At 64.4% G+C, this 56,835-nt stretch carries 46 protein-coding genes; 29 read left to right on the top strand and 17 right to left on the bottom strand.

Annotated elements, in window-relative coordinates:
* Positions 1-11 precede the first annotated feature (11 nt).
* From AC0969_RS05245 to AC0969_RS05315, 15 genes are all read left to right on the top strand, one after another.
* Positions 12-218 carry a hypothetical protein gene (locus AC0969_RS05245; protein ID WP_479623081.1) on the top strand — a complete coding sequence of 69 codons (207 nt, stop codon included), beginning with the start codon at positions 12-14 and terminating at the stop codon, positions 216-218.
* A gap of 41 nt (positions 219-259) precedes the next feature.
* Positions 260-2,452, top strand: a complete 2,193-nt coding sequence (locus AC0969_RS05250) for a phosphocholine-specific phospholipase C (RefSeq protein WP_479623082.1) — start codon at positions 260-262, stop codon at positions 2,450-2,452.
* A gap of 102 nt (positions 2,453-2,554) precedes the next feature.
* On the top strand, positions 2,555-3,331 hold the full coding sequence (locus tag AC0969_RS05255; RefSeq protein WP_479623083.1) for a DeoR/GlpR family DNA-binding transcription regulator: 777 nt from the start codon (positions 2,555-2,557) through the stop codon (positions 3,329-3,331).
* Between the two features lie 147 nt (positions 3,332-3,478).
* Entirely contained in the window at positions 3,479-4,153 is a 675-nt protein-coding gene (locus AC0969_RS05260) for a response regulator transcription factor (protein WP_479623084.1), read from the top strand.
* Positions 4,134-5,528: a sensor histidine kinase gene (locus tag AC0969_RS05265; RefSeq protein ID WP_479623085.1), complete on the top strand. Its 1,395-nt coding sequence runs from the start codon at positions 4,134-4,136 to the stop codon at positions 5,526-5,528. Before AC0969_RS05260 ends, AC0969_RS05265 begins: the two co-directional genes overlap by 20 nt.
* Before the next feature lie 10 nt (positions 5,529-5,538).
* Positions 5,539-6,339, top strand: a complete 801-nt coding sequence (locus AC0969_RS05270; protein ID WP_479623086.1) for a MipA/OmpV family protein — start codon at positions 5,539-5,541, stop codon at positions 6,337-6,339.
* 147 nt (positions 6,340-6,486) lie between these two features.
* Entirely contained in the window at positions 6,487-7,893 is a 1,407-nt protein-coding gene (locus AC0969_RS05275; protein ID WP_479623087.1) for an efflux transporter outer membrane subunit, read from the top strand.
* The gene (locus AC0969_RS05280; RefSeq protein WP_479623088.1) at positions 7,890-9,008 is read left to right on the top strand and encodes an efflux RND transporter periplasmic adaptor subunit; all 1,119 of its coding nucleotides are present in this window, start codon (positions 7,890-7,892) and stop codon (positions 9,006-9,008) included. Before AC0969_RS05275 ends, AC0969_RS05280 begins: the two co-directional genes overlap by 4 nt.
* Entirely contained in the window at positions 9,005-12,079 is a 3,075-nt protein-coding gene (locus tag AC0969_RS05285; protein WP_479623089.1) for an efflux RND transporter permease subunit, read from the top strand. The genes AC0969_RS05280 and AC0969_RS05285 overlap by 4 nt, the downstream gene beginning before the upstream one ends.
* Positions 12,080-12,226: 147 nt before the next feature.
* Positions 12,227-12,880 carry a BON domain-containing protein gene (locus AC0969_RS05290; protein WP_479623090.1) on the top strand — a complete coding sequence of 218 codons (654 nt, stop codon included), beginning with the start codon at positions 12,227-12,229 and terminating at the stop codon, positions 12,878-12,880.
* A gap of 74 nt (positions 12,881-12,954) precedes the next feature.
* Positions 12,955-13,869, top strand: a complete 915-nt coding sequence (locus tag AC0969_RS05295) for a DnaJ C-terminal domain-containing protein (RefSeq protein ID WP_479623091.1) — start codon at positions 12,955-12,957, stop codon at positions 13,867-13,869.
* The gene (locus AC0969_RS05300; RefSeq protein WP_479623092.1) at positions 13,866-14,213 is read left to right on the top strand and encodes a chaperone modulator CbpM; all 348 of its coding nucleotides are present in this window, start codon (positions 13,866-13,868) and stop codon (positions 14,211-14,213) included. Before AC0969_RS05295 ends, AC0969_RS05300 begins: the two co-directional genes overlap by 4 nt.
* 76 nt (positions 14,214-14,289) lie before the next feature.
* Positions 14,290-14,865 carry an NADPH-dependent FMN reductase gene (locus tag AC0969_RS05305; RefSeq protein WP_479623093.1) on the top strand — a complete coding sequence of 192 codons (576 nt, stop codon included), beginning with the start codon at positions 14,290-14,292 and terminating at the stop codon, positions 14,863-14,865.
* A gap of 13 nt (positions 14,866-14,878) precedes the next feature.
* Complete coding sequence (locus AC0969_RS05310) at positions 14,879-16,450, top strand: oleate hydratase (RefSeq protein ID WP_479623094.1); 1,572 nt, start codon at positions 14,879-14,881, stop codon at positions 16,448-16,450.
* Between the two features lie 24 nt (positions 16,451-16,474).
* Entirely contained in the window at positions 16,475-17,131 is a 657-nt protein-coding gene (locus AC0969_RS05315; RefSeq protein WP_479623095.1) for a DUF6629 family protein, read from the top strand.
* A 50-nt stretch (positions 17,132-17,181) separates the two neighbouring features.
* Here AC0969_RS05315 and AC0969_RS05320 read toward each other — a convergent pair whose 3' ends face one another.
* From AC0969_RS05320 to AC0969_RS05350, 7 genes are all read right to left on the bottom strand, one after another.
* Positions 17,182-18,369 carry an acetate/propionate family kinase gene (locus tag AC0969_RS05320; RefSeq protein ID WP_479623096.1) on the bottom strand — a complete coding sequence of 396 codons (1,188 nt, stop codon included), beginning with the start codon at positions 18,367-18,369 and terminating at the stop codon, positions 17,182-17,184.
* Positions 18,370-19,779 carry a bifunctional enoyl-CoA hydratase/phosphate acetyltransferase gene (locus AC0969_RS05325; RefSeq protein WP_479623097.1) on the bottom strand — a complete coding sequence of 470 codons (1,410 nt, stop codon included), beginning with the start codon at positions 19,777-19,779 and terminating at the stop codon, positions 18,370-18,372.
* 4 nt (positions 19,780-19,783) lie between these two features.
* Positions 19,784-20,578: an enoyl-ACP reductase FabI gene (gene fabI, locus AC0969_RS05330; RefSeq protein WP_479623098.1), complete on the bottom strand. Its 795-nt coding sequence runs from the start codon at positions 20,576-20,578 to the stop codon at positions 19,784-19,786.
* 35 nt (positions 20,579-20,613) lie between these two features.
* A complete protein-coding gene (locus AC0969_RS05335; protein WP_479623099.1) occupies positions 20,614-22,326 on the bottom strand; it encodes a PEP/pyruvate-binding domain-containing protein in 1,713 nt (570 codons plus the stop codon).
* Positions 22,326-24,266, bottom strand: coding sequence for a phosphate transport regulator (locus AC0969_RS05340; protein WP_479623100.1), 1,941 nt, complete (start codon positions 24,264-24,266; stop codon positions 22,326-22,328). The genes AC0969_RS05335 and AC0969_RS05340 overlap by 1 nt, the downstream gene beginning before the upstream one ends.
* A 192-nt stretch (positions 24,267-24,458) precedes the next feature.
* Positions 24,459-27,191, bottom strand: coding sequence for a magnesium-translocating P-type ATPase (mgtA, locus tag AC0969_RS05345; RefSeq protein WP_479623101.1), 2,733 nt, complete (start codon positions 27,189-27,191; stop codon positions 24,459-24,461).
* Between the two features lie 30 nt (positions 27,192-27,221).
* The gene (locus tag AC0969_RS05350) at positions 27,222-28,985 is read right to left on the bottom strand and encodes a PHA/PHB synthase family protein (RefSeq protein ID WP_479623102.1); all 1,764 of its coding nucleotides are present in this window, start codon (positions 28,983-28,985) and stop codon (positions 27,222-27,224) included.
* A 423-nt stretch (positions 28,986-29,408) separates the two neighbouring features.
* Here AC0969_RS05350 and arcD point away from each other — a divergent pair, with 423 nt between their 5' ends.
* The 8 genes from arcD to AC0969_RS05390 all read left to right on the top strand — a co-directional run bounded on the left by arcD (position 29,409) and on the right by AC0969_RS05390 (position 40,842).
* Entirely contained in the window at positions 29,409-30,863 is a 1,455-nt protein-coding gene (gene arcD / locus AC0969_RS05355; RefSeq protein WP_479623103.1) for an arginine-ornithine antiporter, read from the top strand.
* Positions 30,864-30,879: 16 nt separating this feature from the next.
* Positions 30,880-32,115 carry an arginine deiminase gene (locus AC0969_RS05360; RefSeq protein WP_479623104.1) on the top strand — a complete coding sequence of 412 codons (1,236 nt, stop codon included), beginning with the start codon at positions 30,880-30,882 and terminating at the stop codon, positions 32,113-32,115.
* Between the two features lie 319 nt (positions 32,116-32,434).
* Positions 32,435-33,433, top strand: a complete 999-nt coding sequence (gene argF / locus AC0969_RS05365; protein ID WP_479623105.1) for an ornithine carbamoyltransferase — start codon at positions 32,435-32,437, stop codon at positions 33,431-33,433.
* On the top strand, positions 33,430-34,377 hold the full coding sequence (gene arcC, locus AC0969_RS05370; RefSeq protein WP_479623106.1) for a carbamate kinase: 948 nt from the start codon (positions 33,430-33,432) through the stop codon (positions 34,375-34,377). The genes argF and arcC overlap by 4 nt, the downstream gene beginning before the upstream one ends.
* A gap of 104 nt (positions 34,378-34,481) precedes the next feature.
* Positions 34,482-35,855: an efflux transporter outer membrane subunit gene (locus AC0969_RS05375; protein ID WP_479623130.1), complete on the top strand. Its 1,374-nt coding sequence runs from the start codon at positions 34,482-34,484 to the stop codon at positions 35,853-35,855.
* A complete protein-coding gene (locus tag AC0969_RS05380; RefSeq protein WP_479623107.1) occupies positions 35,852-36,982 on the top strand; it encodes an HlyD family secretion protein in 1,131 nt (376 codons plus the stop codon). Before AC0969_RS05375 ends, AC0969_RS05380 begins: the two co-directional genes overlap by 4 nt.
* Positions 36,979-39,720, top strand: coding sequence for a ribosome-associated ATPase/putative transporter RbbA (gene rbbA, locus AC0969_RS05385; RefSeq protein WP_479623108.1), 2,742 nt, complete (start codon positions 36,979-36,981; stop codon positions 39,718-39,720). The genes AC0969_RS05380 and rbbA overlap by 4 nt, the downstream gene beginning before the upstream one ends.
* Positions 39,721-40,842: an ABC transporter permease gene (locus AC0969_RS05390; RefSeq protein ID WP_479623109.1), complete on the top strand. Its 1,122-nt coding sequence runs from the start codon at positions 39,721-39,723 to the stop codon at positions 40,840-40,842.
* A gap of 30 nt (positions 40,843-40,872) precedes the next feature.
* On the opposite strand, the gene AC0969_RS05395 is transcribed toward AC0969_RS05390, so the two are convergent.
* Positions 40,873-41,700 carry a universal stress protein gene (locus AC0969_RS05395; protein ID WP_479623110.1) on the bottom strand — a complete coding sequence of 276 codons (828 nt, stop codon included), beginning with the start codon at positions 41,698-41,700 and terminating at the stop codon, positions 40,873-40,875.
* 244 nt (positions 41,701-41,944) lie between these two features.
* On the opposite strand from AC0969_RS05395, the gene AC0969_RS05400 reads away from it, so the two are divergent.
* Positions 41,945-42,349, top strand: coding sequence for a hypothetical protein (locus AC0969_RS05400; protein WP_479623111.1), 405 nt, complete (start codon positions 41,945-41,947; stop codon positions 42,347-42,349).
* A 191-nt stretch (positions 42,350-42,540) separates the two neighbouring features.
* Positions 42,541-44,199 (top strand): Na/Pi cotransporter family protein, encoded by a 1,659-nt coding sequence (locus tag AC0969_RS05405; protein WP_479623112.1) that lies wholly within the window; start codon positions 42,541-42,543, stop codon positions 44,197-44,199.
* On the opposite strand, the gene moaD is transcribed toward AC0969_RS05405, so the two are convergent.
* The 6 genes from moaD to AC0969_RS05435 all read right to left on the bottom strand — a co-directional run bounded on the left by moaD (position 44,196) and on the right by AC0969_RS05435 (position 50,334).
* Positions 44,196-44,447, bottom strand: a complete 252-nt coding sequence (moaD, locus tag AC0969_RS05410; protein ID WP_479623113.1) for a molybdopterin converting factor subunit 1 — start codon at positions 44,445-44,447, stop codon at positions 44,196-44,198. The two genes, AC0969_RS05405 and moaD, sit on opposite strands and share 4 nt — an antisense overlap.
* Positions 44,444-45,664: a molybdopterin molybdotransferase MoeA gene (locus AC0969_RS05415; protein WP_479623114.1), complete on the bottom strand. Its 1,221-nt coding sequence runs from the start codon at positions 45,662-45,664 to the stop codon at positions 44,444-44,446. Before AC0969_RS05415 ends, moaD begins: the two co-directional genes overlap by 4 nt.
* On the bottom strand, positions 45,661-46,182 hold the full coding sequence (gene mobB / locus AC0969_RS05420) for a molybdopterin-guanine dinucleotide biosynthesis protein B (protein WP_479623115.1): 522 nt from the start codon (positions 46,180-46,182) through the stop codon (positions 45,661-45,663). Before mobB ends, AC0969_RS05415 begins: the two co-directional genes overlap by 4 nt.
* 70 nt (positions 46,183-46,252) lie before the next feature.
* A complete protein-coding gene (gene thrC / locus AC0969_RS05425) occupies positions 46,253-47,713 on the bottom strand; it encodes a threonine synthase (protein WP_479623116.1) in 1,461 nt (486 codons plus the stop codon).
* Positions 47,714-47,741: 28 nt separating this feature from the next.
* Complete coding sequence (locus AC0969_RS05430) at positions 47,742-49,064, bottom strand: homoserine dehydrogenase (RefSeq protein ID WP_479623117.1); 1,323 nt, start codon at positions 49,062-49,064, stop codon at positions 47,742-47,744.
* Positions 49,065-49,110: 46 nt separating this feature from the next.
* Complete coding sequence (locus AC0969_RS05435) at positions 49,111-50,334, bottom strand: pyridoxal phosphate-dependent aminotransferase (RefSeq protein WP_479623118.1); 1,224 nt, start codon at positions 50,332-50,334, stop codon at positions 49,111-49,113.
* Positions 50,335-50,404: 70 nt separating this feature from the next.
* On the opposite strand from AC0969_RS05435, the gene AC0969_RS05440 reads away from it, so the two are divergent.
* From AC0969_RS05440 to AC0969_RS05455, 4 genes are all read left to right on the top strand, one after another.
* A complete protein-coding gene (locus AC0969_RS05440) occupies positions 50,405-50,782 on the top strand; it encodes an Mth938-like domain-containing protein (RefSeq protein ID WP_479623119.1) in 378 nt (125 codons plus the stop codon).
* Positions 50,783-50,954: 172 nt separating this feature from the next.
* The gene (locus AC0969_RS05445) at positions 50,955-51,431 is read left to right on the top strand and encodes a peroxiredoxin (protein ID WP_479623120.1); all 477 of its coding nucleotides are present in this window, start codon (positions 50,955-50,957) and stop codon (positions 51,429-51,431) included.
* A 161-nt stretch (positions 51,432-51,592) separates the two neighbouring features.
* The gene (locus AC0969_RS05450; protein WP_479623121.1) at positions 51,593-53,296 is read left to right on the top strand and encodes a PhoH family protein; all 1,704 of its coding nucleotides are present in this window, start codon (positions 51,593-51,595) and stop codon (positions 53,294-53,296) included.
* 173 nt (positions 53,297-53,469) lie between these two features.
* A complete protein-coding gene (locus tag AC0969_RS05455; protein ID WP_479623122.1) occupies positions 53,470-53,772 on the top strand; it encodes an antibiotic biosynthesis monooxygenase family protein in 303 nt (100 codons plus the stop codon).
* Between the two features lie 62 nt (positions 53,773-53,834).
* Here the strand turns inward: AC0969_RS05455 and AC0969_RS05460 are convergent, their stop codons facing one another.
* From AC0969_RS05460 to AC0969_RS05470, 3 genes are all read right to left on the bottom strand, one after another.
* Positions 53,835-54,464, bottom strand: a complete 630-nt coding sequence (locus AC0969_RS05460; RefSeq protein ID WP_479623131.1) for a YiaD family glycine zipper/OmpA-like lipoprotein — start codon at positions 54,462-54,464, stop codon at positions 53,835-53,837.
* A gap of 133 nt (positions 54,465-54,597) precedes the next feature.
* Positions 54,598-55,464 (bottom strand): sugar phosphate isomerase/epimerase family protein, encoded by an 867-nt coding sequence (locus AC0969_RS05465; RefSeq protein WP_479623123.1) that lies wholly within the window; start codon positions 55,462-55,464, stop codon positions 54,598-54,600.
* 2 nt (positions 55,465-55,466) lie between these two features.
* Positions 55,467-56,651 (bottom strand): dihydrodipicolinate synthase family protein, encoded by a 1,185-nt coding sequence (locus AC0969_RS05470; protein ID WP_479623124.1) that lies wholly within the window; start codon positions 56,649-56,651, stop codon positions 55,467-55,469.
* Positions 56,652-56,835 lie beyond the last annotated feature (184 nt).

A 56,835-nucleotide genomic window follows, 5' to 3' on the forward strand; every position in this document is an offset into this window, starting at 1 on the left:
TGGAACCCACCATGCACGCAAACCCTTCCCACCGGGCAAACCGCCCCATCGCGGCGCTAACACCCGCTACACCCCCCCGTCCATCCCGTCTGCGGCACTGGGGCCAGGTCCTCGTGGGCGGACTGGCGCTATGCCTGGTGCTGAGCGCCTGCGGCGGTGACGATGACAACAACAACGGCTCCGAAGGCAAGGCCCGCGACGTGCGCTGCGCCCGCTGATCTGGCGCATCCCTCCACCCCACCCTTTACCGCCCCACACCATGACACTCAATCGCCGCTCCTTTTTGCGCACTGCTGCCACCGCCGCAGGCTCCAGCGCTGCACTGGCCATGTTCCCGCCCGCCATCCAGAAAGCCCTGGCCATCCAGGCCAACAATGCCACCGGCACCATCAAGGATGTGGAACACATCGTGGTGCTGACGCAAGAAAACCGCTCCTTTGACCATTACTTTGGCGCGCTGAATGGCGTGCGCGGCTTTGCCGACCGCTTCCCCATTCCCGTGGCCACACGCAATGGCGTCAGTGGCAAAACCGTGTGGTACCAGCCGAATGCCACCACCGGTGCCAGCCCGGCATGGATTGCGCCGTTCCACCTCAATACCACCCAGAACTTTGAATACATGCGGGTTGAGGGCACGCCCCACAGCTGGTCCGATGCGCAGCAAGCCTGGGATCTGGGCCGCATGGGCCAGTGGACTGCGGCCAAGCGCAACCATTCGATGGGCTACTTTGACAAGACCGACATCCCGTTCCAGTACGCAATGGCCAACGCCTTCACCATTTGCGATGCCTACTATTGCTCCACACAGACCGGCACCAACACCAACCGCTTGTTTCTGTGGACCGGCACCAACGACCCGCTGAAGCTGAACAATGGCCCGGCCATCTCCAACGTCTACGACTGGTTCGATGAAGACAAGGGCGACGGCGGCTACAGCTGGACCACCTACCCCGAGCGCTTGCAGGCTGCGGGCATCACCTGGCAGGTGTATGAGGACATGGACGACAACTTCACCGACAACTCCCTGGCCGGCTTCCAGGTCTTCCGTGCGGCCTGGACCCAAAAACCCGGCTACTCGGAGCAACTGCGCCAGCGCGGCATCAGCACCCGCAAGCTGGACAAGCTCAAGGAAGACGTGCTTAACGGCACGCTGCCGCAGATCAGCTGGATCGTTGCGCCCGCCGCAGACTCCGAGCACCCCGGCCCCTCCAGCCCCGTCCAAGGTGCCGACTACACCGCCCAGGTGCTGGATGCACTGACCGCCAATCCCGATGTCTGGAGCAAGACCGTGCTGTTCATCAACTTCGATGAAAACGACGGCTTCTTCGACCACGTGCCACCGCCCGCAGTGCCGTCGTATGAGACCTGGAGCTCCGACGCTGCCAGCGCAGTGCTGGCCGGTGGCTCCACCGTCGGCATGGTGGGCGAGCACCACAACAACATCCAAAGCTACGACGACAGCCCCAGCCAACAGCAATGGATGCACCGCCCCTACGGCCTGGGCCCGCGCGTGCCCATGTATGTGCTGTCGCCCTGGAGCAAGGGCGGTTGGGTCGATTCGGAGGTGTTCGACCACACCTCGGTGATCCGCTTCATGGAAACCCGCTTTGGCGTGATGGAGCCCAACATTTCCGCCTGGCGCAGAGCGGTCTGCGGCGATTTGACCAGCACCTTGAACTTTGCCGACCCCAACAACACGGCCTTCTACAGCAGCCTGCCCAGCACCACGGCCCTGGCCCAGCGTGCTGCGGCCTTGCCCGGCAGAACCACACCGCCGATACCCGGCACACCCGCATTGCCGGTGCAAGAACAGGGGACCCGCCCCTCGCGCGCACTGCCGTACGAGTTGCACGTGACCGCAGTCTGCACACCCGGCACGCAACAGCTAAGCCTGGGTTTTGAGAACACCGGACGAGCCGCCGCCGTCTTCCATGTGTACGACCGCTTGAATCTGGATGCCCTGCCCAAGCGCTTCACCGTAGAGGCCGGCAAGCAGCTAAAAAACAGCTGGTCTTTGGCCACCAACAACGGCCTCTACGATCTGTGGGTGCTGGGCCCCAATGGCTTTCACCGACATTTCACCGGCAACGCCAAAGCCCTGGCCGCCGCCGACCAGCCGAATCCCGAAGTGCAGGTCTGCTACGACATCGCCAATGGCGACCTGCTGCTCAAGCTCTACAACACAGGGGCGGCCGCCTGTAGTTTCAGCGTGGTGGCCAATGCCTATTTCGGCAGTGCGCCACAGATCGTGTCGGTCGCAGCTGGCAAAGAGGGCGCGCTGCACTGGGCGCTGAAGAGCAGCGGCTACTGGTACGACTTCACGGTCACGGTCCCCGCACTGAAAGGCCACACCCGGCGCTTTGCCGGGCGGCTGGAAACCGGCAAGCCCTCCATCAGCGACCCGTTGATGTACGGCCCCGCGCAAGCAGACCAGTTAGTCATCCCCCTCTGACCTGCGTTTACCTCCGCGCACTAGAATGGCCCGCCCCTCTGCGGGGTTGGCCGTTTCTCTGTTTCCAGAGGCTTGTTATGACATGCCTATCCACGCTTTGCCATGCTTCCAGACCAACGCTACCAGCGCATACGCGCCCTGCTCAGCAACTTCCAGCAAGTCACTACCGAGCGCATTGCCACCGACCTGGAGGTGTCCCGCGAGACCGTCCGCCGCGATGTGGCGGTACTGGAGTCGCTGGGCGAGCTGCGCCGCATCTACGGTGGCGTGAAATGCATAGAGCCCGCACCTGAGGCACCACTCAAAGAGCGCACCAAAGCCCAGCCCGAGGAGAAGCGCGCCATCGCCAGCGTGGCGGCCAAATTGCTGCAGCCCGGCCAGACGGTGTTCATTGATGCTGGCAGCACGGTGTCGCTGCTGGCGGAAGAACTGGCCTCGTTGCGCGGCCTGACGGTCATCACCAATTCATTCGATGTGGCCTTGAAACTCAGCATCCCCGACAGCCAGGGACAACTGCGCCACAGCGTGCATGTGCTGGGCGGCACCCCCACCGCCAGCATCGCCGCCAACTACGGCGCGGCCACGGTCGCCGAGATCCTGCGCTGGCGCGTCGATTGGGCCCTGCTGTCGCCGGTTGGCATCACCGCCGACCACGGTGCCAGCAGCTACGAGACCAGCGAAGCCGAGGTTGCCCGCGCGATGGCAAGCCAGGCGCGACACACCGTCATCCTGGCGGATTACACCAAAATCGGCCAACGCAGTCGGGTGGGGTTTTGCCCCGTCAACAGCATCTACCAACTCATCACCGACAAACGCGCACGCGCACTTCCCGCGTTGGCAGACTTGCAAGAAGCGGGCTGCACCGTCGTACTGGCCTGAGCCGCGCATGCATGGCTGCGTAGTGGACTTTCTGGCGGCCAACGGCACCCATCGCCCTACATTTCGCCCAGAAAGTCGCCCGTAAGAGAGGCTTGCACACAATCGCCCGCATGCACTCCTTTCTTCTCCTTCCTACAGCCTGACAGCATGGCCCGTATTGCACTTGTTGAGGACCACGAACGCCTGGGCCAGCTGGTCTGCAAGGCCTTGGCGCAGGTGGGCATTCTGGTGGATAGCTTTCCCCGCATCGAATCGGCCTGGCCCGCCCTGCGCGACGGCGACTACGAGGTGGCGGTGATTGACCGGGGCCTGCCCGACGGCGATGGCCTGGACCTGGTGCGGCGGCTGCGTGCGGCCAAGCAATCCACCCCCTGCCTGATGCTGACCGCCCGCGACGCGTTGCACGACCGGGTGGATGGCCTGGAGTCGGGTGCCGACGACTACCTGACCAAACCCTTCGAGATGGCCGAACTGGTGGCCCGGGTGCGCGCCCTGGCACGCCGCCCGGCCCAGCGGCGGGACAGCATCGACCGCTTTGGCGATATCCAGGTGCGGCCCGATGGCGGCATGCTGGTCTGCGCCCACGAGGTCATTACGCTGGCCCCGGCCGAGATGCAGATCGTCCTGATCCTGCTGCGCGCCAGCGGCAAGACCGTGCGCCGCAGCAGCCTGGAGCTGGCCGCCTGGGGGCTGACGGAAGCCGTGACCCCGAATGCGCTGGACGTAGCGCTGCACCGGCTGCGCCGCAAGCTGCTGGCGATTGGCTCGGCCGTGCGCATCCACAACACGCGGGGGCATGGCTATGCGCTGGTCGAGGGGTAACTGGTTCCGCAGCCTGCGCGGCCGCCTACTGGCCGCTTATGCAGTCGGCGTGCTCATAGTTGCTACGGTGCTCGGTGGCTTTTTCTTTGCGCTGTTTGTGTGGCAAGACGACTGGACGGCACAACACCGCATGCTGCAAGATGCCGCGTACAAAGCCGCTGGCCGGGTGGAACAGGCTGCCGACGGAACGCCGCTCAGCATCAGCTTGCACGGCAAGTGGCTGTGGCTGTACGGCGCATTTCCGCGTGACATCGAGTTCCGGGTAGTGGACGCGCAAGGTCTGGTGACCCTGCGAGTCCATCCCCATGAGCAGTTACTGCCCGTCGATTACCACCGGCGTCCCGAGGTTGGTGCCATCGACCTGCAAGTCAACGGCATGGCGGTGCAGCTGGCCACGGTGTTGGTGCAGGGCACGCCGGTCGGCCAGCCCTATTACCTGCAGGCGGCAGCCAGCGAACGCATCATTGCGCTGGCGCAGTTGGCGGCCCGCAAGCCCGTGGGCGGCAGCCTGACGTTGACCCTGCTGGTGTCGATACCGGTGCTGATCGGGCTGATGCTGCTGGCCCTGAATAGCCTGCTGCGCCCGCTGCGCGAAACCTCCGAGGCGGCCGCACACATCGACCCCCGCAACCTGTCGGCCCGCTTGCCAACCGCCCACGTGCCCACCGAGCTGGTGCCACTGATCAGCGCCTTCAACCAGGCTTTGCAGCGGCTGGAGCAGGGTTTTCGGGTGCAGCAGCAGTTTCTGGCAGCCGCTGCGCACGAGCTTAAAACCCCGCTGACCCTGATGCGCAGCCAGATAGAGATCGACGGCACGGCGGACAAAGACACCCTGCTGATGGACATCGACGTAATGGCCCGGCAGGTGCACCAGCTGCTGCATTTGGCCGAAGTCAGCGAGGCCCATAACTACCAAATTGGCAGCTTTTCCCCTGTGAACGTGGCGGTAGAAGCCGTGGGGTTTTTGTCCCGCCTGGCCGACCGCCACCAGGTGCAGCTAGACCTGCAACGCCCCACGCAGGTGGTGCATTGGCAAGGCGACAAGAGCGCGCTGTTTACGCTGCTGAAAAACCTGCTGGAAAACGCCATCCAGCACTCGGCTGCGGGGGATGTGGTCACGCTGGCACTCGACCCCCTGGGGCTGAGCGTGCGCGACGCAGGCCCCGGTGTCAAAGCCGCGCACCGGCCCCACCTGTTTGAGCGCTTCTGGCGCGGCCCACGCCTGGGAGCGGTGCCGCAGGGCGCCGGCCTGGGCCTGTCGATTTGCCAAGAAATTGCCCTGGCCCACGGCTGGCAGCTCCGCCTGTGCGACACCCCCAGCGGCAGCCTGTTTCGGCTGGATATCGGCCACCCCCCATCCTCCATCAACCCTTGAAAGAAGACCCATGCGCACTCCTGCCATCCCACGCCACACCGTCCTGCTGGCCCTCGCCACCCTCTGCACCAGCGCCCTGGCCCAAGAAGCCCCCGGTGGCGCAGACAGCTGGAAGTTCTCTGCTGGCCTCGGCCTCATGAGCCACTCCAAATACCCTGGCAGCAGTGGCACCGAAACCGCAGTGTTGCCGATGCTCAGCGCCCACTACGGCCGCTACTTCATTGGCGCGGTCCCCGGCGCGGGCGTACCGGCGGGCGTGGGCGCCTACCTGGTGCAAGACCCGCACTTGCGCGTCGGCGTGGGCCTGGGCCTCAATCTGGACAAACCGCGCAAGACCGAGGACATCCCCCGCCTCAACGGCACAGGGGACATCGACGGCACCGCACTGGGCACGGTGTTTGCCAGCTACAGCGACAGCTGGTGGAAGGTGGGCGGCAATGTACTGACCGACCTGGGCGGCAATAACCACGGCACCCGCATCTCGGTAGACCTGGAGGGCAAGTACAGCCCGATGGACCGACTGACGCTGACCGCAGGCCCCAGCCTGACCTGGGCCGATGCCAAATACACGCAAACATTTTTCGGCATAGATGCTGCGCAAAGCGCTGCCTCCGGGCTGGCCAGCTACACCGCCAAAGCCGGGCTCAACAAAGTTAGCTTCAACGTGGGGGCCAACTACCAGCTCACCCAGCAATGGGGCCTGGGTGCACGCTTCAGCGCCACCAGCCTGCGCGGCGACGCGGCGACCAGCCCGATCACCGAAAAGAAGTCGCAAAACAGCTTCGGGGTGTTTGCCAACTACCGCTTTTGAATGCTACATAAATAATAGCTACCTGCGCATATTACGTATGCGCAGGATGCCTATTTATTACCCAACCAAAAGGATACGAATGCTTGACATTGGCCACGTAATATCGGGCTTTACATTCCGGCCTGCATTGCGGCCACCCGAACGACCATGCTGTCACCGCCCTATCTATCCGGTCGCGCCACGCTGGGCATTCTGTGCTGCGCCGCCCTTGCTGCCTGCACCAGCGTAGGCCCGGCCTACCACCCCCCCAACCCGCAGCAACTCAGCCTGCCCAGCCAGTGGCAGGCCGCGCTACCGCATGCGGGCAGCACGGGCCAGTTGCTGGCCTGGTGGGAGCGCTTCAACGACCCGGCATTGACCGCCCTGCTACAAGCCGCCGAGGCCAGCAACCCATCGTTGCACAAGGCCAGCGCCAACATCGCCTCGGCCCGGGCCAGCGTGACCACCGCGCGCGCCTCCGGCCAGCCCAAGCTGAGTGGCTCGGCCACGACCAGCCGCAACAACACCCTGGGCAGCGCCCAAACCACCAGCACCGGTGGGCTGGATGCCAGCTGGGAGATCGACCTGTTCGGCAGCGTGCGCCGCTCCGCTGAGTCGGCCAACGCCACGCTGCAAGCCCGCCAGGCCGACTGGCACGATGCCCGCGTCTCGCTGGCCGCCGAAGTAGCCACCGACTTTGTTGCCTACCGCGCCTGCCAGTTGACGCTGGCCGCCAGCCAGGCCGATGCCCGCTCTAGCCAGGCCACCGCCCGCATCACCCAGCGCGCCCTGCAAGCGGGCATCACCGCCCGCGCCGATGCCGCCCTGGCCGATGCCAGCGCCGCCAGCGCATCGGCCACGGCCATTGCCCAGCAGGCCGAGTGCGATGTGACCGTCAAAGCGTTGGTGGCGCTCACCGGGCTGGCGGAGCCCGCGCTGCGCCAGCAGCTCGATAGCCAAGCACCCGCATTGCCCAGACCCAACGGCTTCCAGGTCGGCAGCCTGCCGGTCGATCTGCTCAGCCAGCGGCCCGATCTGGTGTCGGCCGAGCGCGCCCTGGCCGCCGCCAGCGCCCAGATCGGCGTGGCCGAGGCCGACCGCTATCCGCGCCTGTCGCTGATCGGCTCGCTGTCTGGCAGCCGCACGGCGGGGGTCCACACCACGCCCTGGTCGTTTGGCCCCAGCCTGTCGCTGCCACTGCTCAACGGTGGCGCCAAGCGGGCAGCGGTAGACAGCGCCCAGGCCGCCTACGACCTGGCGCTGGCCAGCTACCAGCAAACCGTGCGCACGGCCGTGCAAGAGGTGGAGCAAAGCCTGGTGCGGCAGGCCAGCGCCGAGCGCCGCAGCGCCGATGTGCAGCGCAGCGCCGAGGGCTACCGCCGCTACGCCACGGCCGTCGAGGCACATTGGCGCGCCGGTGGCGACAGCCTATTGAACCTGGAAGTCGCCCGGCGCAACGCGATTGCCGCCGAGCAAACCCTTGTCACCGTGCAGCGCGACCAGCTGCTGTACGGCATTGCCTTGTACAAAGCCGTGGGCGGCGGCTGGTCGGTATCTATGGAAGACGCGAAATGAAATTAACAAAAATCAGCCTGATCGCAGCCGCCGTGCTGCTGCTGGTGGCCGGTGGCGTGTGGATGGCCAAGTCGCGCACCGCACCCGCCGCCAGTGCAGCCCCCAGCGCCAATGCGGGCCTGACCGTCAGCGCCGTGCTGCCCCAAACCGCCCCATGGGGCCGCAGCGTGCAGGTCTCAGGCGGCCTGTTTGCCTGGCAAACCGCCAGCATCGCCAGCGAAGAAGCCGGGCTGCGCCTGACCGAGGTGCTGGTCGATGTGGGCAGCGTGGTCAAGCGCGGCCAGTTGCTGGCCCGGCTGTCCGACAGCAGCATCCTGGCCGACCTGCAAGCGCAGGATGCCGCCGTAGCCCAGGCCCGCGCCAAGCTGGCCCAGGCCAAGGCCGAGGCCGACCGCAGCCGGGTGGTGCAAGACAGCGGAGCCCTGTCGGAGCAACAAGTTACCGCGTATGCGATTGCCGAGCAAACCGCCCAGGCCAGCCTGGATGCGGCCTTGGCCAGCATGCAAACGCAGCGCATCAAGTTCAGCCACACCCGCATCCTGGCGGTGGACGACGGCATCATCTCCAGCCGCAGCGCCACGCTGGGCAATGTGGTGGCCTCCGGCACCGAGCTGTTCCAACTGGTGCGCCAGCGCCGGGTGGAGTGGCGCGCCGAGGTCACCGGCCAGCAAATCAGCGCCCTCAAGCCCGGCCAGACCGCAAACATCACCCTGCCCGACGGCAGCCAGGTGGCGGGCCGCCTGCGCTTGGTAGGCCCCACGCTGGACAGCAGCACCCGCAATGGCCTGGCCTATGTGGACCTGCCGGTCGGTAGTGGAGCCAGTGCGGGCATGTACGTGCGCGGCGAGATCGACACCGGCCAGGCCCCGGCCCTCAGCGTGCCCAGCAGCGCGGTGGTGCTGCGCGACGGCAACAGCTATGTGTTTGAAAAAGACGGCGCGGCCAAGGTGGCCCAGCGCCAGGTGCAGACCGGGCGGCGGCGGGGCGACCAGGTAGAAATCGTCAGCGGCATCACCGCACAGGCCCAGCTGGTGCGCAGCGGTGGGGCATTTTTGAAAGACGGTGACCCGGTGCAGTGGGCCGCCGACGCGCCAGCCAAGGGAGCCACCCCATGAACATGTCGAGCTGGTCGATACGCAACCCGGTGCCGGCAATTCTGCTGTTCATCATCCTCACCGGGGCCGGGCTGTTCAGCCTGCACAAGCTGGGCATCCAGAATTTTCCCGACCTGGATGTGCCGACCATTTTGGTGTCTGCCTCGCTGGAAGGCGCAGCCCCCGCGCAGCTGGAGACCGAGGTGGCCCGCAAGATCGAAGACAAGCTGGCCTCTATCGCCGGGGTGGAGCACGTCAGCACCACCATCACCGATGGCGCGGCCAGCATCAGCGTCAGCTTTGACATCGACAAAGACAGCGAGGTGGCGCTCAACGAGGTGCGCAACGCGGTGGACAGCGCCCGCGCCGACCTGCCCAGCGAAATGGCCGCACCGGTGGTCTCCAAGGTCACCCACGGCAGCGCCGCGCTGCTGACCTACACCGTGGCCGCGCCGCACCTGGGCGAGGCCGACCTGTCCTGGTTTGTGGACAACGACATCAGCAAGGCCCTGCTGTCGGTCAAGGGCGTGGGTGCCATCACCCGCGTGGGCGGCGTGGAGCGCGAGCTGCATGTGGTGCTGGATGCCGCCCGCATGGCCGGGCTGGGCGTAACGGCAGGCAGCGTGTCCAGCCAGATCAAGGCGGTGCAGACCGATGCCTCGGGCGGGCGCGGCACACTGGGCGGCAGCAACCAGTCGGTGCGCACGCTGGGGCGGCTGGACCAGCCAGAGCAACTGGCGGCACTGGCGATTCCACTCACCACGGCGACTGCAACCACATCAACATCCACCAGCGTACGCCTGGACCAGATCGCCACCGTACGCGACACGGCGGAAGAGCGCTTTGCCTTTGCCGCACTGAACGGCCAGCCGGTGGTCGGCTTCCAGGTGACGCGCCAGATCGGCAGCAGCGAGGTATCGGTGGCCGCCGCCGTGCGCGCGGCAGTAAAAACCTTTGCCGCCAGCCACCCGCAGGTGCTGGTGACCGAGGTGATTGAAACCGTCAGCCCCACGCAAGACAACTACACCGGCTCGATGCACCTGCTGTACGAGGGCGCGGTGCTGGCCGTGATTGTGGTGTGGCTGTTTCTGCGCGACTGGCGGGCCACCTTTGTGTCGGCCGTGGCGCTGCCGCTGTCCATCCTCCCGACCTTCATCGCAATGCACCTGCTGGGCTATTCGCTGAACCTGATCACCCTGCTGAGCCTGTCGCTGGTGGTGGGGGTGCTGGTGGACGATGCCATCGTGGAGGTAGAGAACATCGTGCGCCACCTGCGCATGGGCAAAACCCCGAAGCAGGCCGCAATGGAGGCGGCGGACGAGATCGGCCTGGCCGTGGTGGCCACCACCTTCACCCTGGTGGCGGTGTTTTTGCCTACCGCCTTCATGGGCGGCATCACCGGCAAGTTCTTTCGCCAGTTTGGCATTACCTGCTCGGTGGCGGTGCTGGCATCGTTGCTGGTGGCCCGGCTGCTTACGCCGATGATGGCCGCCTACCTCCTCAAGCCCAGCCCGCCGCATGTGGAAAAAGACGGCCCGCTGATGCAACGCTACCTGGCCCTGGTGCGCTGGTGCCAAACCCACCGCTTCAGCACGGTGCTGCTGGCGGGGCTGTTTTTTATCGGCTCGATCAGCCTGATCCCGCTGCTGTCCACCTCGTTCATTGGCGGCTCGGACAACGGGCAAACCACCATTTCGCTGAAGCTCCCGCCCGGTAGCACGCTGGAGCAAACCCGCGCCATGTCCACCCAGGCCCAGGCCCTGATCGCCCAGCTGCCCGAGGTCACGCAGGTGTTTACGGTGATTGGCAGCGCCAGCAGCGATGCCAGCAGCAGCGCGGTGGACGAGGCCGCGCTCACCGTCAGCCTGACACCGCGCACCACCCGGGTGCGCTCGCAGTCTGACGTGGAAGCCGCCATCCGCCACAGCCTGGGCGCGCTGCCCGGCACCCGTGTGGGCGTGATGGGCATGGGCAACGGCCAGTCGCTGGACATCACCCTGGCCAGCGACGACGCAGCCGCCCTGACCCAGGCCACGGCCGCCGTGGTCAAAGACCTGCGCACCCTGCAAGGCATTGGCAACATCACCGACAGCTCCAGCCTGCAACGGCCCGAAATCCATGTGCGGCCCGACCCGGTGCGCATGGCCGAGCAGGGCGTGACCACCGACGCGCTGGCCAGCGTGGTGCGCATCGCCACCTATGGCGACTACGCCACCAACCTGGCCAAGTTCAACCTGCCGCAGCGGCAAATTGCTATCCGCGTGCGCTTTGACGACAGCGTGCGCTCCGACCTGGAGGCCATTGGCCAGCTGCGCGTGGCGGGCCGCAGCGGGGCCGTGCCGTTGGCGGCGGTGGCCGATCTGTCGCTGGGCGGTGGCCCCTCGCAAGTGGCCCGGCTGGACCGCCTGCGCAACGTCACCCTCAGCATCGAGCTGGGCAGCCTGACCACCGGGGATGCAGACAAGCTGGTGCAGGCCCTGCCCAGCATGAAAAACCTGCCTGCGGGCGTGCAGCAAATCGCCACCGGCGACGCGCAGCGCATGGCCGAGCTGTTCACCAGCTTTGGCGGAGCCATGCTGGTCGGCATTTTGTGCATCTACGCGGTGCTGGTGCTGCTGTTCCACGACTTCATGCAGCCCGCCACCATCCTGGCGGCCCTGCCCTTGTCGATTGGCGGCGCACTGATGGCGCTGCTGATTACGGGCAGCGGCTTCTCGATGTCGTCGGTCATCGGCCTGCTGATGCTGATGGGCATCGTCACCAAAAACTCCATCCTGCTGGTGGAATACGCGGTGGTGGCCTACCACCAACAGGGCATGGGCCGCTATGAAGCACTGGTCGATGCCTGCCACAAACGCGCCCAGCCCATCCTGATGACCACCATTGCGATGGTGGCCGGCATGCTGCCCATCGCGCTGGGCTGGGGCACGGATTCGAGCTTTCGCGGGCCGATGGCGATTGTGGTGATCGGCGGGCTGGTCACCTCCACGGTGCTGAGTTTGCTGGTGATTCCGGTGGTATTTACCTATGTGGACGATGCCCTGCTGTGGCTGCGCAAGCATCTGTTGCACCGGCAGCATTCCGCTACTTAAATAATAGCTACTAGCGCAGGTGGTATATGCGCTAGCGGCCTAAATGGCTAAAAATCTTAATTTACGCCCCTTAAGCGGGATACCGCACAGATCAACACCCACCCCCGCTCGCACACTGCATATTCCTTAACCCTATGGAATACCGCCATGCAAACAGATGCACAGATACAAGCAGACGTCCTTGCCGAGTTGAAATGGGAGCCTTCGGTCAACGCCGCGCACATCGGCGTAGAGGTTTCAGACGGCATCGTGACCTTGGCAGGCCACGTAGAAAGCTACGCTGAAAAATGGAACGCCGAACATGCGGCGCAACGGGTATCCGGTGTCCGGGGGTTGGCCGTGGAGATGGATGTGGCGCTGCCCGGCTGGAGCCACCGCCACGACTCCGACATCGCCCAGTCGGTAGAAAACGTCTTGCAGTGGAGCACCTCGCTGGCCAAAGACAGCGTCCAAGTGATGGTGGAAAAAGGCTGGGTCACCCTGACGGGGGAGGTGGATTGGGAATACCAACGGCAAGCCGCTGCCAGCGTGGTGCGGCATTTAATGGGCGTTACCGGCGTGAGCGACCAAATTGCCATCAAACCCAAGGTGACCCTGAGCGCGGTCAAGGCCGATATTGAAGCCGCATTGCGCCGCCGCGCCGCCTCGGATGCGGACCACATTGCCGTCAAAGTGCAGGACAGTGAGGTCACCCTCACGGGCAACGTCCATAGCTGGTCTGAACGCAATCTGGCCACGCTCACCGCCTGGGGAACGCCGGGTGTGCGCAGCGTTATAGACAAGCTCTCGGTGGTCTATTAACCGCTACAGAAAATCACCAAAGCAGCAAGCCTTAGCGCACGGTTTGGCACAGTGGATTACCAGGATTGCGAGCCATGAAATACAAAGACTACTACGCCACACTGGGCTTGCCGCGCGATGCCAGCCTGGAGCAGATCAAGAAGTCCTACCGCAAACTGGCGCACCAGTACCACCCCGATGTCTCCAAACATCCGGATGCCGAAGCCCAGTTCAAAGACGCGGCAGAAGCCTACGCAACCCTCAAAGATCCCGAGAAACGGGCCGCCTATGACGCACTGGGCCAGCCATCGGTGGGCGAAGAATTTGCACCACCCCCGCAGTGGCAGCATGCATACGCCCCCCACGGGCAAAGCTTTGAAGACCTGGATATCGCCGACCTGCTGGCGGCTATGGGGCATGGCCCGCGCGGGGCTGCACGCCGCCCGGTACCCACGCCGGGCCGCGACTATGAAAACACCGTGCAAATTCGGCTGGAAGATGCCCACCGTGGCACCACCCTGAACCTGGAACTGGCCGATACCACGGGCCCGCGCACGCTAGAGGTGACGATTCCGCCAGGCACCCGCGAAGGCCAAAAGCTCAGGCTGCGCGGCAAAGGCGGCAAGGGCCGCAACGGCGGGGCCGATGGCGATATGTACCTGCACATGGCGCTGGCCCCGCACCCCATTTTTCGCCCGGACAAGCACGACCTGTACTTCGATTTGGCGCTAGCCCCGTGGGAGGCAACCTTGGGCGCAGACATTGAGGTTCCCACGCTGGATGGGCCCGTGGTGCTCACGGTTCCGCCGGGCACGCGCTCGGGCCGCAAGCTGCGGCTGCGCGGTCGGGGCTTGGCCCAGGGAAAAAGTGGGCATGGCGATCTGTATGCCCTGGTGCAAATTGATGTACCCACCACGCTGTCTGAGCGTGAACGCGCGCTGTATTTAGAGCTATCGCACATCTCTCATTTCACCCCCCGCAAGCCGGCCCCCTCTGGAGAATCGACATGAATCTGCAACTGGTTGAATGGGTTTGGCTGGACACCAGTGAAACCGTGACCTTGTCTGAACTGTCCCACTGTTGTGGCCTGGGCGAGGACGAGCTGGAAGAACTGGTGGAATACAGCGCCCTGGTGCCCCTGGAGCCCGCCCCGAAAGCGCCCATCTTCAGCGCCGAATGGGTCGTTCCGCTGCGTGCGGTGGCCACGCTGCGCACGGATTTTGACCTGGAGCTATTCACCGTTGCGCTGCTGCTAGGCCACCTCAACCGGATCGAAGCCCTGGAGCGGCAGGTGCGGTCGTTGCAAGCCCAACTACCCGCCCATGTGCTCGCACACTTCGGCGAAACGCCCTAAGTTACCTAGCGCACAGACGCACGGGCGTGCGGCGCATATCTTGGCCTCACCTATCCACTCACCTTGGGGAAATTCCATGCAGCATTACCAAATCGCAGTTGTCGTCGGCAGCTTGCGCAAGGGCTCTTTTAACCAGCAACTGGCCAACGCCATGACCCGCCTGGCGCCGTCTTATTTTTCGTTCAAGCAGTTGCAGATTGGCGAGCTGCCGCTGTACAACCAGGACGACGATGCCAACCAGGCCGAGCCGGTGCTGCGGATGAAGCAGGACATTGCGGCATCACAGGGCCTGCTGTTTGTGACCCCCGAATACAACCGCTCCATTCCCGGCGTGCTTAAAAACGCCCTGGACCATGCGTCGCGCCCCTATGGCCACAGTGCCTGGGCGGGCAAACCTGCGGGGGTGCTGGGTGCATCGGTAGGCGCTATCGGCACGGCGATGGCGCAGCAGCATTTGCGCAATGTACTGGCCTACCTGGACGTTCCCACGATGGGGCAACCAGAAGGTTTTATCCATGCCAAAGACGGCTTGTTTGACGCGCAAGGCAACATTGGCCCGGGGAGCAAAGAATTTTTGCAGAGCTGGATGGACAGCTTTGCCGCATGGGTGCAGAAGCAGTCGCATGCCGCCGATGCGGTGGCGGCCCATTAACAAGGCCGCACACATGCAAACACAACGCAAAGCCTATCTGGTGGGCGGTGGCATCGGGTCGCTGGCCGCCGCTGCCTTCATGGTGCGCGATGGCGCTTTTCCTGGCGCGCAAATTTTCATTCTGGAAGCCGCGCCATCGATGGGCGGCAGCCTGGATGGCGCAGGCGATAGCCACCACGCCTATGTACTGCGCGGGGGCCGCATGTTGACCACCGACAACTACGAATGCACCTGGGATTTGTTCAAGTCCATCCCGTCGTTGCTCCAGGTCGGCAAAACGGTGTTTGACGACACCATTGCGTTCAATGAACAGCACCATTCCCACGCCCACGCCAGGCTGGTGGACAGCCGCCGGGCCAAGGTTCCCGTGGCGTCGATGGGTTTTTCCATGCAAGACCGGCTGGAGCTGCTCAAACTCAGCCGGGCGGACGAAACAGCCATAGGCGACTCACGCATTACCGACTGGCTGTCGCCCCCCTTTTTTACGACCGAATTTTGGTTTATGTGGGCCACCACCTTCGCCTTCCAGCCCTGGCACAGCGCGGTGGAATTCAAGCGCTATCTGCACCGCTTCATGCTGGAGTTCTCGCGCATTGAAACGCTGGCAGGGGTCAAGCGCACGGTCTACAACCAGTACGACTCGCTGGTGCTGCCACTCCAGCACTGGCTGGCCGCCCAAGGGGTGCAATTCGTCACCGACTGCCAGGTGATCGACATCCAGCACCACACCGTAGACGGCGCTTTCAGCGTAACCGGCCTGCAATGCGTGCACGGCGGACTGGATGAAAACTGGCCCGTGCAAGAAGAAGACCTGGTCTTTTTACAAAACGGCTCCATGACCGATGCCTCCAGCCTGGGCTCGATGGAGCATGCGCCCGCCAAAAACACCAAGCAAGACAGCGGCAGCTGGTCGCTGTGGGAAAAGCTATCCGCCGGGCGGCCAGAATTTGGCCGACCCGCCGCGTTCAACAGCTGCATCGCGCAGTCCAGCTGGGAATCCTTCACCGTAACGCTGAAAGACCCCGCGTTCTTTAACCAGATGCAGGCGTTCAGCGGCAACGTAGCGGGTACCGGCGGGCTGGTCACGTTCAAAGACTCCCACTGGTTGATGTCGATTGTGTTGGCGCACCAACCCCACTTTGCCAACCAGAGCGCCGATGTGCAAGTGTTTTGGGGCTATGGTTTGTTTCCAGACCGCATTGGTAACTTTGTGGCCAAACCGATGGCCGAATGCAATGGCGCAGAAATATTGCAAGAACTCTGCGGCCACCTGCGGTTTGACCTGGACACCGTGGCCACAGGCAACTGCATACCCTGCCGCATGCCCTTTATTACCAGCATGTTCATGCCCCGCATGCCCGGCGACCGGCCTGTGCCCGTGCCCCCCCACACCCGCAACTTTGCCTTTATCAGCCAGTTTGTGGAGTTGGCCGATGACGTGGTTTTTACCGTCGAATACTCGGTGCGTGCTGCCCAAACTGCGGTGTACAGCTTGCTGGGAATCGACCGCGAGATTCCCCCCATCACACCGCACGACGCATCGCTGAAAACCGAGTTTGAAGCCTTGCTCAAAGCGTTCAAGTAAGCCGCAGCCCCAAAGGTCACCGGCATGTGCTTCTCCGCCACCGCCAGCTTCACCGCCGGGGCCGTGCTGCTGGCCGTGGGCAGCGTCACCGGGCGCAGGGCGTACCGCATGCAGCGGCGGGCGGACTTGCCGTTTGCGCTGATTCCGCTGTGGTTTGGCGTGCAACAGCTGATCGAAGGGGCCTTGTGGCTGACCTTTCCCGACAAAGCGCCGTGCCTGAATGTCGGGCTGACGCAGGCCTACTCGCTGTTCTCGCAAGTGATTTGGCCCATCTACGTGCCCGTGGCGGTGCTGTTGATGGAGACCGTGCCCTGGCGGCGCAAAGTGCTGCTGGGCATTGCGCTGGCGGGGGGTGTGACGGCGCTGTTTTTACTGTCGTACCTGCTGCGCTTGCGGGTGGTGGCAGAGGTGAGCGGCCAGCACATCGTCTACATCTTTCCGCACTTCCATGTGCTGGCCGCCAGCGGGCTGTATTTGCTGAGTACCTGCGCCAGCCCGCTGTTTTCTAGCCAGCGGGCGGTGTGGCTGTTTGGGGTGGCCGCCACCGTGTCGTTCGTTGCCGCCTACACGGTCTACACCACCTGGTTTATTTCGGTGTGGTGCTTTTTTGCGGCGGGCTTGAGCGGCATTGTGTGGCTGCATTTTCGCCAGCGCAGCAGCAGTTTGTCATTTGCCAAATAGTTAAAAATGATAGCTACTTGCGCAGTATGCATATGCGCTATAAGCCATTTTCACTCCGATATATTGCGCAGCGTATGGACGGCGATCATGCGCCCCTCATCGGTGGAGATCACGGCTAACTGCAGCCGACTGGCAGCGGTGTGGATGCGCGTTTGCCCGCTGGCATTGGCCGCTACATCCAGCTCTGCACCCAGCCAGGCGCAGCCCGCGCACACCAGGGCGCGGATGGCGGCAGAGTGCTCCCCTATACCGGCGGTGAAGACCAGCGCATCCAGCCCACCCATCGCTGCGGCCAGCGCACCGATTTCGGTGACGATGCGGTAGACGAACAGCGCAATCGCCTGCGCGGCATGCGGCTCGGTGCTGGCCAGCAGCACCTGCATATCGCTGCTGATGCCCGATACGCCCAGCAGGCCCGATTGGCGGTACAGCACGTCGCTCACCTCCTGCGGTGCCATGTGCCGCTCTTGCAGCAAATACAGCAGCACGCCGGGGTCCAGGCTGCCGCAGCGGGTGCCCATCACCAGGCCATCCAGCGCCGAAAAGCCCATGCTGGAGGCCACGCTTTTGCCATCCACCAGGGCGCACAGGCTGGCCCCGTTGCCCAGGTGGGCGGCGATCACCCTGCCCTGCGCGGCCGGGCCCAGCACGCGGGGCAACTGGCTGGCGATGTACTCGTAGGACAGGCCGTGAAAGCCGTAGCGCCGTACCCCGGTATCGGTGATGGCGCGCGGCAGCGCAAGCGCCTGGGCCACCCACGGCTGGGTGCGGTGGAAGGCGGTGTCGAAGCAGGCCACCTGGAGCAGATTAGGCCAGCGCTCGCGCAGGATGCGAATCGCCTTGAGGTGGTGGGGTTGGTGCAGCGGGGCCAGCGACACCAGGCCGTCCAGCGTGTGCAGCACCGCGTCGGTAATGCGCACCGGGGCGGTGAAATGCGGGCCGCCATGCACCACGCGGTGGCCCACGGCGGCCAGCGTGAGCCCGCCACGGTGCGCGTCCAGCCACGCAAACAGGCTGGTCAGGGCCTGGCTGTGTTCAAACGCCGCATGCGCGGATGCACTGCGCGAGCGCTCCAGCAGCACGCCATCGGCTTGCTGGACCAACAACTCCATCTCATCCCCTACCTGGGACATGTGCCCCATGCCGATCAGGTGCACAGCGTCCGGCGTGCTGGCGTGGTCGTAGGCGGCGAACTTGATGCTGGACGAGCCGACATTCAAAACCAGAATGGCGTCCATTCACACTCCTGAAGAGGACATCCGCACCAGCAGCAAAGCCAGCGCACAGGATGCAATGCGCGCCGCCGTGCCGTCGGCCCGGCTGGTCAGCACCACCGGCACGCGCGCGCCCATCACGATGCCCGCCACCTGCGCATCGGCCAGGTACTGCAACTGTTTGGCGATCATGTTGCCGGCCTCCAGGTTGGGCGCGACCAAGATGTCGGCCTGGCCGGCCACGGGCGACACAATGCCTTTGTCGCGCACGGCCTGGGGCGACACCGCGTTGTCGAAGGCCAGCGGCCCGTCCAGCAGGCCGCCGGTGATCTGGCCCCGGTCGGCCATCTTGCACAGCGCCGCCGCGTCCAGGGTGGACTGCATCTTGGCGTTCACCACTTCTACTGCGGCGAGTATGGCCACCTTGGGCAGGGCGATGCCAATGGCATGGGCCAGGTCGATGGCGTTTTGCACGATGTCGCGCTTGGCATCCAGGTCGGGCTCGATGTTGATGGCGGCATCGCTGATCAGCAGCGGTTTGGGGTAGGACGGCACGTCCACCAGGTACACATGGCTGACCCGGCGCTCGGTGCGCAGGCCGCTCCCCGGCTTGACCACCTCGGCCATCAGCTCGTCGGTGTGCAGGCTGCCCTTCATCAGCGCCTGGGCTTCGCCATTGCGCACCAGCGCCACGGCCTGGGCGGCAGCGGCATGGCTGTGCGGCGCAGGCACGATGCGGCAGCCGTCCAGGGCAATGCCCGCAGCAGCCGCCAGGGCGCGGATTTTGTCCTCCGGCCCCACCAGAATGGGGCGGATCAGGCCCATGTCGGCCGCCTCCCGTGCGCCGCGCAAAGCGTCTTCGCTGCAAGGGTGCACCACGGCCACGGTGATGGGCTCCAGCCCGGCAGTGCGGGCCAGCAACTGGTGGTAGCGAAGGGTTTTGTCGCGCATGCGCACCTGCAACGGGGCCATGCGCGGGCGGCGCACTTTCTCGGTGGGGGCCAGCACCAGGGCGCTGCCGGTGATAGCGTCGTGCCCGTGCTGGTCGGTGCAGTGGCAGTCCAGCGTGACGTGGTGGTTGCTGCTGTCCTTAGCTGTGACCGTCACGCGCACATCCAGCGTGTCGCCGATGTGTACCGGCCGCATGAAGCGCAGGCTCTGGCCCAGGTAGATGGCGCCAGGGCCGGGATACTCCGTGCCCAGCACGGTAGAGATCAGCGCCGCCCCCCACATGCCGTGGGCAATGATGCCGTGGAACTGGGTGTCTTTGGCGTAGTCTGGGTCTACATGCGCCGGGTTGACATCGCCCGACATGGCGGCAAACAGCTGGATGTCTTCGGCCAGCAGGGTGCGGGTCAGGTGGGCGGTGTCGCCGATGCTGATTTCATCGAAGGTGTGGTTCTCAATCATGTCTACGGGGGTGGGGGTGTACATGCATTTACCCCAGTACGTGGTAGCCGCCGTCCACGAACAAGATGTTGCCCGTCATGCACTGGGCCCAGTCGCTGGCCAGGCCCGCCGCCACGTTGCCTACGTCGTCGATGGTGAGCGGGCGGCGCAAAGGCGTTTCGCGCACCGCCTTTTCCAGCAGCTTGTCAAAGTCTTCAATGCCGGAGGCTGCGCGGGTCAAGAGGGGGCCGGGCGACAGCGCGTGCACCCGGATGTTTTGCCGACCCAGCTCAGACGCCAGCGCCCGCACCACCGCCTCTAGGGCGGCTTTCACCGGGCCCATCACGTTGTAATGGTCGATCACTTTTTGCCCGCCGTAGTAACTGGTGGTGATGAGCGTGCCGCCCTCGGGCATCAGCGTTTCGGCCAGCTTGGCCATGCGGATGAACGAATGGCAAGACACATCCATCGCGCGGGCAAAACCTTCGGCCGAGCAGTCTGTCACCCAGGCATGCAGATCTGGCGTGGGCGCAAAGGCCACGGCGTGCAGCGCAAAGTCGAGGTGGCCCCACTGGTCCTTCAGGGCGGCAAACACGGCCTCTAGCTGGCCCGGTTTTTCCAGGTCGCAGGGCAAGATGAGCGGGCTGTGCAGCGCCTCAGCCAGCGGGCGCACAAAGGGTTCGGCGTGTTCGTTCAGGTAGGTGATGGCCACTTCGGCCCCCAGAGCGTGCATGGCCTTGGCGCAGCCATAGGCAATGCTTTTGTCGTTGGCAATGCCCATTACCAGGCCTTTTTTGCCCACCAGGTTGTAGGGGCTGGGCAGGGGTGTGTCGGGGTGTGTCATGGTAGGAACTCCAGGGTTGTTTACGTCAAACGTACTTAGAACTTGCGCAACAGCGCCAGGCGGGCGAGCAAATCCTCCGGGTAGACCACTTCGGTTTGCGCCGCGCCGCTGTACACGCAGCCGTTGTTGCCGTCCAGCGTCAGCACATCGCCCTCGTGCAAGACGGTGCTGCCCATCTGGATGCTGCGTGTTGCATCGTCAATCTGTAGCTCGCCACAGCCCACCAGACAGACCTTGCCCAGCTGGCGGGCCACCACGGCGGCGTGCGAGGTGCGGGCCCCGCGCTGGGTGAGCAAGCCCACAGCAGATTCCAATGCGGTGAGGTCGCTGGTTTCTGCATCACGGCGCACCAGCACCACCGCCGCACCGGCGGCATGGCGGGCCACCGCCCGGGCTTGGTCCAGCGCTATCTCGCCCACCGCGACGCCACTGCTGGCGGTAGCCGCACGGGCCAAGGGCTGTAGCGGTGCGCCGCTGGGGGCCACCACGCAGGACTGGGCCAGCGCCGCACGGTCTAACCCGGCCGTGCGTTCGCGGGCGGTGTCATGGTCGATTAACTGGGCATCCAGCAGGTCCAGCGCGATACGGGCTGCGGCCTGGGGGGTACGCTTGCCGCTGCGGGTTTGCAGCATGAACAGCTGGCCCTGCTGCACGGTGAACTCAAAGTCCTGCATGTCGCCAAAGCTGGCTTCCAGCTGCTGCGCCGCCGCTTGCAAAGCGCCCCAGACCGCAGGCAGCACGGCCGCCAGTTCATCGTGCCCGTGGGCGCTGCGCCGGCCCGACACCACATCTTCGCCCTGCGCGTTGAACAAAAAGTCCACCCACAGCGCGGGTTCCCCGGTGGCCGGGTCGCGGGTAAAGCCCACACCCGCGCCCGATGCGCCACCGGCGTTGCCAAACACCATGCGCTGCACGGTCACGGCGGTGCCAATGGCATCGGCAATCTGGTTCATGCGCCGGTAAGCACACGCCTTGTCAGATTGCCAAGAGGCCAGCACCGCCTGGATGGCTCCGGCCAATTGCCGCTGCGGGTCTTGGGGAAACGGCTGGCCTGCCGCCTGTGCGTAGGCCGCCAGAAAACGCTGGGTCAGCAGGCGCAGATCGGCAAAGTCCAAATCCCGTTCATCCCGCGTGCCCACCAAGGCCCGCGTGGCCGCGTCAAACACGCCCACGGGCAGGCCTGCCACCACCTCGCCATAGGTGGCCACCAGGCGCCGGTAGGCATCCCACACCAGGCGGGGGTTGCCGGTTTGGCGCAGCACGCCGTCTACCGTGGCATCGCACAAGCCGATGTTAAGCAGCGTCTCCATCATGCCGGGCATGGACACCGGCGCGCCCGAGCGCACCGACACCAGCAGCGGGCACCGCACGCTAGCAAACACCTGCCCTGCTGCCTGCTCCAGGGCGTGCAAGCCGGGTTGCCACAGCCCGGGGCGGGCTGCCAGCGCCCGGGCGGCCGGGTCGGTGCAGTAGTGCGTACCCAGCACAAAGGCCGGTGGCACGGGCAGCCCCATCTGGGCCATGCGCAGCAAATTCCAGGCCTTGAAACCCATCGTTTGGCCCGAGGGCTGCAAGTGGCTGTCGGCCGCGTTGCCGCAGCCCACCAGATACACCTCGTCGGGCCAGGCCAGCGGCGGTGCCTCGGCGAGTGGAATCGTCGGTAGCGGAGCGGAAGGGGGCGGCAGTACCAGCGCAGGCAGTTTGGCGTGCGCACCGTGGTGTTTGTGGTGTTCGTGGCGGTGCGGCATTAATGCACCCCTGCATTGCCAAAGGCCACATCGCGCAGCGCATAGCCCGCTGTCAGCAAGTGGTCCGAGGCGAGTTCCAGCGCCACGGCCAGGTCATTCGCCAGCATCAGCGAAGGGGCATCCTGCACGGTGGCCAAAATCACCCGCCGCGCATCGCGCAGCAAGGCATCGCACTGTCGCTCGGCTTGCAGCACGCGCCACGTCACGGCCAAAAAGGCATCGTTGTCGCTGGCAAGGCTGTCTGCGCCCAAAGTCTGCGCGATGGCCAGCGCCTTCACGTAGTCTTGCGTGGCCTCCAGCACCGTGGCGGCCAGGCGGCCCAGCACTTTGCGCACCTCGGCAGTCCAGCCTTTGTGGTGGTCGTCGGCCACCAGGCTGATTAAAAAGGCGGCCTCCTCCAAGGCATCGGCCACTGCGTCCGACTGCTCGGCCAGCGCCACAATCGGCCGCCAGCGGGGCTGGCGCTGGGCTTTCTCGCGCGCCTGCATCACCAAATGGTCGGCCTTGCGTTCCCAGATTTTGGCCTGGGCCGCCAACGCTTTGGCCGCTTTGCCCGAACTTTCCACGCCGTGCGCCAGCCCGTCGCTGACTGCCTGCGCCAGCGCGTGGCAGTAGGCGGCGTGTTCGGCCAGCAGGTCGAATTCGCTGCTGCGCTGGCGCACGCGCTGGGCCAGCAGCATGCGGGTTTCGTCCACGGCCAGGGCGGGTGGCTGGCCTGCCTGCAAAACCTTGCAGGCCAGCTCCAGCACCGCCACCAAAAAACCACGGGCATCGGCGGCGCCCAGCACCTCGTCGAGCCGGTCGCCAATGCGGAAAGCGCCCTCGCCCGCTGCCTGCATGGCCGCGAAGATGGTCCGTTCACCGCCGATCTGTAGCCAGGCGCGGTGGCCCACGTCACGCCGGGCCGCCTCGGCCAGCACGGCGATGGCATCGGCCTTGCCCACAAAGGCCTGTAGCCGCTTGCGGGCGCGGTTCCAGTCGATCAGGAACACGATGCGCGAGCCTATGCCCTCCAGCGCCTGTTCCAGCGCGGCATCGCTGGCGCAGTCAAACTGGGCGGTGGACACCGAATAGGCCTCGCCGCCATTCAGCTCGGCCTGGGTGCGGGACTCCAGCGCCGACCACTGCGCGCCCAAGGGCAGCAACAGCGCCTGAAAGAACTCCAGCCGCTCGCGGTGCAGGTCGGAATAGGTCAGGCTGATGGCATGGGCGGTGACCTGCATCACCAGCACATGCGCGTCATTGGTGCCAATGTCGTTTTGCAGCAGCAGGCGCTCGCCGTCGCGGGTGGCGCTGGTGTCCAGCCCGGGGTGGTCGAACTTCAGGCCCGCCGTGCGGTTCAGCCCGCGCATAAAGGCGGCTACCCGCACGTGGTCGCCGGGCTGCAGCTCCCACACATTGGCGCCGTCAATCACTTCGGTGGCCAAGGCGCTGGAGAGCTGGTTGATCTGCTTGTGCAGGTCCATCACCAGCAGGTGCAGGCTGTCCGCCCCGCCGCGTTTGCCGTGGGTAAGCGCCTCCACCTGCTTGTCGGTCAGCCGGTCCACCGGCAACGCGGCCAGCCAGTCGAGCCAGTGCTGCACCCGTGCGGCGGGCTCTGTACCCATTGCCGCGCCGTCCAGCACCGGGCGGGCCATCGTGGCCAGGTCGTCCCTGAAGTCCTGCACCAGCTTGGGCAGATCGGGCAGCAGCAGGTCTTTGTCTACCCGCCGCGCCGCTGCGGCAAGGTCTTGCAACCACACGCCCTGCAAGCCGGCGGCGGCCATCTCGTGGGCCAGGTCGAGCGCGTCGCGCTTGGGGTGCAATGCATGCTCTGCGGCGGCCTGCAACACGGTCAGGTACACCTTGAGCCGGTCATTGGCCGCCAGTGCCGCGTGCACCCAGGTAGGGAGCATCAGTTTGTGCTGGCCGAGCGCGGCCACCGCTTGGGTTTTTTGCATGGAGTCCTTGGGTTAGCAGGGTTCAGCAACTAGTCTGGGCAGACGGTGTGTCAAAACGGTGGCAAGCGGAGCCGATGTGGATAAAGCTTGATCTAAAGCAAGCAGGCGCACTTTGGGAAATTGCTACTATAAAGATAGCTTCTTGCGCAGTAGATATATGCGCTAGAGGCATAAAACACTTGTAATTCCCCATCACTGCCAGCCAAACCGCCGGATGTAGTACCGCTTCATCCACGTTGTCAGCAGCCCATAGCCCAGCAAGATCCCCAGCAGCCAGCCGAAATAAGGCAGCGGCAGGGCCTGTAGCTTGAAGTATTCCGCCAGCGGCCCCATCGGCAAATAGATGCCCACGGCTATGGTGGCCAGTGACATCAGCAGCAGCGGCGTGGCGGCCCGGCTCTCTACAAACGGGATCTTGGGGGTGCGCAGCATGTGCACCACCAGGGTCTGCGTGAGCAGCCCCACCACAAACCAGCCCGACTGGAACAGCGTTTGCTGCGCCAAACTATTGGCCCCCAGCACCCACCACATCAGCGCAAACGTGCTGATGTCAAAAATGGAGCTGATGGGGCCAAAAAACACCATGAAGCGGCCTATGTCGGCCGGGTTCCATTGCAGCGGCTTGGCCACCAGCTCCGGGTCTACGTTGTCAAAAGGTATGCCGGTTTGCGAGATGTCGTACAGCAAATTTTGTAGCAGCAACTGAAGGGGCAGCATGGGCAGGAAGGGTAAAAAGGCACTGGCCACCAGCACCGACAGCACGTTGCCAAAGTTGGAGCTAGCCGTCATGCGGATGTACTTCAGCATGTTGCAGAAGGTGCTGCGGCCGATGACCACGCCTTCATCCAGCACCAGCAGGCTTTTTTCCAGCAGGATGATGTCGGCGGCTTCTTTGGCAATGTCTACCGCCGTATCGACCGAGATACCAATATCTGCCGCCCGCAGCGCAGGCGCGTCGTTGATGCCGTCGCCCATAAAGCCCACCACATGGCCCAGCCCGCGCAGGGCGCGCACGATGCGCTCCTTGTGCAGCGGCGTGAGCTTGGCAAACACCTGGTGCTGCTGCACCGCCTGGGCCAGGGCCGTGTCATCCATTTTTTCAACCGCTGCACCCAGCATCACGGTTCCGGCCACCAGGCCCACCTGCTTGCAGACGCGGGCGGTCACCACTGCGTTGTCGCCCGTCAGCACCAGCGTGCGGATGCCGTGGGCAGCCAGGGCTTGCAGCGCCGGGGCGGCAGAGTCTTTGGGCGGGTCTAAAAAGGCGATGTAGCCCACCAGTGTCAGCGCGGCCTCGTCGGCCACCGCGTAAACAGTCTGGCTATTCGGCAGCTCTTTCATGGCCACGGCCACCACCCGCAGGCCTTCGCCGTTGAGCCGGTGGGTGTACTGCTGCACGCGCTCCAGCATGGCGGCATCCAACGGCTGCTCTTGGGGGCCGCTGCCCTCATCCAGGCGCACATGGCTGCAAATGGCCAGCACTTCTTCCACCGCGCCTTTGCAAATCAGTTCGTGGTGCGCATCGCGCTCGGACACCACAACCGACATGCGGCGGCGCTCGAAGTCGAACGGAATCTCGTCAATCTTGCGGTAGTCCTGCTTGAGCTTGAGCTCGGTGGGCAGCTCCACATGGTCCAGTACCGCGCGGTCCAGCAGGTTCTTCAGGCCGGTCTGGTAGTAGCTGTTCAAAAAGGCGAAATTCAACACCTCTTCAGAGTTGCGGCCAAACACGTCGGTATGGCGGGCCAGGGCAATTTTGTCTTGCGTCAAGGTGCCGGTTTTGTCGGTACACAGCACATCCATCGCGCCCAGGTTCTGGATCGCATCCAGCCGCTTGACCACCACCTTTTTGCGCGACAGCAGCACCGCGCCCTTGGCCAGGGTGGAGGTGACCACCATCGGCAGCATCTCGGGGGTCAACCCCACGGCCACCGACAGGGCGAACAAAAACGCCTCCGCCCAGTTGCCCTTGGTAAAGCCGTTGACCAGCAGCACGATGGGCGTCATCACCCCGGCAAAACGGATCAGCAGCCAACTGACGCTGTTGACCCCGGCCTGGAACGCATTGGGCGCGGCATCTGTGGCCGTGACCTTGGCCGACAGCGTGCCAAAGTAGCTGCGGTTGCCGGTGGCCACCACCAGCGCCGTGGCCGTGCCCGATACCACATTGGTGCCCAGAAAGACCAGGTTGCTTTGCTCCAGCACCCCCTCGGCCGTGCCCCGGCGCTCGACAAATTTTTCGACCGGCAAGGACTCGCCCGTCATGGCCGACTGGGCGATGAACAGGTCACGGGCCGACAGCACCCGGCAGTCGGCAGGCACCATGTCGCCCGCCGACAGCACCACGATGTCGCCAGGAACGAGCTGGCGCAGGGCTATTTCCACGTGGGGTGTCGGTGTGCCCGCAGGCTGACTGCCCGTGCGGCGCAGCACGGTGGCGGTGTTGCCGACCAGCGCCTTCAGGCTCTCGGCCGCTGTGTGGGAGCGGCCTTCTTGCACAAAGCGCACCACGGTGCTGAGCACCACCATCGCGGCAATCACGGTGGTGGCTTTGGCATCGGCGCTGAGATACGACACCACGGCCAGCACGGTGAGCAACACATTAAAAGGATTTTTATAGCAACGCCACAAGTGCAGCCATGCGGGAACCGGCTTTTCATGGGCTATTTCATTCGGGCCGACCTGCTGTAGGCGCAGGGCCGCTTCCGCACCACTCAGCCCCTCGGCGCACGACTCCAGACGGGCTATGGCCGCCGCCGGGTCGTCTTGCGCCACCTGCAACAGCGCGGCGGCCATCGGCGGGGATGCCGCCTCCTGGGGGCCCGGGCGGGCCAGCGCATCGCCCAGGGGATGCCGGGAAAAATGCTGCAACCGGCCGTGGCGGCGCAAAAAATGGCTGAACCATTGGGTGAGATGGGTGTTCAAGCTGCGCCTATTGCGGTCAGGGGCTGCGGTTTATTTTTGCAACACATAGGTGCCGGGTGCCGGGCCGAGCAGCGGCAGCCCCTGCGCCTCGGCTCCCATGCTGGGCAGCGCGCCCAAGGGGCCGGAGCGGGCCTGTAGCCAGTCTGCCCACACGGGCCACCAAGATCCCTCTTGCTCGGGCGTGGCGGCCAGCCAGGTATCCGGGTCTACAAACTTGCCGTCATGCTGGCGGATCTGCACCTGGTAGCTGCGGTGCGGCACGCCCGGCGGGTTGACGATGCCCACGTTGTGCCCGCCCGATGTGAGCAAAAAGGTCAGCTCCACGTCGGTCAGCAAGTGCAGCTTGTAGACCGAGCGCCAGGGTGCCACGTGGTCGCGCACGGTGCCCACGCAAAAAATCGGGCAGCCTATATCGGTTAGCGCCACCGGCTTGCCCCGCACCGGGTAGCGGCCCCGCGCCAGGTCGTTGTGCAGGTACAGGCTGCGCAGGTATTCGGTGTGCATGCGGTAGGGCAAACGGGTGCCATCGGCGTTCCAGGCCATCACATCGCCCACCGGCGTGCGTTGGCCCATCAGGTAGTCGTGCAGCATGCGCGACCACACCAGGTCGGTCGAGCTGATCATCTGGAACGCACCGGCCATTTGCTGGTTGTCCAGGTAGCCCTTGTCCCACATGCTGTCTTCCAGCAGGGCGATCTGGCTTTCGTCGATGAACAAGGCCAGCTCACCGGGTTCGGAGAAGTCGGTCTGGGCCGCCAGCAGCGTCAGCGAGGCCAGCCGCCCATCGCCATCGCGCCCCATCGCCGCAGCGGCCATCGACAGCAGGGTGCCCCCCAGGCAGTAGCCCACTGCGTGTACTTTTTGATTGGGCAGCACGGTGCAGACCGCCTCCAGCGCGTCCACCACGCCCATGCGCAGGTAGTCGTCCATGCCCAGGTCGCGGTCGTGCGCTGTCGGGTTGGTCCACGACACCACAAACACGGTAAAGCCCTGGTCCACCAGGTATTTGACCAGCGAGTTGCCCGGCGACAGGTCCAGGATGTAGTACTTCATGATCCAGGCCGGCACGATCAAAATCGGCTCGGGGTGCACGCTGTCACCGCTGGGCGTGTACTGGATCAGCTCGATCAGCCGGTTGCGAAACACCACCTGCCCCGGCGATGTGGCCACCACCGTGCCCACGGGGTAGGCATCGGTGCCCAGCGGTGCGGCCTGTGCCCGCAGCAGTTGCATGTCGTCCTGGTAGTTTTGAAACCCCTGCCACAGGCTGGCCCCGCCGGTGTCGGCCATGCGCTGCAACACCACCGGGTTGGTGGCCACCTGGTTGGCGGGCGACAAGGTGTCCAGCAACTGCCGTAGCGTAAAACTGACCACATCTTCATGGTGTTTGGACACGCCCCGCACCCCCGTGCTGGCGCGCTGCCACCACGCTTGCGTGCGCAAAAATGTCTGGCTGTAGAGGTTGAAGGGCCAGGTTTGCCATGCCGGATCGGAAAACCGCCGGTCTTGCAGCAAGTGGCCGGGCGGCTGTGGTGCATCCGCAAATGCGGCCGCATGCAGCGCCACCAGCTCGCCCGCCAGCAGCGCCGCTTCTTGCCCAGCGGCCACCCGCAGTTCGGCCATTTGCCCCGGGTTGCGCGACAGGTGCAGCAACCAGTCCATAAAGGCCAGCTGCAAGGCCACGGTAGAAATACCCCCGCTCAGGGGCGCCAACTTCGCATGGGTCCAATGGTCCAGATTGCGGGCGGGATGGGTAACCGGCTTCGGTAGCAAAGGCGTAGTGGTGGGTGTCATGCGGTACGAGCTTTCCAAAAAATGGGCCATCGCCATGAAAACAGCAGACTGCGATGGTTTGATGAAATCTCTGGCTGCGCAGCCAAACAGTGCGTACTTGACGCGTAACGGATGGTCTACAAATGCCCAGCGGCCCGCCATGTGCTAGCGCACATAGAGTGGTGATTAGGGGCAGTTACCTAACGGCGATAGCCCGCAACCGTGCTGCTGGGTCCACGCGCGGCCCGGGTGGCATCCATCTGTGCGGTAGCGAACACAGGCAACTTGGCTGCCATTTGATATGCATCAAGGGCCGCACCCGCTGGCCGGGAAACACTGGCAATGTCGGTACATGGAGCGTCGCTATGTCTGTCAGCGCACAGACACAGGCCGTGGAGCTTGGATACCGTAAGTTCTTCAACCACTGTCGTCTGAGAGCACGTTATGACCCCATCGGCTACACCTTTTCCCAAACCGACTGCGGTGGCACGGGCTCCCGGCACGCTGGGCCTCGGCCTGCTGGTGGCCCTGGTGGTGGGCTCCATCATTGGCAGTGGCATTTTTGGCCTGCCGCAAAACATGGCGGCGGGGGCCGGTGCGGGGGCTATTCTGATCGGCTGGACCATCACCGGCGTGGGCATGCTGACCCTGGCCCGCGTCTACCAAATGCTGTCGCTGCGCAAGCCGGAGCTGGACAACGGCGTGTACGCCTATGCCCGTGCCTTGTCGGGCGAATACGTGGGTTTTAACTCGGCCTGGGGCTACTGGATCAGCGCCTGGATTGGCAACGTGGGTTACCTGGTGGCGGCCTTTGGTGCGCTGGGCTACTTCTTTCCGGTGCTGGGCGACGGCAATACGCCCGCCGCCGTGCTGGGCGCGTCCATTGCGCTGTGGGCCATCCACCTGCTGGTGCTGCGCGGCATACAGGGTGCGGCAGTACTGAACGCCGTGGTCACGCTGGCCAAGGTGGTGCCGCTGCTGCTGTTTATCGTGCTGGTGGCGATGGCTTTCCAGATAGACACTTTCCGGCTCGACTTCTGGGGCAATGCCCAGCTGGGCTCGGTGCTGGACCAGGTCAAAAGCACCATGCTGGTGACGGTGTGGGTGTTTATTGGCATCGAGGGGGCCAGCGTGTACTCGGCCCGCGCCCGTGAGCGCAAAGACGTGGGCCGCGCCACAGTGATGGGCTTTTTGGTGTGCCTGGTGCTGCTGATGGCGGTGTCGTTGCTGTCGCTGGGCATCACCACCCAGCCTGAACTGGCGGCACTCAAAAACCCGTCGATGGCGGGCGTGCTGGAAAAGGCCGTGGGCACCTGGGGCGCGGTGGCCATTACCTTGGGGCTGGTGATTTCGGTGGGCGGTGGCTTCCTGGCCTGGATGCTGCTGGCGGCAGAGTCGCTGTTCACACCGGCAGGCGGTGGTGTCATGCCGTCCTGGTTGTCCCAGCAAAACCCCCAAGGCGTGCCCGCCAACGCCCTGTGGCTGACCAACGGCATGGTGCAGGTGTTTTTGCTGGTCACGCTGTTCTGGAAGGCCTCGTACCTGGCGCTGATATCGCTGTCCACCGCGATGATTTTGGTGCCGTATTTATTCAGCGCCCTGTACGGCCTGGTGCTGGCCTGGCGCGGCGAGGGTCCGCGTGCGGCGCAGCACCGCAGCGACATCGCTGTGGCCGGGCTGGCGGCCGTGTATTGTCTGTGGCTGCTGTATGCGGCCGGGCTGAAGTATTTACTGCTCAGCGCCCTGCTCTATGCGCCGGGTGCGCTGCTGTACATCGTGGCCAAACGCCAGCGTTCCGAACAGGCATTTACGCCCTGGGAATGGCTGGTGCTGGCGCTGCTGGTGGCGCTGGCCGCAGTCGCCGCCTATCTGCTCAGCATGGGCCAACTCACGCTTTAAAACCGGACACACCACCATGACAACCCCCTCCCAAGGCCTGCACTCCGAAGTCGGCCGCCTGCGCAAGGTACTGGTCTGCCGCCCGGGTCTGGCGCAAAAACGCCTGACCCCAGCCAACTGCCACGAACTGCTGTTTGACGATGTGCTGTGGGTGGCGCAGGCCCGCAACGACCACGATGCCTTCACATCGGCCATGACCGATCGCGGTGTGGAGGTGCTGGAGCTGCACGACCTGCTGGCCACCACGATGGGCAACCTGGTGGCCCGCACCTGGCTGCTAGACCGCAAACTCAGCCCCGACTTTGTAGACCCTGAAACCGCCGCCCAGCTGCGCCCCTGGCTAGAGGCCCTGCCGCCCGCGCTGCTGGCCCAGCACCTGATTGGCGGCGTGGCCCGGGCCGAGCTGCCGTTTGCCATGGACGGCCTGCTGGCCCGCTGCGCCAGCCCGGCCGACCTGCTGCTGCCGCCCCTGCCCAACACCTTGTTCACCCGCGACAACAGCTGCTGGATTGGCGCGGGCGTGGTGCTGTGCCCCATGTACTGGCCGGCCCGCCGCCAGGAAACATTGCTGATGGCGGCGGTGTACCGCTTCCACCCCGCGTTTGCCGGCACGGTGACCGAATGGTGGGGCGACCCCGAGGCAGGCCATAGCGACCATGGCCTGGCCACGCTGGAAGGTGGCGACGTGATGCCGCTGGCCAATGGCGTGGTGCTGGTCGGCATGGGTGAACGCAGCTCGCCCCAGGGGGTGAGCCAGCTGGCCCGCCGCCTGTTTGCCCAGGGTGCAGCTACCCAGGTACTGGCCGCGCAGTTGCCCAAATCACGCGGGGCCATGCACCTGGACACGGTGTTTACCTTTTGCGATGTGGACCTGGTCACGGTGTTCCCCGAGGTGGTGAACGCCATCCGCGTGCACAGCCTGCGCCCCGGCAAGAGCGATGGCGTGCTGGACGTGCGCACCGAGACCCTGCCCTTCCTGGAAGTGGTGGCCGCCGCCATCGGCCAGCCCCGGCTGCGCAGCATCGCCACCGGGGGCGATGCCTACGAGGTGGAGCGCGAACAGTGGGACGACGGCAACAACCTGCTGGCCCTGGCCCCCGGCGTGGTCATGGCCTACAACCGCAATACCTACACCAACACCTTGCTGCGCAAAGCCGGGGTGGAAGTCATCACCGTGCCCAGCGGCGAACTGGGGCGCGGGCGCGGCGGCAGCCACTGCATGTCTTGCCCGATCGAGCGCGATGCGATCTAACGATGTGGGCACGCCTCGGGGAGGCCGAGGAGGCCGGGGTGGGTGGCTCCGCGAATGTCCCCCGGCCTGCGGCCTCCTCCTTTATTTCGCTACGCCATCCACCCCAACCTCCTCGGCAAGGGTGTTGGGCGCACATCGCGTGGCAATACCGCTGGCAGGAGCGGGTTGGCATGGCACTCGGCGCAGCGGCATAAAGGAGGAGCCGACGGCCCTAGGCCGTCGCGGGGGACAGCCGCAAAGTCGAGTGCCATGCCAGCCCGCTCCCAGCACACCCCACCCCCACCGAATTTTGGAAATGAAATAACCCCCCAAGGACCCCATGAGCTTCAACCTCCGCAACCGCAGCCTGCTGACGCTGCAAGACTTCGCCCCCGCCGACATCCGCTACCTGCTGGACCTGGCCGCCGACCTGAAACGTGCCAAAACAGCGGGCACCGAACACCCCCGGCTGCAAGGCAAAAACATCGCGCTGATTTTTGAAAAAGCCTCCACGCGCACCCGCTGCGCCTTTGAGGTGGCGGTACACGACCAGGGCGGCCACGTCACCTACATCGACTCGGTGGGTTCGCAAATGGGCCACAAGGAATCGCTGAAGGACACGGCCCGGGTGCTGGGCCGCATGTACGACGGCATCGAGTACCGGGGCTTCCACCAAAGCGTGGTGGAAGACCTGGCCCGCTACTCGCACGTACCGGTGTGGAACGGCCTGACCGACGAAGCCCACCCCACCCAGGTGCTGGCCGACCTGCTGACCATGCAGGAGTTTGGCGAAAAACCGCTGCACGAGCTGTCGTTTTGCTACCTGGGAGACGCCCGCTTCAACATGGGCTGCTCGCTGCTGATTGGCGGCACGCAAATGGGCATGGACGTGCGCATCGCCGCCCCCGTAGAACTGCAACCACCGGCAGAGCTGGTGGCGCAGATGCGCGCACTGGCCGTCACCACCGGGGCCCGCATCACGCTGGAGACCGACCCGCTCAAAGCCGTGGCGCTGGCCGACTTTGTCTACACCGATGTCTGGGTTTCCATGGGCGAGCCGGACGCGGTGTGGAAGCAGCGCATCGAGCAGCTCATGCCCTACCAGGTCAACACCGCGCTGATGCAGGCCACCCAGAAGCCGCGTTCGCGCTTCATGCACTGCCTGCCTGCCTTCCACAACCTGGACACCGAGGTGGGCCGCCAAATCCACGAGCGCTATGGCCTGAGCGAGATCGAGGTGACCGACGAAGTCTTCGAGTCCGATGCCTCCATCGTCTTCAGCCAGGCCGAAAACCGCTTGCACACCATCAAGGCGGTGCTGGTGGCCACGCTGGCATGAAGGTGCTCGTCGCCCTGGGCGGCAATGCACTGCTGCGGCGCGGCCAGGCGCTGAGTGCGGGCAACCAGCTGGTCAACATCCGCCGCGCCGCCGCCCAGCTGGCCCGCATTGCCAGCGCACATACGCTGGTACTGACGCACGGCAACGGGCCCCAAGTGGGCTTGCTGGCCTTGCAGGCTGCCGCCTATACCGCCGTAGACAGCGCTGTGGAAAGCTACCCGCTGGACGTGCTGGGGGCTGAGTCGGAGGGCATGATCGGCTACCTGCTGGAGCAGGAGCTAGCCAACCTGCTGCCCGCCACACGCAGCATCACCACGCTACTGACCCGGGTGGAGGTAGACCCCCTCGACCCCGCGTTTAGCCACCCGACCAAACCGATTGGCCCGGTCTACACCGCCGCCCAGGCCGAGGCACTGGCAGCAGATAAAGGCTGGGCGATGGCCGCCGACGGTAAAGGCATGCGCCGCGTGGTCGCCTCCCCCCCACCGCTGCGCGTGCTGGGCCTGGAGGCCATCCGCTGGCTGCTGGAACACAACGCGCTGGTGATTGCGGCAGGCGGCGGCGGCATCCCCGTAGCCCGGGGCGCGGATGGCCACAGCCTGCAAGGCGTAGAGGCCGTCATCGACAAAGACCTGTGCAGCAGCCTGCTGGCGCGCGAACTGCAAGCCGACTGCCTGGTCATCGCCACCGATGTCGCTGCGGTGTACCTGGACTGGGGCCTGCCCAGCCAGCGCGCCCTCGGCAAAGTCACGCCGCAAGCATTGGCGCAACACCCCTGGCCCGCCGGCACGATGGGCCCCAAGGTGGCGGCCGCCTGCGCGTTCGTAGCCGCCACTGGATGCCGCGCCGTGATCGGCTCGCTGGACGACATCGAAGCCCTGCTGGACGGCACAGCAGGCACCCAGATTTGCCCCGACCCGGCGGGCAGAGCAGCCACGCCATGATTTATAAGAAATATGCCTTTAGCGCAATTTCCACCTGCGCTAGTAGCTATAAAAATAATAGTACCCTGCTGGTCGCCGCCCTGCTGCTGGCAGGCTGCGCCTCCATGGCCCCTCCCTATGCAGCACCCGCGCTGCCCGTGGCGGCGCGCTATACAACGGATGCCCCGGCAGACGGCGCGAATGCCGCCGCCACCGACTGGAACGGCTACTTCAGCGACCCGGCGCTGCGCAGCCTGATCGCCCAGGCGCTGGCCCACAGCCGCGACCTTCGCGCGGCCCTGCTGCGGGTGGAAGAAGCCCGCGCCGTGTACGGCATACAGCGTGCGGACCAGTTCCCCAGCATCACCGCCCAGGCCGCTGGCACGCGCTCGCGCACCCCGGCCGACCTGAGCTTTACCGGCAAGCCCCTGCTCGGCAACCAGTTCCAGGTGGCACTGGGCCTGGCCAGCTGGGAGCTGGACTTCTGGGGCCGCGTGCACAGCCTGCAAGACGCCGCCCTGGAGAACTACCTGGCCACCGACGCGGCCCGCCGCGCCGCCACCGTGGCCCTGGTCGCGCAGGTGGCGAATGGCTACCTGGCGGTACACGAGCTGGGCGAGCGCATTACGCTGGCCCAGCAAACCATTGCCAGCCGCGCCGAGAGCCTGCGCATCTTCCAGCGCCGGGTGGCGGTGGGTGCAACCTCCCGCCTCAACCTAACCCAGGTTGAAACCCTGTACAGCCAGGCCCAGGCGCTGGGGGTGCAACTGGAACAAGCCCGCGCCGCCCAGCTACAGGCGCTGAGCCTGCTGGTGGGCGCGCCCGTAGTGCTGCCGCCCACCCTGGCCGCGCTAGACGCACAGACCATCGGTGTGCCGCTGCGGGCCGGTCTGCCGTCCGACCTGCTGCTGCAACGCCCCGACGTGCTGGCCGCCGAGCACCAGCTCAAGGCCGCCCACGCCAACATCGGAGCCGCCCGCGCCGCCTTTTTCCCACGCGTGGCGCTGACCAGCTCCTGGGGCACCGCCAGCGCAGAGCTGGACGGCCTGTTCCAGCCCGGCAGCCCGGCCTGGAGCTTCTCGCCCAGCATCTCGCTGCCGGTATTTGACATGGGCCGCCGCCGCAACAACCTGGACCTGGCCGAAACCCGCCGTTCGCTGGCGGTGGTGCAGTACGAGAAAGCCGTGCAGGCCGCCTTCCGCGATGTGTCTGACGCGCTTTCGGCCCAGCACTGGCTGGGCGAGCAGACGGCCATCGCCACCCGCGCATTGGCCACCCAGGCCGAGCGTGCACGGCTGTCGCAAATGCGCTTTGACAACGGCGCCGCCGCCTACCTGGAAGTGCTGGATGCACAGCGCGACCTGCTGGCGGCCCAACAGCAGTGGGTGCAAACCCGCCACGCCCTGCTGGGCAGCCGGGTCAGCCTGTACGCCGCCCTGGGCGGTGGAGCCCTGGAGCCCACGCCCGCCGCCCACACCACACTCCTCGCACCCCCATGAACACGACCAATACCCCCAGCCCCGCGCCTGCCCCGCCGCCCCCGGCCCCGTCCTTCCTCCAGAAATGGAAGCCTTGGTTGCTCACCGCCGCCATCGTCGCCGCCTTGGGGGTGCTGGGCCTGGTGGCCTGGCAGATGCTGCAGCCCAAGGGCCCGGGCGAGGGCTTTACCAGCAGCAATGGCCGCATCGAGGCCACCGAGATCGACGTGGCCGCCAAACTGGGCGGGCGGGTGCAAGACATCCTGGTGGACGAAGGCGCTTTTGTACAAGCCGGCCAGGTACTGGGCCATATGCAGGTGCAAACCCTGGAAGCCCAGCGCGACGAAGCCCGCGCGCGCCAGCAACAGGCCGTGGCCGGGGTGGACACCGCCCTGGCCCAGGTGGCGGTGCGCACCAGCGACCGCATGGCCGCACAGGCCGTGGTGGCGCAGCGGCACAGCGAGCTAGAGGCAGCACAGCTGCGCTTCCAACGCTCGCAGATACTGGCCCGCGAAGGCGCTTCGTCCGAGCAAGAGCTGGACGACGACCGTGCCCGGGTGCGCAGTGTGCAGGCGGCGGTAGACGCATCCCAGGCCCAGGTAGCGGCCGCCAGCGCGGCCATCGCCGCAGCCCATACCCAGGTGACTGCCGCGCGGTCTGCCATCCACGCGGCCGATGCCAGCGTGGTGCGCATCCAGGCCGACATCACCGACAGCACCCTGACCGCACCCCGCGCAGGCCGCGTGCAGTACCGCATCGCCCAGACCGGCGAGGTACTGGGTGCGGGCGGCAAGGTGCTGAGCATGGTGGACCTGGCCGACGTTTACATGACTTTCTTTGTGCCCGAAGCCACCGCCGGACGGCTGGCCCTGGGCAGCGATGTCCACCTGGTGCTGGATGCCGCCCCCCAGTACGTGGTGCCCGCCAAGGTGTCGTATGTGGCCAGCACCGCGCAGTTCACGCCCAAGACGGTGGAAACCGCCAGTGAACGGCAAAAACTGATGTTCCGCGTCAAGGCCCAGATCGACCCGGCGCTGTTGCAAAAGCACTTGCAGCAGGTGAAGACCGGCCTGCCCGGCATGGCCTGGGTCAAAACCGACCCACAGGCTAGCTGGCCTGCGGAGCTGGCCATCAAGATTCCGCAATGAAAGGTGCCCCTGCCGCGCCTGCGGTCGCCAGCCTGGCAGGCGTCAACCTGCACTACGGAAAAACGCAGGCGCTGCGCAACATCCAGCTGCACATTCCGGCGGCGTGCATGGTCGGCCTGATCGGGCCCGACGGCGTGGGCAAATCCAGCCTGCTGTCGCTGCTGGCCGGGGCCCGAGCGGTGCAGGACGGCCAGGTCATGGTGCTGGGCGGTGACATGGCCCGCCAGCCGCACCGCGACAGCGTCTGCCCGCGCATTGCCTACATGCCGCAGGGCCTGGGCAAAAACCTCTACCCCACCCTGTCGGCGGAGGAAAACCTGCAGTTCTTTGGCCGCCTGTTTGGCCACAACGCGGCCGAGCGCCGCCGCCGCATCGACACGCTGACCCAGAGCACCGGCCTGCAAGCCTTTTTGTCGCGCCCGGCGGGCAAGCTGTCGGGCGGCATGAAGCAAAAGCTGGGCTTGTGCTGCGCCCTGATCCACGACCCGGACCTGCTGATCCTGGACGAACCCACCACCGGCGTGGACCCACTGTCGCGCCGCCAGTTTTGGGACCTGATCGACCACATCCGCACCCAACGCCCGGGCATGAGCGTGGTGGTGGCCACCGCCTACATGGAAGAGGCCGACCGCTTTGACTGGCTGGTGGCGATGGACGCGGGCCAGATCCTAGCCGAAGGCACGCCCGCCGAGCTTCACGCCCGCACCCATACCGACACATTGGAGGCGGCCTTCATCGCCCTGCTGCCCGAGGCGCAGCGGCGCGAACACCATGCCATCGTGGTGCCGCCGCTGGCCGACGCAGCACAGGCAGACATCGCCATCGAGGCCAAGGGCCTGAGCATGCGCTTTGGCGACTTTCTGGCGGTGGACCATGTGGACTTTCGCATCCGGCGCGGCGAGATCTTTGGCTTCCTTGGTTCGAATGGCTGCGGCAAGTCCACCACCATGAAGATGCTGACCGGCCTGCTGCCCGCCAGCGAAGGCCAGGCCCTGCTGTTTGGCCGCAAGGTGGACCCCAAAGACATCGACACCCGCAAACGGGTCGGCTATATGTCGCAGGCCTTCTCGCTGTACAACGAGCTGACGGTGCGCCAAAACCTGGTGCTGCACGCACGGCTGTTCCAGGTGTCCGAGGCAGAGATACCGGCACGGGTGGAAGAAATGGTGCAGCGCTTCCAACTGCGCGAAACGCTGGACAGCCTGCCCGAAAGCCTGCCGTTGGGCATACGCCAGCGCCTGTCGCTGGCGGTGGCGATGGTGCACAAGCCCGAGCTACTGATACTGGACGAGCCCACCTCGGGCGTGGACCCGATTGCGCGCGACATGTTCTGGCAGCTGATGATCGACCTGGCACGCAACGACCTGGTGACGATTTTCATCTCCACCCACTTCATGAACGAAGCCGAGCGCTGCGACCGCATCTCGCTGATGCATGCAGGCCGGGTGCTGGTAACCGACAGCCCCACCGGCCTGGTGCAACAACGCGGCACGCAAAATCTGGAGCAGGCCTTCATCGCCTACCTGGAAGAAGCCTCGCCCAGCGCCGCACCGGTGGAGTCCGCGCCTGCTACTACGGCAGTCGCGCCATCTGTTGTGCCACCGCGCAGACGGCGTTTCAGCCTGGGCCGGGCCCTGAGCTACAGCTTGCGCGAATCCCTGGAGCTGCAACGCGACCCGGTGCGTGCGGCCCTGGCCTTGCTGGGCACCGCCCTGCTAATGTTCATCATGGGCTACGGCATCAGCCTGGACGTAGAAAACCTGTCCTACGCCATCCTGGACCAGGACCAGTCGGTGCTCAGCCAAAACTATGCGCTGAACCTGGCGGGTTCGCGCTATTTCATCGAAAAGCCCCCGATTACCGACTACGCCGACCTGGACCAGCGCATGCGCAGCGGCGAGCTCTCGCTGGCGATTGAAATACCGCATGGCTTTGGCCGCGACATCGCGCGCGGCAAGGCGGTGGAAATGGGCGCCTGGGTCGATGGTGCCATGCCCGCACGGGCTGAAACGGTGCGCGGCTATGTGCAGGCCATGCACCAGATGTGGCTGGTCGAGATGGCCACGCACCGGCTCGGCGTGGCCCCCACGGCGGCCAGCAGCATCGAGACCCGCTACCGCTACAACCCGGACGTAAAAAGCCTGCCCGCCATGGTGCCCGCCATCATCCCCATGCTGCTGATGATGATTCCGGCCATGTTGACCGCGCTCTCGGTGGTGCGCGAAAAGGAGATGGGCTCCATCATCAACCTCTATGTCACCCCGGTCACGCGCAGCGAATTTCTGCTGGGCAAGCAACTGCCCTATATCGGGCTGGCCATGTTCAATTTCTTTTTGATGTCGCTGCTGGCCGTAACCTTGTTTGGCGTGCCCATCAAGGGCAGCTTCGGCACGCTGGCGCTGGCGGCGCTGGCCTTCGTGGTCAGCTCCACCGGCCTGGGCTTGCTGGCATCCACCTTCACCCAAAGCCAGATAGCCGCCATGTTCGTCACCATGATTGGCACCATGCTGCCCTGCATACAGTTTTCTGGCCTGCTGAACCCGGTGTCTTCGCTGGAAGGCATGGGGGCCTGGATCGGCCACATCTATCCGGCCACGCACTTCCTGACGATTTGCCGTGGGGTCTTCAACAAGGCTCTGGACATGTCCGATCTGGGCAGCGCGTTCTGGCCCCTGCTGGTGGCCGGGCCGGTGATCGTCGGCCTGTCCATCCTGTTGCTGAAAAAACAGGCCCGCTGAATGCGTATCTCCCATATTTACCGCCTGGGCGTGAAAGAGCTGTGGAGCCTGCTGCGCGACCCCATGATGCTGGCGTTGATCGTCTACATGTTCACCGCCGCCATCTACGTGGCCGCTACCGCCATGCCCGAGAGCTTGCACAACGCCCCCATTGCCATCGTGGACGAAGACGGCTCGCCGCTGTCGGCGCGCATCGTGTCGGGCTTTTATCCGCCGCATTTCAAGATCCCGGTGATGGTGTCGCTGGCCGAGGTGGATGCCAGCATGGACGGCGGCCAATACACCTTTGTGCTGGACATTCCGCCCAATTTCCAGCGCGATGTGCTGGCCGGCAAGGCCCCCGCACTGCAGCTGAATGTGGATGCCACCCTGATGAGCCAGGCCTTTACCGGCAATGGCTATATTCAGCAAATCATCGGCAGCGAGGTGAATGCATTTGTGCAGCGCGTGCGCAGCAACGCCGTGCCGCCGGTTGATCTGGTGCTGCACATGCGCTTCAACCCGAATCTGGAGCAGGCCTGGTTCGGGTCGCTGATGGAAATCATCAACAACGTGACCATGCTGTCCATCATCCTCACCGGTGCCGCCCTGATCCGCGAACGGGAACACGGCACGCTGGAGCATTTGCTGGTCATGCCCGTAACGCCCATCGAGATCATGCTGGCCAAGGTGTGGTCGATGGGGGCGGTGGTGTTGGTGGCCGCGCTGGTGGCGCTGGTGTTGGTGGTGCAGGGGGCCCTGCGTGTGCCGGTGCAGGGTTCGGTGGCCTTGTTCATGCTGGCGGCAGGCTTGCACCTGTTTGCCGCCACATCGCTGGGGATTTTTCTGGCCACGCTGGCGCGGTCCATGCCGCAGTTCGGCATGCTGCTGGTGCTGGTGCTGCTACCGCTGCAAATGCTGTCCGGGGGCGCTACGCCACGGGAGAGCATGCCCGCGTTTGTGCAAGACGCGATGCTGGCCGCACCCACCACGCACTTTGTGATGGCCGGCCAGGCCATCCTGTTTCGCGGTGCGGGGATCGCCGTGGTGTGGCCACAGTTGCTGGCCATTTTGGTGATTGGCACCGTCTTGTTTTTTATGTCGCTGGCGCGCTTTCGCAAAACGATTAGCCAGATGGCCTGAACGGAAAATACAGGCCAGGAGGCAGATCACTCAATGCGACACCAGCACACCCCGCAGGGTTTGTGACAGCAACGACCGCGTGACACCGCCCAGCGCCCATTCGCGCAGGCGGCTGTGGCCGTAAGCCCCGGCAACCACGATATCGGCCCCGTATTCCGTGGCAATACCCGCCAGTTGGGCGGCATCATCGCCAGTAGACAGAGGCGCCAGCGGCTCCGCCACCACACCGTGCCGGTGCAGCCAGGCCACCACGTCGGCCAGCCGCGCCCGGGCCGCGTCCAGCGTGGAGGCCGACGCAATCTCCACCACCGTCACATCGGTCGATTTTTTCAGCAGCGGTAATGCGTCATAGATAGAACGGCGGGATTCAGGCGTGTCTCGCCAGCCCACGACGATCCGGTCCAGCTGCAAAGACGCCACCGCTGGTGGCACCACCAAGACGGGCCGCCCCACCTGCATGATGAAATCGCCGATATTCACCGCCCGTGTGGCATCGAACAAATCGCCGCTGGGGATGCTGGTAATGAACAGATCGGCGCTGCGGGCTTCACACGCCAGGTAGTCGCTGAGCGATCCATACCCCTGGGTAGACCGCCATGCCAGCCATTCCACGTGCGGCTGCAACACGCTGCGAAACTGCGCCTCGGTGTGCTGCATCTCCTTGGCGATTTCCGCCCGGTCCTGCTCCAGCAACTCGCCCGAAATATAGCCGTCTCCATAGACCATCGGTAGCGGCTGGCAGGCGGCAATACCTATCACCCCAGCCTGGAAGCGCTGGGCCAGGTCCGCCGTAATCTGTAGCAACTGCGCATTGGAACGGCCCAACTCCAAATGCACCATCAACGTAGCGTAGGACATAGTTTCTCCGGTTAAAAAATGGATTCCGCGTCTGGAGAGAGTGGCCAGAATACCGCCACGGTAGATGCGCACGCCGTCTCGGTCTGTGCGCTGCCGTACATAGGGCCCTGCCCCGTGGCCCGTGCAGGACACCGCCTACGCACCCGCAAGCCAAAGCCCCCTGGGCACAGTCGCGCCGTCTGACGGGGGGCGCACACGCCAAGCACCACACTCATGCCACTCCTACTCTTTCAAGGAAACTGACATGACAACACCTGCACCCCTTTCATCCCGTCCGTCCTATGGCTACTGGGCCTTCAGCATGGCCGCCCTGCTGGCGGTGACGGCTGCAAGCGCCCAAATCGCCATCGATGCCTCCGGCAATTACAAGGTAGAGGTGCAGTCTTGCCGCAGTGGCCAAACGCCGCAAAACCTGGCCACCTGCCTGGAAGAGGCGCGTAACGCGCAGGCGGACAAAAACCACAGCAAAACCACACCAAAGGCCGATCTGGAGGCCAACGCGATGTCCCGCTGCGAACCCCTGCCGGTAGACGACAAGGCAGCTTGCCGCGCGCGCATGATGGGCCAAGGCAGCAGCTCCGGTAGCGTGGCGGGAGGCGGCATCTTGCGAACCTTTACCTCGGTGGAGACATTGAAAGCTGCGCCCTAACCTGCACGCGAAGAGACAAGAAACATTCCCAATACCCCTTTTTGGGGGCTGCATTAGTTGCTGAAGTGCAGGCGCACGCCGCTACTTAAACAATAGCTACCAGCGCAGGTGGCATATGCGTTAGCGGCCTTTTTTTCTTAAAAAATTGAATCTAACAGCGTAAGCCCGGCGTATAGTCGCGCGCTTACCTTATGAAGCATTTACTCAATTTATTAGCCGCCATTGCACTGCTGGTCTGGGGCACCCACCTGGTCCGCACCGGGGTGCTGCGTGTATTCGGAGCCAACCTGCGCCAGATCCTGGCGCACAGCATGGGCAACCGGTTTACCGCCGCGCTCTCGGGCATCGGTGTAACCGCCTTGGTGCAGTCCAGCACCGCCACCTCGCTGATGACCTCGGCCTTCGTCGGCCAGGGCCTGATCACCCTGCCCGCCGCGCTGGCGGTGATGCGCGGGGCCGACATCGGCACCAGCCTGATGTCGGTGCTGTTCTCGTTCGACCTGTCCTGGCTGTCGCCGCTGTTCATCTTCATTGGCGTGGTGATGTTCTTGTCTACCAAAGACGGCACCGCCGGACGCATGGGCCGGGTACTGATCGGCCTGGGCCTGATGCTGCTGGCGCTGCGGCTGGTGGTGGAAGCCACCGAGCCGCTGCTGGCCTCACCTGTTGTGAAGGGTTTGCTGGCCGCCGTGAGCAGCGATGTGCTGATGGAAATCACCCTGGGCATGGTGCTGGCGGTGTTGGCCTATTCCAGCCTGGCGGTGGTGCTGCTGATTGCCGCGCTGGCCGCATCGCATGTGATCCAGATGGACGTGGCGCTGGGCCTGGTGCTGGGTGCCAACCTGGGCAGCGGCGCGCTGGCGGTGCTGACCACCGCCAAATCGGCCACCGAGGTACGCCAGGTCACCGTCGGCAATTTTGTCTTCAAGCTGATGGGCGTGGTGATGGTGGCCCCGTTTGTGGGCCTGTGGCTGCGCTACGTGCAACCGTCCATGCCCGATGCCACCCACGGCGTGGTGCTGTTCCATCTGGCCTTCAACGTGTCCATGAGCGTGGCCTTTATCGGGCTGACGCAGTGGGTCGCCAAAGCGATGGAAAAGCTGCTGCCCAAGCCGCCGCCTGCTGTCACCCAGATGCGGCCGCACCACCTCGACCCGTCTGCCCTGTCTACCCCGTCGCTGGCCATCTCCTGCGCGGCCCGCGAGGCACTGCACCAGGCCGACGTGGTGGAGACCATGATGCTGGGCATCCTGACGGTCATCAAAGACAGCGATCTGGCCCTGGCCGAAGACCTGCGCAAGCTCGACGACACGGTAGACCGCCTGTACTCAGCCATCAAGTACTACCTGACCAAAATATCCCGCGAAGCCTTGTCAGAGGAGGAAAGCCGCCGCTGGACCGACATCATCAGCTTCACCATCAACATGGAGCAGATCGGCGACATCATCGAGCGCGTGCTGATCGACGTGGAAGACAAAAAGATCAAGCCCGGCCGCAACTTCTCCGAAGCGGGCATGGCCGAGATCGCCGAACTGCACGCCCGCCTGGTAGACAACCTGCGCCTGTCGATGAGTGTGTTTTTGAACGGCAATGTGCATGATGCGAAAAAGCTGCTGGAAGAAAAAGCCCGCTTCCGCGACCTGCAACACGCCTACGCACGCTCGCACCTGGTGCGGCTGACGGACAACACCCTGTCCAGCATCGAGACCAGCTCACTGCACATCGACCTGATCAGCGAGCTCAAACGCATCAACTCGCACATCTGCTCGATTGCGTACCCGATTCTGGATTCAGCGGGGGCGCTGGCACCGAGCCGGCTGCGCAACTCGAAATTGGCGGACTTGGGCTAGCCGCCCGTCACCGGCGGGAAAAATGCCACTTCCGCGCCGTCCTCCAGCGCGGCGTGCGCATCCACCATCACCTGGTTCAGCGCCACCCGCACCACCCGGCTTGGGGCCAAGCTGCTGGCATAAGCACCGCCACGGGCCACCAGTTCGTCGCGCAGCGCCTGCACGGTGGCGGCAGTGGTTTCCACCAGCTCCTGCCCCGTGCCCATAGCTTCGCGGATGGAGGCGAAATACTTCACCGTCAGCCTCATGCTTGCAATTCCGCCAGTGGGATGAAGCGCACCTTATCGCCCCAGGCAATGCTCTGGCCGGGCTGGGTGTCCACCAGGCCATCGGCCCAGGCGGCGCTGGTAAGCACGCCGGAGCTTTGGTTGGCAAACAGGTCCAACCCGCCCGCCGCATTGCGCCGCACCCGCAAAAATTCGCGCCGCTTGTCGGCACGGGGCCAATCGAAGTGCGCGGGCAAGGCCATCGCGGGCGGCTCCACCGCCGTGGCCCCTTGCAAGCGCAGTACAAAGGGCCGCACCAGCAGCAAAAAGGTAACGAAACTGGCCACCGGGTTGCCCGGCAGGCCGATGAAATGGCTGGCTCCTACCGTTCCATAAGCAAACGGCTTGCCGGGCTTGATGGCCAGTTGCCACAGATGCAGGCTGCCCAGCGCCTGCACGGCGGCCTTCACATGGTCTTCTTCGCCCACCGAGACACCACCGCTGGTCAATACCAGGTCGTGTGTCTGGCTGGCGGTGCGCAGCGCGTCCACGGTGGCATCGCGCTGGTCGGGCACGATGCCCAGGTCGGTGACCACGCAGCCCATGCGCTGCAACAGGGCGCGCAAAAAGAAGCGGTTGGAGTTGTAGATGGCGCCGGGGCGCATGTCTTGCGGGGCCACGTCGCCGGGCATCACCAGCTCGTCACCGGTGGAAAACAAGGCCACGCGGGGGCGCCGCGCCACGGTCAGCGCATCCATGCCAATACTGGCCGCCAGCGCAATAGCAGCGGGCGTGAGTCGCTCACCTTTCGATAGCACCACAGCATTTTTCGCGACATCCTCACCGGCGCGGCGCACGCACTGGCCAGGCTGGGGCGGGCGCAGTACGCGCACCGTTCCATCGGGCTGCACGGCGCATTCTTCCTGCATGACCACCGCGTCGGCACCTAAGGGCATGGGCGCACCGGTGAAGATGCGGGCCAAGGTGCCGGGCTGCAAAGGTTCGGGGGCAGCACCTGCGGCGATGCGTTGCGAGACGGATAAAGCCGCATCGGCCACATCCGCCGAGCGCATGGCATAACCATCCATCGCGCTGTTGTCGAACGACGGCACTTGCAGCGGGGACACGGCATCTTGCGCCAGCACGCGGCCATCGGCCTCGAAGGTACTGACCGATTCCACAGCGGCCAGCGGCACGGCGTAGGCCAGCAGCGTGGCCAGCGCGTCGTCCAGCGGGATCAAGGGAGCACGGGGAGTCATACAGGAGCCTGGTATTCAAAAATTTCGGCATGCTGCTGCAACCAGGCCACCACGGCGGCGGGCTGGTTGATGTCGAGCACCGGAAGCTGGGTGGGACTGGGCAGCGGGGAATCGGTGGCGATGGCAACAATGCGCGGGTCATCGGGGTACTGCACCGGCTGGTCGGACGTGGCGCGCCAGACTTCGATCTTCGGCAGGTCGCTGGTTTTGAAGCCTTCGACCAGCACCCAGTCCACGCGAGGGTTGAGCTCGGCAATCAGCGCGTGCACCGTCAGCCGCTCGGGCGCTTCAAATTCGCGCACCAGGGCCAGCCGCAGGTCAGAGGCAATCACCACCTCGTGCGCCCCGGCCTGGCGGTGCCGCCAACTGTCTTTGCCGGGCTGGTCGATGTCGAACCGGTGGTGCGCATGCTTGGCCACCGAAACCCGCAGGCCCTGCTGCTTGAGCAGCGGAATCAGCTGCTCAAGCAGCGTGGTTTTGCCCGAACCGGAGAACCCGGCGAAAACCACGGCCTTCATGCGGCCGCCCGCAAAACACTACATTTTTGATAGCTGCTTGTGCAGGTGGAATATGCGCTAGAGGTAAATTTCATTCCTGTGCTGGCAGGATGAAGTGCGCAGAAGCCGTACACACGGTTTCCACCAAAGCTTTCACCAACGCCACATCAGCAGCCATGTTCAACACGCGCTTGGGCAGGGCTTCGATACCGACAAACTGCGCAGGCCGGTCGGGTTCGCGGCCCAGCGCTTCCACAATGGTGGCTGCAAACTTGATCGGCAGGGCCGTCTCCAGCACCACCATCGGGATGCCGGGTTGCAGGTGCTCCAGCGCCACCTTCAGGCCGTCGGCGGTATGCGTGTCAATCACCATGCCGTGGCGCGCATCGGTGTCAATGATGGTGGCCAGCCGGTCGGCGTGGGTGCTCTTGCCGCTGGCAAAACCGTAGCGGGCAGCGGCCTCCTGGAAAGCCGGGTCGGCGCTCAGGTCGAAGAAGCCCTGGGTGGCCAGCTGGGTGCTGAACAAGTCCTTGGTGCGCGCACCGTCACGGCCCAGCAGGTCGAACACAAAACGCTCGAAGTTCGAAGCCTTGGAGATATCCATCGACGGGCTAGAGGTCTCATGCGTATCCGCACTGCCACGCACGCGGTACACGCCGGTGCGGAAGAACTCATCGAGCACATCGTTCTCGTTGGTGGCCACCACCAGCTTCTCCACCGGCAGGCCCATCATGCGCGCCACGTGGCCCGCGCAGACGTTGCCAAAGTTGCCCGAAGGCACAGAGAAGCTGACCTTCTGGTCGTTGGTTTCGGTCGCCTGGATATAGCCCGCAAAGTAATAAACCACCTGGGCCAGCAGCCGCGCCCAGTTGATGCTATTGACCGTGCCGATTTTGTATTTGCGCTTGAAATCCAGGTCGTTGGACACCGCCTTGACGATGTCCTGGCAGTCGTCGAACACGCCTTCGATGGCGATGTTGATGATGTTGGCATCCATCAGGCTGAACATCTGCGCCTGTTGAAACGGGCTCATGCGGCCCTGCGGCGAGGTCATAAACACCCGCACGCCTTGCTTGCCGCGCATGGCGTATTCGGCCGCGCTGCCGGTGTCGCCGCTGGTGGCACCCAGAATGTTCAGCTCTTCACCGCGCCGCGCCAGCTCGTACTCGAACAGGTTGCCCAGCAACTGCATGGCCATGTCTTTGAAGGCCAGCGTGGGGCCGTTGGACAGGGCTTCCAGAAACACGCCGTTTTCCAGATGCCGCAGCGGCACGATCTCGCCGGTGCCAAACACTTCGGCGGTGTAGGTCTTGGCGCACAGGGCGCGCAGGTCGTCGGCCGGAATGTCGTCGATGTACAGCGACAAAATCTCAAACGCCAGCTCGGCATAGCCCTGCTGGTGGTAGACCGTGCGCCAGCGGGACAGCGTGGCGCTATCGACCTGCGGGTAGTGCGCGGGCAGGTACAGGCCGCCATCGGGGGCCAGGCCTTCAAGCAAGATTTCACAGAACTTGCGGGGGGTGGCATCGCCACGGGTGGAGAGGTAGTGCATGGTGTCCTTCAACGTCAAGACTGGAGTTTTAAGCCAACTCTTCTTTGCGAATCCGCGTGATCGGCGCCAGCACGGTCGGCAGCGCCTGCATCTGCGCCAGGGCGGCGTTCATGCGCGACTCTACGCAGTCGTGGGTCAGGATGATCACGTCGGTCTGGGTGGCGCCCTCACCGCCCACTTCGTCGGCTTCGCGTTGCAACACCGCGTCGATGCTGATGTCGGCGGCGGCCAGCAGGCCGGTCACTTTGGCCAGCACACCGGCCTGGTCGGCCACGCGCAGACGCAGGTAGTAGCTGGTGACCACATCGCCCATCGGCAGCACGGGGGCATCGCTCATAGCGTGGTGCTGGAAGGCCAGGTAGGGCACGCGCTGGGCGGGTTCGGCGGTGTGCAGGCGGGCAATGTCCACCAGGTCGGCGATCACTGCGCTGGCGGTGGGCTCGCTGCCCGCGCCCTTGCCGTAGTACAGCGTGGTGCCCACGGCATCTCCCTGCACCATCACCGCGTTCATGGCACCTTCCACATTGGCGATCAGGCGCTTGGCGGGGACCAGGCTGGGGTGTACGCGCAGCTCAATGCCCTTGTCCGTGCGCTTGGTAATGCCCAGCAGCTTGATGCGGTAGCCGAGCTGTTCGGCGTACTTGATGTCGGCGGCGCCCAGCTGGGTGATGCCTTCAATATAGGCCTTGTCAAACTGCACCGGAATGCCGAAGGCAATGGCCGACATCAGGGTCAGCTTGTGGGCTGCGTCCACGCCTTCGATGTCGAAGGTGGGGTCGGCTTCGGCATAGCCCAGGCGCTGGGCTTCTTTGAGCACCACGCCAAAGTCCAGGCCCTTGTCGCGCATTTCGCTGAGGATGAAGTTGGTGGTGCCGTTGATGATGCCGGCCACCCACTGGATGCTGTTGGCCGTCAGGCCTTCGCGCAGCGCCTTGATGATGGGGATGCCACCGGCCACCGCCGCTTCAAACGCCACCATCACGCCCTTGGCGTGGGCAGCGGCAAAGATTTCGGTACCGTGTACGGCCAGCAAGGCCTTGTTGGCGGTAACCACGTGCTTGCCCTGGGCAATAGCTTCCAGCACCAGCTCTTTGGCCAACGTGGTGCCGCCAATGAGTTCGACCACGATATCGATGGCCGGGTTTTGCACGATGGCGCGCGCGTCGGCCACCACCTGGGCGCGGTCGCCGACCAAAGCCTGGGCCTCGGCGATGTTGCGGCGCGACACCATAGCCACCTCGATGCCACGCCCGGCACGGCGCATGATTTCTTGCTGGTTGCGTTGCAATACGTTGAACACGCCGCTGCCGACGGTGCCGATGCCGAGGATGCCTACTTGGATGGGTTTCATATAAATATTTAAAGAAATAATGGCTCTAGCGCAGGTGCTACCTGCACTAGCTGCTACGTTTACGATAGTGTTCTAAGAATTTGGCAATGCGGCCAATGGCTTCGCGCAAGTCGTCTTCGTGGGGCAAAAAGACGATGCGAAAGTGGTCTGGCTTTTGCCAGTTGAAGCCTGTGCCTTGCACCAGCATGACCCGGGTTTCCCGCAGCAGCTCCAGAAAAAACTGGCGGTCGTCGGCAATCGGGTACACGGCCGGGTCGAGCCGGGGAAACATATACAGCGCGGCCTGCGGCTTGACGCAGGTCACCCCCGGAATGGCGGTAATCAGCTCATACGCCAGGTCGCGCTGGCGGCGCAACCGGCCGCCGTCGCCTACCAGTTCGCCAATGCTCTGGTGGCCGCCCAATGCGGTTTGAATCGCCCACTGGCCGGGCACGTTGGAGCACAGCTTCATGTTGGAGAGCATGTTCAGGCCCTCGATGTAGTCGGCGGCCACTTTTTTGTTACCCGACACCACCATCCAGCCCGCCCGGTAGCCACACGAACGGTAGCTTTTGGACAGGGAGTTGAAGGTCAGCGTCAGCACGTCGGTAGACAGGCTGGCCAGCGCGGTGTGCTGCACGCCGTCGTACAGCACCTTGTCGTAGACCTCGTCGGCCAGAATCACCAGCCCGTGCTCACGGGCAATCTCCACAATGGCGTGGAGCAGCGCATCGCTGTAGAGCACGCCCGTGGGGTTGTTGGGATTGATCACCACAATGCCCTTGGTGCGCGGGGTGATCTTGGCGCGGATGTCGTCCAGGTTGGGCATCCAGTTGTTGGACTCGTCACACAGGTAGTGCACCGGTGTGCCGCCGGAGAGGCTCGTGGAGGCCGTCCATAGCGGATAGTCGGGCATGGGCAGCAGCAGTTCGTCACCGTTGTCCAGCAAGGCGTTGGTGGCCATCGTGATCAGCTCGCTGGCGCCGTTGCCCAGGTAGATATCGTCCAGCGTGACCCCGGCAATCCCCTGCTGCTGGGTGTAGTGCATTACCGCCTTGCGCGCACCAAAAATACCTTTGCTGTCCGAGTAGCCCGCCGAATTGGGCAGATTGCGGATCATGTCCTGCTGAATCTCTTCGGGTGCGTCAAAGCCAAAAACCGCCAAATTGCCCAGATTGAGCTTGATGATCTTCTGCCCCTCGTCTTCCATCTGGCGCGCCGCGTCCATGATGGGCCCACGAATGTCATACAGCACGTTGGCTAACTTGGTGGATTTTTGGATAGTCTTCATGGCGTCCCCGGTAGGCTCAGGCTCGTAGAGGTGAAAACCTATAATTGGACCACATTTGCAATGCCATCCCATGAAGCTACAACCCGACAAATTCGACGTGCAATCCATCACCGGCTACGGGCCAGGCTGGGTGGGCATCAATGCTGACAAAGTACTGCACAGCGTGGTGGTGGGCTCGCGCGGCGAGCGACTGGAATGGAACTGCGGTCGCTTTGAAGATTTAACCCCCGAGCACTTTGCCCAACTGGCCGCGATGGCCCCGGAGCTGGTGATTTTTGGCAGCGGCAGCCGCATCCGCTTCCCGCAACCGGTGTGGCTCAAACCCCTGATGGCGCAGCGCATTGGCATCGAGACCATGGACACCCAGGCCGCCTGCCGCACTTACAACATCCTGGCCCAAGAGGGTCGACACGTGGTGGTGGCCTTGCTGCTGGAGCCAGCCGCCTGAGTCAATGGTGTTTTCCGGGTAAAATCTTGGGTTGCAGTTTGAAGCAGCCAGTGGTCACGCCACAGTGAATTAATTAGTACGCAGTTTGTAGCGATACAACGCTTCTACCTAGCCACTTCCTACTATTAACGACCACTCCCCCACTAGACCCCAAGCAGAGACCCCAAGCACTATGGCGATCGTTGTCAATAAACTCATCTCTGAATTTGAAGCCAACGCCACGGGTGGCATCAAGGTTTCCAACACCACCCACCTCGGCAAGGTAGTGGTTTTGTATTTTTACCCCAAGGACAACACCCCCGGCTGCACCACCGAAGCCATGCAGTTCCGCGACAAGCACAAGGAATTCGTCAAGGCCGGTGCCACCGTGTTCGGCGTGTCGCGCGACAACATGCGGTCGCACGATGAATTTAAAACCAAGCTTGAGCTGCCGTTTGAACTCATCGCCGACACCGAAGAAAAAATGTGCCACATGTTCGGCGTGGTCAAAAACAAGATCATGTACGGCAAAAAGGTCAAGGGCATCGAACGCAGCACTTTCCTCATCGGTGCCGACGGCATCTTGAAGAACGAATGGCGCGGTTTGAAGGTTCCCGGCCATGTGGATGACGTACTGCAAGCCGTCAAAGACCTAAAAAAAGCGGTTTAACCCATCCCACAGTCAACGCGTAGTACCGCAATGGGGCTCATGCATAATGAATCCATGTTGCTGGTAAATTTCACTACGCTTCCCCTTCAAAAGCCGCCCGGCCTGCCTGGCGGCTTTTGCGCTTTTTGAACTTCTTTTTTTAACGAGCGAGCCCCCGCCCTATGCCACTGCCTCCCGCCCCCACCAAGCGCGCCGCCACTTTGGCCCGTGAAGCCTATGACGTGGTAGCCATTCCCGTCAAAAAAACGGGGACCCGCCAGGCACCTAAAGCCGCCGTCAACGCCTCTGCGGTGCAAGAGAAACCGCAAGCCCGCAGCGTGGAGCCCGTGGTGGAGCCCAAACGCGCCAAGCCCGCACCCGAGGTCGCCAAAACCACGGCTTCCAGCGTAGACAAACCCGCAGAGGCACCAGCACGCAACCGCAATGCGGCCCTGCTGCAAGAACCCGCGCCCAAACGCAAAGCCCCAAAAATCACCGGCCCGGCCAAGTTGTTTGTGCTGGACACCAATGTACTGATGCACGACCCGATGTGCCTGTACCGCTTTGAAGAGCACGACATCTTCCTGCCGATGATCGTGCTCGAAGAGCTCGACAGCAACAAAAAGGGCATGACCGAAGTCGCCCGCAACGCCCGCCAAACCAGCCGCTCGCTGGACGCGCTGGCAGGCGCCAAAGAGGCCGACATCACCATTGGCCTGAAGCTGGACACCACCGGCCACTTGGAAGCGGGCGGCAAGCTGTTCTTCCAGACCCAGACGCTGGACTACACCCTGCCCAGCAGCCTGCCCCAGGGCAAGGCCGACAACCAGATTCTGGGCGTGGTCGAGGCGCTGCGCCCGCTGCACCCCGGCCGCGAAGTGGTGCTGGTGTCCAAAGACATCAATATGCGCGTCAAGGCCCGGGCCCTGGGCCTGGCCGCCGAGGACTACCAAAGCGACAAAGCCCTGGACGACGGCGAGTTCTTGTACTCCGGCGCGCTGGCCCTGCCTGCCGACTTCTGGACCAAGCACGGCAAAACCGTGGAAAGCTGGCAGCAAGGCCTGTACACCTTCTACCGCATCTCCGGCCCCGTCGTGCCCGAGATGATGGTCAACCAGTTTGTCTATTTCGAGTCTCCTGGCGAGCCCAATCTGTACGCCCGCGTGACCGAAATCCGCGCCAAAACTGCGGTGCTCAAGACGCTGAAGGACTACAACCACCTGAAGCACGCCGTGTGGGGCGTCACCACCCGCAACCGCGAACAAAACTTCGCGATGAACCTGCTGCTCGACCCGGAAGTCGATTTCGTCACCCTGACCGGCAACGCGGGCACCGGCAAAACCCTGATGGCGCTGGCTGCGGGCTTGACCCAGGTGCTGGACGAGCGCCGTTACACCGAAATCATCATGACGCGGGCCACGGTCAGCGTCGGTGAAGACATCGGCTTCCTGCCCGGCACTGAAGAAGAAAAGATGGGCCCCTGGATGGGCGCGCTGGACGACAACCTGGAAGTGCTGGCCAAAACCGAGACCAGCGCAGGCGAATGGGGCCGCTCGGCCACCAACGAGCTGATCCGCTCGCGCATCAAGATCAAGAGCATGAACTTCATGCGCGGCCGCACCTTCCTGAACAAGTACGTGATCATCGACGAGGCACAAAATCTGACGCCCAAGCAGATGAAAACGCTGATCACCCGCGCAGGCCCCGGCACCAAGATCGTCTGCATGGGCAACCTGCAACAGATCGACACACCGTACCTGACCGAGGGCTCCTCCGGCCTGACGTTTGCGGTGGACAAGTTCAAGGGCTGGCCCCACAGCGGCCATATCATGCTGGCCCGTGGCGAGCGCTCAAGGCTTGCCGACTTCGCCAGTGAAGTCTTGTAACACCCCCAGGCTACGCACTTCCCCGGAATCGGCTTGAAAAGCCGAGTACGCATGTCTTCGCCAACCCCCTTGCTGGGGGCAACACCAGCAGCCTGGCAAAGCCAGCTCTGCGGTGTTTCTGGTGAAGACACTCTTGCCATTAGACGTGAGTCATAACCCCTATTGAGGCACCCATGATTTTAGAAATCGCCGACATCCGTATCCACCCCGGCCAGCAAGCGGCTTTTGACGAGGCCATCACGCGGGGCCTGGAAACCGTCATCAGCAAAAACGCTGGCTGCGAGGGCTACAAGGTCAACAAGGGCATTGAGAGCCCCGAGCGCTACGTGCTGCAAATCTTCTGGACCTCCATTGAAGCCCACAACGTCGGCTTCCGCGAAAGCCCGGCATTTGCCGAGTGGCGCGCTATCGTCGGGCCATTTTTTGCCAGCCCACCGGTGGTGGAACATTTTGATCTGGTGACCAAATCAGAGTAAGGCCGCAAACGTAAAAAAGCCCGTGGAGTCCTGGACTCCACGGGCTTTTTTTATGCCATTAATTATTGCTGGGCTCGCTCGGCCAGGAAAATTTCAACCCTGCGGTTGCGGGCGCGTCCGGCATCGCTGCTGTTGTCGGCCACCGGCTCACGCGCCCCCCGGCCGGCGACCACCACGCGGCGCATATCCACGCCTCGGGCCACCAAATAGTCGCGGGCACTGTCGGCACGGTCGAGCGACAGGGGGTTGTTGATGGCATCGCTGCCGGTGCTGTCGGTGTGGCCGATGATGCGCACTTCGGTGTTGGGCTGGTTTTGCAGGCCGTTGGCAAACTGGTCCAGGATGGGGCGCAGGTTGGGCTTGATATTGGCCCGGCCGGTATCAAACGAAATGTCGCTGGGGATGTTCAGCTTGAGCTGGTTGTCCGCCGTTTGCGTGACCGCCACGCCGGTTCCTGCGGTGGCCTGTTCCATCGCCGCTTTTTTATCCTGCATGTGCTTGGACCAGACGTAGCCGCCCAGTGCGCCCAAACCCGCACCGATGGCGGTGCCCTTGGTGCTGTCGCCGATCAGCACGCCGGCCAGTGCGCCAATGCCTGCGCCGGTGGCCGTGCCTTTTTGCGTCTCGCTCATATTGGCGCAGCCGCCCAGGGCCAGTGCGGCCACGGTGCAGGCGATGACGGAGGTGCGCAGGGAAAATAGTGTGTGTGCCATAGTGTCCATTCCAGTTTTAGTAGTACATCAACGGTAGAGTCTGCTGTCTGTTGACAGGTTCCCACGGTTATACCCCTGAAAAATGGCTACCAAATGTGAACAGGGTGTTGGCCTACACCGCGCTGCGGTGGCGGCTGACGCAGGTGTCCAGCACCTCGCCACCGGGCCGCTGCCACCAGTCCTGGTCGGAAAAAATCTCCACCTCGCTGTAGCCCTGGTAACCGGCCTCCTCCACCCAGCCCCGGATTTTTTTCAACTCGACCACGCCGTCGCCCATCATGCCCCGGTCGTTGAGCAGGTCGCGGGTGGGCAGCAGCCAGTCGCACACGTGGTAGGCCAGCAGGCGTGGGCGACCGGCGCGGGCGATCTGCTGCTGGAGCTTGGGGTCCCACCAGACGTGGTAGATGTCCAAAGCTACGCCGAGTGCGCCGGTCTGCTGCGGGTCCAGCGCGTCGCAGATGTCCAGCGCATGCTCTAGCGTGTTGACGCAGGCCCGCTCAGCCGCCTGCATCGGGTGCAGCGGCTCGATGGCCAGCGGCATACCGACTTGGGCGGCGTACTCCAGCGTGGCGGCAATGCCGTAGAACACCTCGTTGCGGGCGCGGGCGATGTCGGTATAGGCGGCATGGCCGGTCAGCGCACCGGGCAGGCTGCCCACCACCAGCACCACGCAGGGGGCACCCAGGGTGGTGGCCTCGTCGATGGCTTGGCGGTTGTCCAGCAGCGCGGCCTGGTGGCCTGCGGCATCGGCGGCCGGGAAGAAGCCGCCCCGGCAATAGCCCGAGAGCACGATGCCGGTGTCGCGCAGTTGCCGGGCAATGGTGTCCAGCCCCACGGCGGCCACCTGGTCGCGCCAGGGGCTGATGGCGCGGATGCCACGGCGGGCGCATTCCTCAATGATGCGGTCCAGCGGCCACTGCTTGCGCACGGTGGCGGTGTTGAGGGACAGCCAGCGGTGGTCTTGGGAGAAGTCGCGCATGCCTACTCCACCCCGTGCAGTGCCAGCAGGGTGCGCATGCGGTGCACCGCCAGATCGGGCTGCTCCAGCAGGTTGGCCGCATCGGCCAGGCGGAACAGCTCGGCAAAATGCGCTAGCGAGCGCGTGCTCTGCTGGCCGCCGACCATCGTGAAGTGGCTCTGGTGGCCGTTCAGCCAGGCCATGAAGACCACGCCGGTTTTGTAGTAGCGGGTGGGCGCGGCAAAGATGTGGCGCGACAGCGGCACGGTGGGGCCGAGGATGGCGTGGAACTGCGCCGTGTCGCCCTGGGCCAGGGCGCTCAGGGCGGCGCTGGCGGCGGGGGCAATCGCGTCGAAGATGCCCAGCAGCGCATCGCTCTGGCCGTGCATTAGGTCAGGGCCAAAGCCGTCCCCGGCGATCAGTTCGGCGTAATTGAAATCGTCGCCGGTGTACATGCGCACGTAGGCGGGCAGGCGGCGGCGCATGGCGATTTCCTTGTCTTTGTCCAGCAGCGAAATCTTGATGCCATCGACCTTGCCGGGGTGCGCGGCGATGATGCCCAGCGCGGTGTCCATCGCCGCATCCAGATCAAAGTTGCCCCAATAGCCCTTCAACGCCGGGTCGAACATGTCGCCCAGCCAGTGCAGCACCACCGGCTGGCGGGCCTGGCGGAGGATGCGGTCGTAGACGCGCTCGTAGTCGGCCGGGCTTTGGGCCACGCGGGCCAGGGCGCGGCTGGCCATGACGACCAGCTTGCCGCCGAGCTTTTCGATCGCCGCCATCTGTTCTTCATAAGCCGCAATCACCTGGTCCACCGTGCGCGCATCGTCCAGCACCAGCTGGTCGGTGCCGCAGCCCGAGGCCACCAGCGCGCCGGGCACATCGCGGGCGGCATCCAGCGAACGGCGAATCAGCTCCAGCGAGGTCGGCCAGTCCAGCCCCATGCCGCGCTGCGCGGTGTCCATCGCCTCGGCCACGCCCAGGCCCAGGGACCACAGGCGCTGGCGGTAGGCGATGGTGGCATCCCAGTCCACCGTGCATTGCAGCCAGGGGTCGATGGCGGCACGCGGATCGGCCACCACGTGGGCGGCGGAATAGGCAATGCGGTTGAACGGCCCGCGCCGGGTGGCCGATGCCAATGGCGGCGTGCCGCGCAAGGTGTAGGGCTGCAACACCCCGGCGGCGGGCAGCAAAAGGGTGTGGTCCATGTCCATTCCGGTTTTAAAGAAAATAGGGCTCTAGCGCAGGTACCACCTGCGCAAGCAGCTATTAAATGAGCCACTTGCACAACCACTCAAAGATGTAATTTCCTGTCGATTGGGAGTCGAATTTTTGAGGGTGAAGGTGTAGGCGCAGCCACTGGGAAGTGACATCATCTGGTTTACCAAGACA

It is taken from the genome of Rhodoferax sp. LB1P47 (assembly GCF_056521445.1).

Coding starts and splice junctions, on each gene's coding strand:
- AC0969_RS05400 (WP_479623111.1), top strand. CDS start 41,945: ATGACAACACCTGCACCCCTTTCATCCCGTCCGTCCTATGGCTACTGG.
- AC0969_RS05250 (WP_479623082.1), top strand. CDS start 260: ATGACACTCAATCGCCGCTCCTTTTTGCGCACTGCTGCCACCGCCGCA.
- AC0969_RS05315 (WP_479623095.1), top strand. CDS start 16,475: ATGTGCTTCTCCGCCACCGCCAGCTTCACCGCCGGGGCCGTGCTGCTG.
- AC0969_RS05325 (WP_479623097.1), bottom strand. CDS start 19,779: ATGTACACCCCCACCCCCGTAGACATGATTGAGAACCACACCTTCGAT.
- argF (WP_479623105.1), top strand. CDS start 32,435: ATGAGCTTCAACCTCCGCAACCGCAGCCTGCTGACGCTGCAAGACTTC.
- AC0969_RS05470 (WP_479623124.1), bottom strand. CDS start 56,651: ATGGACCACACCCTTTTGCTGCCCGCCGCCGGGGTGTTGCAGCCCTAC.
- moaD (WP_479623113.1), bottom strand. CDS start 44,447: ATGAGGCTGACGGTGAAGTATTTCGCCTCCATCCGCGAAGCTATGGGC.
- AC0969_RS05255 (WP_479623083.1), top strand. CDS start 2,555: ATGCTTCCAGACCAACGCTACCAGCGCATACGCGCCCTGCTCAGCAAC.
- AC0969_RS05380 (WP_479623107.1), top strand. CDS start 35,852: ATGAACACGACCAATACCCCCAGCCCCGCGCCTGCCCCGCCGCCCCCG.
- AC0969_RS05360 (WP_479623104.1), top strand. CDS start 30,880: ATGACAACCCCCTCCCAAGGCCTGCACTCCGAAGTCGGCCGCCTGCGC.
- AC0969_RS05295 (WP_479623091.1), top strand. CDS start 12,955: ATGAAATACAAAGACTACTACGCCACACTGGGCTTGCCGCGCGATGCC.
- AC0969_RS05320 (WP_479623096.1), bottom strand. CDS start 18,369: ATGGACGCCATTCTGGTTTTGAATGTCGGCTCGTCCAGCATCAAGTTC.
- AC0969_RS05435 (WP_479623118.1), bottom strand. CDS start 50,334: ATGAAGACTATCCAAAAATCCACCAAGTTAGCCAACGTGCTGTATGAC.
- AC0969_RS05450 (WP_479623121.1), top strand. CDS start 51,593: ATGCCACTGCCTCCCGCCCCCACCAAGCGCGCCGCCACTTTGGCCCGT.
- AC0969_RS05445 (WP_479623120.1), top strand. CDS start 50,955: ATGGCGATCGTTGTCAATAAACTCATCTCTGAATTTGAAGCCAACGCC.
- AC0969_RS05265 (WP_479623085.1), top strand. CDS start 4,134: ATGCGCTGGTCGAGGGGTAACTGGTTCCGCAGCCTGCGCGGCCGCCTA.
- AC0969_RS05390 (WP_479623109.1), top strand. CDS start 39,721: ATGCGTATCTCCCATATTTACCGCCTGGGCGTGAAAGAGCTGTGGAGC.
- AC0969_RS05270 (WP_479623086.1), top strand. CDS start 5,539: ATGCGCACTCCTGCCATCCCACGCCACACCGTCCTGCTGGCCCTCGCC.
- rbbA (WP_479623108.1), top strand. CDS start 36,979: ATGAAAGGTGCCCCTGCCGCGCCTGCGGTCGCCAGCCTGGCAGGCGTC.
- AC0969_RS05245 (WP_479623081.1), top strand. CDS start 12: ATGCACGCAAACCCTTCCCACCGGGCAAACCGCCCCATCGCGGCGCTA.
- AC0969_RS05350 (WP_479623102.1), bottom strand. CDS start 28,985: ATGACACCCACCACTACGCCTTTGCTACCGAAGCCGGTTACCCATCCC.
- AC0969_RS05375 (WP_479623130.1), top strand. CDS start 34,482: ATGGCCCCTCCCTATGCAGCACCCGCGCTGCCCGTGGCGGCGCGCTAT.
- fabI (WP_479623098.1), bottom strand. CDS start 20,578: ATGACACACCCCGACACACCCCTGCCCAGCCCCTACAACCTGGTGGGC.
- arcD (WP_479623103.1), top strand. CDS start 29,409: ATGACCCCATCGGCTACACCTTTTCCCAAACCGACTGCGGTGGCACGG.
- AC0969_RS05310 (WP_479623094.1), top strand. CDS start 14,879: ATGCAAACACAACGCAAAGCCTATCTGGTGGGCGGTGGCATCGGGTCG.
- AC0969_RS05340 (WP_479623100.1), bottom strand. CDS start 24,266: ATGCAAAAAACCCAAGCGGTGGCCGCGCTCGGCCAGCACAAACTGATG.
- mobB (WP_479623115.1), bottom strand. CDS start 46,182: ATGAAGGCCGTGGTTTTCGCCGGGTTCTCCGGTTCGGGCAAAACCACG.
- AC0969_RS05305 (WP_479623093.1), top strand. CDS start 14,290: ATGCAGCATTACCAAATCGCAGTTGTCGTCGGCAGCTTGCGCAAGGGC.
- AC0969_RS05260 (WP_479623084.1), top strand. CDS start 3,479: ATGGCCCGTATTGCACTTGTTGAGGACCACGAACGCCTGGGCCAGCTG.
- thrC (WP_479623116.1), bottom strand. CDS start 47,713: ATGCACTACCTCTCCACCCGTGGCGATGCCACCCCCCGCAAGTTCTGT.
- AC0969_RS05430 (WP_479623117.1), bottom strand. CDS start 49,064: ATGAAACCCATCCAAGTAGGCATCCTCGGCATCGGCACCGTCGGCAGC.
- AC0969_RS05440 (WP_479623119.1), top strand. CDS start 50,405: ATGAAGCTACAACCCGACAAATTCGACGTGCAATCCATCACCGGCTAC.
- AC0969_RS05335 (WP_479623099.1), bottom strand. CDS start 22,326: ATGCCGCACCGCCACGAACACCACAAACACCACGGTGCGCACGCCAAA.
- AC0969_RS05300 (WP_479623092.1), top strand. CDS start 13,866: ATGAATCTGCAACTGGTTGAATGGGTTTGGCTGGACACCAGTGAAACC.
- AC0969_RS05290 (WP_479623090.1), top strand. CDS start 12,227: ATGCAAACAGATGCACAGATACAAGCAGACGTCCTTGCCGAGTTGAAA.
- AC0969_RS05395 (WP_479623110.1), bottom strand. CDS start 41,700: ATGTCCTACGCTACGTTGATGGTGCATTTGGAGTTGGGCCGTTCCAAT.
- AC0969_RS05405 (WP_479623112.1), top strand. CDS start 42,541: ATGAAGCATTTACTCAATTTATTAGCCGCCATTGCACTGCTGGTCTGG.
- AC0969_RS05415 (WP_479623114.1), bottom strand. CDS start 45,664: ATGACTCCCCGTGCTCCCTTGATCCCGCTGGACGACGCGCTGGCCACG.
- AC0969_RS05280 (WP_479623088.1), top strand. CDS start 7,890: ATGAAATTAACAAAAATCAGCCTGATCGCAGCCGCCGTGCTGCTGCTG.
- AC0969_RS05285 (WP_479623089.1), top strand. CDS start 9,005: ATGAACATGTCGAGCTGGTCGATACGCAACCCGGTGCCGGCAATTCTG.
- AC0969_RS05275 (WP_479623087.1), top strand. CDS start 6,487: ATGCTGTCACCGCCCTATCTATCCGGTCGCGCCACGCTGGGCATTCTG.
- arcC (WP_479623106.1), top strand. CDS start 33,430: ATGAAGGTGCTCGTCGCCCTGGGCGGCAATGCACTGCTGCGGCGCGGC.
- AC0969_RS05465 (WP_479623123.1), bottom strand. CDS start 55,464: ATGCGCGACTTCTCCCAAGACCACCGCTGGCTGTCCCTCAACACCGCC.
- AC0969_RS05455 (WP_479623122.1), top strand. CDS start 53,470: ATGATTTTAGAAATCGCCGACATCCGTATCCACCCCGGCCAGCAAGCG.